Genomic DNA, 56,070 nt, shown 5'->3' on the forward strand with positions numbered 1-56,070 from the left:
GGCGGCCGAGGATCTCACGGCGACGATCCCCGCCCCGGCATCCGCCCCCACCGCGCCCGCGGCGACCCCGCCGGCCGCCGCCTGAGTCCGCGCCCGGACAGAAGCCCGGACAGAAGCCCGGACAGAAGCCCGGACAGAAGGCCCCGGACAGAAGGAAGAGAAAACCCATGGACATCGACTGGGCGGCCCTCGGCTCCGTCTTCGGCGTGAGCCTCGGCGTATCGGTGGGCCTCGTGGTCCTGTTCAGCCTCGGCATCGCCGCTCTCTCCCGCCGCGACCGGGCCGCCGAGCAGGGCAGCGGCGGCGGAGCGCTCGCGGTCACCGGCGCCTGCGTCTGCTTCGCCGCGTGCGCCGCCGCGGTGGCGTACGGGATCCATCTGATCGTGGCCTGAACCGACAGGCACCAGCGGCATCGCCCGCTCCGCCCGGAGCGTCCCGAGGACGCCCCGGGCGGGGCGGGCGTTTTCGTGCGCCGGTCGTGCGCGGTGGTGTGGGTCTTGTCTCACTGCGCCTGCGCAGGTCAACGGCAAGTTGACGGGCGTTCGCGGGGCATGGTGGACTGCCGGGGCCATGTACGGCGGCAAGAGAGGAAGCCGGTGCGAATCCGGCGCGGTCCCGCCACTGTGACCGGGAGGGCGACTTCCCGGGAGCCAGGAACTCTCCCCGTCGGTCTCGTCGAACCAGGGCGTGGACACCCTGAGTGAGGACATATCGCGATGCACGGCTGCCGACCGAGGTTCACCAGCGACACCCCGACCGCACCTTCGGTACCCCCGGTCGGCTGACCCGATGGGTGCCGATCGCGTTTTCGCGTACGGCGCCACCGCCGGCCTCCTCGGTGACCTGATCCTCGGCGATCCCCGTCGCGGACATCCGGTCGCCGTGTTCGGCCGTGCCGCGAGCGCCGTGGAACGCGCCCTGTGGCGGGACCACCGCGGCTGGGGCGCCCTGCACACCGCCGTGTGCGTGGGGGGCACCGTGGCGGTGGCCGCACTGGCCGCAGCCGCCGTACGCCGCTCCCGTGCCGCCTCCGTCGCCCTGACCGCCGCCGCCACCTGGACCGTCGTCGGCGGCACCTCGCTCGCGCGGGAGGCGCGGACGATCGGGCGCGCGCTCGGGGCCGGGGACGTCGACGGCGCCCGGGCGCGGCTGCCGCACCTGTGCGGACGCGACCCGCAGGCGCTGGACGCCGACGGGATCGCGCGGGCCGTCGTCGAGTCCGTCGCCGAGAACACCTCCGACGCGGTGGTGGGCGCGCTGCTGTGGGGCGCCGTCGCCGGAGTGCCGGGCCTCCTCGGCTTCCGGGCCGTCAACACCCTGGACGCCATGGTCGGGCACAAGTCCCCCCGCCACCGCCGCTACGGCTGGGCCTCGGCCCGTCTCGACGACCTCGCCGGCTGGCCGGGGGCACGGCTGACCGCCGCCCTGGCGGCCGTCGCGGGAGGCGACCCGCGGGGTGCCGTACGGGCCTGGCGTGCCGACGCCCGCAAGCATCCGAGCCCCAACGCCGGCCCGGTCGAGGCCTCGTTCGCGGGGGCCCTCGGCGTACGGCTGGGCGGCACGCTCTCCTACGGCGGGCGCGTGGAGCACCGCCCGGTGCTCAACGGCTCCGGGCGCGCCGTCCGGACGGAGGACATCGAGCGGGCCGTACGCCTCTCACGGCGCGTGAGCTGGCTCGCGCTCGGCACCTGCGTCGCCGCCAGGCTGCTGTGCGCCCGCGCCCGCCGGGCGGGGGCCGGGGCGGGGGCAGGGCTGAAGGCATGGGCGACGGCACGGACGAAGGGACGGACGTCATGAACGGCGGTCTGCTCGTCGCCGGCACCACCTCCGACGCCGGGAAGAGCGTCGTCACGGCCGGGATCTGCCGGTGGCTGGTGCGGCAGGGCGTGAAGGTCGCGCCCTTCAAGGCGCAGAACATGTCCCTCAACTCCTTCGTCACCCGTGAGGGCGCCGAGATCGGGCGGGCGCAGGCCATGCAGGCCCAGGCCTGCCGGATCGAGCCGACCGCGCTGATGAACCCGGTGCTGCTCAAGCCGGGCGGCGAGCAGAGCAGCCAGGTCGTGCTGCTGGGCAGGCCGGTGGGCGAGCTGAGCGCACGCGGCTACCACGGCGGGCGGCAGCACAGGCTCCTCGGCACGGTGCTGGACTGCCTCGCCGAACTGCGCGGCACGTACGACGTGGTGATCTGCGAGGGGGCGGGCAGCCCGGCCGAGATCAATCTGCGCCGGACCGACATCGTCAACATGGCGGTCGCACGGGGTGCGCGGCTGCCCGTGCTGATCGTCGGCGACATCGACCGCGGCGGCGTCTTCGCCTCCTTCTTCGGCACGCTCGCCCTGCTGTCCCGCGAGGACCAGGAGCTGGTCGCCGGGTTCCTCGTCAACAAGTTCCGCGGCGACGTCTCGCTGCTGGAGCCGGGGCTCGACATGCTGCACGGGCTCACCGGACGGCGCACCTTCGGCGTCCTGCCCTTCCGGCACGGGCTCGGCATCGACGAGGAGGACGGACTGGGGGTCCCCCCGCTCGAGCGAAGCCGAGAGTGGGGGAGGGTGTCGCTGCGGGGGGCTGTGCGGGAGTCCGCGGTGGCCCCTCCGGTGGGCGAGGAGATCCTGCGGGTCGCCGTCTGCGCCGTCCCCCTGATGTCCAACTTCACCGACGTGGACGCGCTCGCCGCCGAACCGGGCGTCGTCGTGCGGTTCGTGGACCGCCCGGAGGAGCTGTCCGACGCCGACCTCGTCGTCGTGCCCGGCACCCGGGGCACGGTCCGGGCGCTTCGGTGGCTGCGGGAGCGGGGACTTGCGGAGGCCCTCGAGCGCAGGGCCCGCGAGGGACGGCCCGTCCTCGGGATCTGCGGCGGCTTCCAGGTCCTCGGCGAGCACATCGAGGACGAGGTCGAGTCGCGGGCCGGACACGTGGACGGCCTCGGACTGCTGCCGGTACGGGTCCGGTTCGCCCGGGAGAAGACCCTCGCCCGGCCCGAGGGCGAGGCCCTGGGCGAACGGGTCGAGGGCTACGAGATCCACCACGGGGTCGCCGAGGTCACCGGCGGGGAGCCCTTCCTGGACGGCTGCCGGTCCGGAGCCGTCTGGGGCACGCACTGGCACGGCTCGCTGGAGTCGGACGGCTTCCGGCGTGCCTTCCTGCGCGAGGTGGCGGCCGCCGCCGGCCGCCGCTTCGTCCCGGCCGCCGACACCTCCTTCGCCGCCCTGCGCGAGGAACAGCTCGACCGGCTCGGCGATCTGATCGAACAGCACACGGACACGGACGCGCTGTGGCGGCTCATCGAGTCGGGCGCGCCGCGAGGACTTCCCTTCATTCCCCCGGGAGCACCCGCATGAGCACAGTGTTGTTGTTGTCGACCGCCGACACCGATCTGCTGGCGGCCCGTGCCTCGGGCGCCTCCTACCGGATCGGCAACCCGGCCCGGGTGGACGTCACCGAGGAACTCCCCCGGCTGCTCGACGGCGCGGACGTCGCCGTCGTCCGCCTGCTCGGCGGCAAGCGCGCCTGGGAGGACGGACTCGCCGCGCTGAAGGCGTCCGGTGTCCCGACCGTGCTGCTGGGCGGGGAGGCCGTGCCGGACGCGGAGCTGATGGCCGAGTCGTCGGTGCCGGCGGGCGTGGTGGCGGAGGCCCTGCGGTACCTCGTCGAGGGCGGGCCGGCGAACCTGGCCGAGCTGGCCCGGTTCCTGTCGGACACGGTGCTGCTGACCGGTGAGGGCTTCGAGAAACCGCGGAAGATGCCGGAGTACGGCATCCACGGCGACCGCCCCTTCACCGAGGGGCGCCCGACCGTGGGCGTCCTCTTCTACCGCGCCCACGAACTGAGCGGCAACACCGCCTTCGTGGACACCCTGTGCGACGCGATCGAGGCGCACGGCGCCAACGCCCTCCCGGTGTACTGCGGTTCGCTGCGCGGCGCCGACCCGGGGCTGTACGAGATCCTGGGACGGGCCGACGCCCTGGTCGCCACCGTCCTCGCCGCCGGCGGCACCCACGCCTCGCAGGCCTCGGCGGGCGGGGACGAGGAGTCCTGGGACGTCGGGGCGCTGGCCGAGCTCGACGTCCCGGTGCTGCAAGGGCTCTGCCTGACCTCGTCGCGCGCCGCCTGGGAGGCGTCGGACGCGGCCCTCTCCCCGATGGACGCGGCGATGCAGGTCGCGATCCCGGAGTTCGACGGACGGCTGATCACGGTCCCGTTCTCCTTCAAGGAGCAGGGCCCCGACGACGTACCGGTGTACGTGGCCGACCCCGAGCGGGCCGCCCGGGTGGCCGGCATCGCCGTACGGCACGCCCGGCTGCGGCACAAGCCGAACGCCGAGAAGAGGATCGCGCTCGTCTTCACCGCGTACCCGACCAAGCACGCGCGGATCGGCAACGCGGTCGGCCTGGACACCCCCGCCTCGGCGGTACGGGTGCTGGACGCCCTGCGGGAGGCGGGCTACACGGTCGAGGGGTACCCCGACAACGGCGACGAGCTGATCCACCGTCTGATCGAGGCCGGCGGCCACGACGTGGAGTGGCTGACGGAGGAACAGCTGGCCGCCGCACCCGCGCGCGTGCCGCTCGCCGACTACCGGGCGTGGTTCGACCGGCTCGACCCGGACCTGCGGGACGCGATGCTCCAGGCGTGGGGCGAGCCGCCGGGCTCGCTGTACGTCGACGGCGACGACATCGTGCTCGCCTCCCTGCGGTTCGGGAACGTCGTCGTGATGATCCAGCCGCCGCGCGGCTTCGGCGAGAACCCCATCGCCATCTACCACGACCCGGACATGCCGCCGTCGCACCACTACCTGGCGGCCTACCGGTGGCTCGAGAACAGCTTCGGCGCCGACGCCGTCGTGCACATGGGCAAGCACGGCACGATGGAGTGGCTGCCGGGCAAGGGCCTGGGCCTGTCACGCGGATGCGCGCCGGACGCGGTCCTGGGCGACCTGCCGCTGGTCTACCCGTTCATCGTCAACGACCCCGGCGAGGGCACCCAGGCCAAGCGGCGCGGGCACGCCACGGTCGTCGACCACCTGGTGCCGCCGATGGCGCGCGCGGACACCTACGGCGACCTGGCCAGGCTGGAGCAGCTGCTCGACGAGTACGCGCTGGTCTGCGACCTGGACCCGGCGAAGGCACCGGCCGTACGGGCGCAGATCTGGACCCTGGTCAAGGCCGCCGAGCTGCACCACGACCTGCAGGTGGACGAACAGCCGGACGACGACGAGTTCGACGAGTTCGTCATGCACATCGACGGCTATCTGTGCGAGATCAAGGACGTGCAGATCAGGGACGGCCTGCACGTCCTGGGCGGCGGACCGGTCGGCGAGCCGCGGGTGAACCTGGTGCTGGCCGTGCTGCGCTCCTCGCAGGTGTGGGGCGGGAAGGCGAACGCGCTGCCGGGGCTGCGGGCCTCGCTGGCGGAGCACTTCGGGCTGGTGGAGAAGGAGCTGCTGGCCGAGCCGGGTGCGCCGGTGAAGGTGCCGGTGGAGCTGACGGACCTGGTGGAGGGCCCGGCCCGGACCGCCTCCGACGCGATCGACCTGCTGGAGCAGCTGTGCCGGCGGATCGCGGAGGGGATGGAGGAACGCGGCTGGGCGGCCTCCGCGTGCGCGGCCCTGGTGCGGGAGGTGCTGGGTGCCGACCTGCCGGAGGCGGTGGCCGTGCTGGAGTTCGCCTGCACCGAGGTCGTGCCCCGGCTCGCCCGCACCACGGACGAGATCGGGCACATCCTGCGGGCGCTGGACGGGGGGTACGTCCCCGCGGGCCCGTCCGGCTCCCCGACCCGGGGCCTGGTCAACGTCCTGCCGACCGGCCGGAACTTCTACTCGGTGGATCCCAAGGCGATTCCGTCCAGGCTGAGCTGGGAGGTCGGCCAGTCGCTCGCGGATTCGCTGGTGCAGCGGTATCTGCGGGACACGGGCGAATACCCGAGGTCGGTCGGTCTGACGGTCTGGGGCACGTCCGCGATGCGCACCCAGGGCGACGACATCGCCGAGATCCTGGCGCTGCTGGGCTGCCGCCCGGTGTGGGACGACGCATCGCGCCGGGTGACCGGCTTCGAGGTGATCCCCCTGGAGGAGCTGGGCCGGCCGCGCATCGACGTCACGGTGCGGATCTCGGGTTTCTTCCGGGACGCGTTCCCGCACGTGGTCGGGCTGATCGACGACGCGGTGCGGACGGTGGCGGAGCTGGACGAGCCCGCCGGGCAGAACTTCGTGAAGGCCCACGCCGACGAGGACACCGCCGAGCACGGCGACCGGCGGCGTGCGACGACCCGCATCTTCGGCTCCAAGCCGGGGGCGTACGGCGCGGGCCTGCTGCCGCTGATCGACGCGCGGAACTGGCGCAGCGACGCGGACCTGGCCGAGGTGTACGCCGTGTGGGGCGGTTACGCCTACGGGCGCGGGCTCGACGGACGGGCGGCGCGCGGGGACATGGAGCGGGCGTTCCGGCGGATCGCGGTGGCGGCGAAGAACGTCGACACCAGAGAGCACGACCTCGTCGACGCCGACGACTACTTCCAGTACCACGGCGGCATGGTCGCCGTGGTGCGGCATCTGACGGGGAGCAACCCCGAGGCGTACGTGGGGGATTCGGCGACTCCCGACCAGGTGAGGACCCGCACGCTGGGCGAGGAGACGCACCGGGTCTTCCGGGCGCGGGTGGTGAACCCCCGGTGGATGTCGGCCATGAGAAGGCACGGCTACAAGGGGGCTTTCGAGATGGCCGCGACCGTGGACTACCTCTTCGGGTACGACGCCACGGCGGGCGTGGTCGACGACTGGATGTACGAGAAGCTCAGCGCCGCGTACGTCTTCGACCCGGAGAACCGGGACTTCATGAAGAAGTCCAACCCGTGGGCGCTGCGCGGCATCACCGAGCGGCTGCTGGAGGCCGCCGACCGCGGCCTGTGGGCGGAGCCGGACCAGGAGACCCTGGACCGGCTCCGGGCGACCTACCTCGAACTCGAGGGAGAGCTGGAGGGAGACGCGTGATCTTCCCGGCAAATCCCGCATCAGCGAGGAGCACTTGTCCTCTTCCGGATCCGGAGCGCCGAACGGCGGACCGGCCCCGCGCGGGCAGGGAGCGGGTTTCCACCATGACGGGCTTGCGGGGCGGATGCGCAGCGCGCCGCCGGCGGCCGTGCGAAGGAGTGATTGTCGCGTGACCACGCCCTACCCCTTCACCGCTGTCGTCGGGCAGGACGACCTGCGGTTGGCTCTGCTGCTCAACGCGGTGTCCCCGCGCGTGGGCGGTGTCCTGGTGCGCGGGGAGAAGGGGACCGCGAAGAGCACGGCGGTCCGCGCCCTGTCGGCGCTGCTGCCGGAGATCGACGTGGTGCCCGGCTGCCGTTTCTCCTGCGACCCCTCGGCCCCGGACCCCGCCTGCCCGGACGGGCCGCACGAGAACGGCAGCGGTGTCGCACGGCCCGCCCGCATGGTCGAACTCCCCGTCGGCGCCTCCGAGGACCGGCTCGTCGGTGCGCTGGACATCGAGCGGGCCCTCTCCGAGGGCGTGAAGGCGTTCGAGCCGGGCCTGCTCGCCGAGGCGCACCGCGGGATCCTCTACGTCGACGAGGTCAACCTGCTCCACGACCACCTGGTCGACCTGCTGCTGGACGCCGCCGCGATGGGCGCCTCGTACGTCGAGCGCGAGGGTGTCTCCGTGCGGCACGCGGCGCGGTTCCTGCTCGTCGGGACCATGAACCCCGAGGAGGGCGAGCTGCGCCCCCAGCTGCTGGACCGCTTCGGCCTCACGGTCGAGGTCGCCGCCTCCCGGGACCCCGAGACCCGTGCCGAGGTCGTCCGGCGCCGGCTCGCCTACGAGGACGACCCCGTGGCCTTCGCCGCCCGCTGGGCCGACGAGGAGGCCGCCGTACGGCAGCGGATCGTGGCCGCGCGGCGGCTGCTGCCCCAGGTCCGGCTGGGGGACGGCGCGCTGCGGCAGATCGCGGCGACCTGTGCCGCGTTCGAGGTGGACGGCATGCGCGCCGACATCGTGATGGCGCGCACGGCCACCGCGCTGGCCGCGTGGGCCGGCCGGACCGAGGTGCTCGCCGAGGACGTGCGGCAGGCCGCGCTGCTGGCCCTGCCGCACCGCAGGCGTCGTTCGCCTTTCGACGCACCTGGTCTGGACGAGGACAAGCTCGACGAGACCCTCCGGGAGTTCGCAGGACCGGAGGACGACGATCCCGGCCCGGACGGCGGTCCCGGCGGAGGCGGCGGGCAGCCCGCGCCCGACGACGGCAGCGGTCCGCAGTACGGCGAGAACAGCGAGAGCAGCGAGGGCGACAGGACCGACGGGAACGACGGGAACGACGGCACGCCGCGGACGTCGTCCGGTGCCGGTGCGGGCGAGCAGGCCGCCGTGCGTGCCTCCGAGCCGTTCCGCGCCCGGGTGCTCCGGGTCCCCGGCATCGGCGAGGGGGCTGCCGGGCGGCGCTCGCGGGCCCGGACCGAGCACGGGCGGACCATCGGGGCCCGGCGGCCCCGGGGGGCGCTGACCAAGCTGCATCTGGCGGCGACCGTGCGGGCGGCGGCCCCGCACCAGCGGGCGCGGGGGCGGACCGGGCCCGGCCTGCTCCTGCGGCGTGACGATCTGCGGCAGGCGGTGCGGGAGGGCCACGAGTCCAACCTCGTGCTGTTCGTGGTGGACGCCTCCGGGTCGATGGCGGCGCGGCAGCGGATGAGCGCCGTGAAGGGCGCGGTGCTGTCGCTGCTGCTGGACGCCTACCAGCGGCGGGACAAGGTGGGGCTGGTGACCTTCCGGGGGTCGGGCGCCGAGGTGGCGCTGCCGCCGACCTCGTTCGTCGACGCGGCGGCGGCCCGGCCGGAGGCGCTGCCCACCGGGGGGCGCACGCCGCTGGCCGCCGGGCTGCTCAAGGCGCACGACGTGCTGCGCGTGGAGCGGTTGCGGGACCCGGCGCGGCGGGCGCTGCTCGTGGTGGTGACCGACGGGCGGGCCACGGGCGGCCCCGAGCCGGTCGCCCTCGCCGGGCGTGCGGCGCGGCTGCTCACCGCCGAGGGAGTCGCGTCGGTGGTCGTCGACTGCGAGTCGGGTCCCGTCCGGCTGGGGCTGGCCGGGCGGCTCGCACAGGACCTGGGCGGTGCCGCGGTGACGCCGGACGAGCTGCGGGCCGACGCGATCGCGGGACTGGTCAGGGAGGTTCGAGGCGACAGGAGGGCCGCGTAATGCCGCAGGGGAAGCCGAGTGTGGTGCCGGACGACGGACTGACGACCCGGCAGCGGCGCCACCGGCCGCTCGTCGTCGTGCACACCGGGATCGGCAAGGGCAAGTCCACCGCCGCCTTCGGGCTGGCGCTGCGCGCCTGGAACCAGGGCTGGCCGATCGGGGTGTTCCAGTTCGTCAAGTCGGCCAAGTGGCGGGTCGGCGAGGAGCGGGCGCTGCGGGTGCTGGGCGACTCCGGCGAGGGCGGGAGCGTCGTCTGGCACAAGATGGGCGAGGGCTGGTCCTGGGTGCAGCGGGACGCCCAGATGGACAACGAGGCCAAGGCCCGCGAGGGCTGGGAGCAGGTCAAGCGGGACCTGGCCGCCGAGACGTACCGGCTGTACGTGCTCGACGAGTTCACGTATCCGATGCACTGGGGCTGGGTCGACACCGACGAGGTCGTGGAGGTGCTGCGGAACCGGCCCGGGACCCAGCATGTGGTGATCACCGGACGCAACGCGCCGCGGAAGCTGGTCGACTTCGCCGATCTGGTCACCGACATGTCCAAGGTCAAGCACCCGATGGACGTCGGGCAGAAGGGCCAGAAGGGCATCGAGTGGTGACGTCCCCGTCCGTGCCCCGGCTGGTCGTGGCCGCGCCGGCCTCCGGCAGCGGCAAGACCACCGTCGCCACGGGGCTGATGGCCGCGCTGGCCCGGCGGGGGCTGTCCGTGTCCCCGCACAAGGTGGGGCCGGACTACATCGACCCCGGGTACCACGCGCTCGCGACCGGGCGCACGGGACGGAACCTGGACGCGTACCTGTGCGGGCCCGAGCTGATCGGGCCGTTGTTCCTGCACGGGGCACGGGGGTGCGACATCGCCGTCGTCGAGGGGGTGATGGGGCTGTACGACGGGGCCGCCGGGCAGGGGGAGCTGGCGTCCACCGCGCAGGTGGCCAAGCTGCTGCGGGCGCCGGTGGTGCTGGTCGTCGACGCCTCCTCGCAGTCGCGCTCGGTGGCGGCGCTGGTGCACGGGTTCGCCTCCTGGGACCCGGAGGTCCGGGTGGGGGGCGTGGTCCTCAACAAGGTGGCCTCCGACCGGCACGAGGCGCTGCTGCGGGAGGCGCTGGAGGCGGCGGGGGTGCCCGTGCTGGGGGTGCTCCGGCGGGTTCCGCAGGTCGATGTGCCCTCCCGGCATCTGGGGCTGGTGCCGGTCGCCGAGCGGAGGGCCGCGGCCCTGGAGGCCGTGGCGGCCATGGCCGCGCAGGTGGAGGCCGGGTGCGATCTGCCGGCGCTGGTCGCGCTGGCGCGCGGTGCGGGAACGCTGTCCTGTGCGGCCTGGGACGCGGCCGAGGCCGTGGCGGCGGCGAGGCCGCCGGGGGACGCCGCGCCCTCGCCGGGCGCCGGTCCGGCGCCCAGGGTCGCCGTGGCCGGCGGTGCCGCCTACACCTTCTCCTACGCCGAGCACACGGAGCTGCTCACCGCCGCCGGTGCCGAGGTCGTCCCCTTCGACCCGCTCCGTGACGAGCGGCTGCCCGAGGGGACCCGCGGGCTGGTGATCGGCGGCGGCTTCCCCGAGGTGTACGCCGCCGAGCTGTCCGCCAACGAGCCGCTGCGCGGGGCCGTCGCCGACCTCGCGCTCGGGGGCGCTCCCGTGGCCGCCGAGTGCGCCGGGCTGCTGTATCTGTGCCGGGAGCTGGACGGGCGGCCGATGTGCGCCGTGCTGGACGCCACCGCCCGGATGACCGAGCGGCTCACCCTCGGCTACCGGGACGTCGTGGCGGTCGGGGACAGCGTGCTCGCCGCGGCCGGGGAGCGAAGGCGCGGGCACGAGTTCCACCGGACCGTCGTCGAGCCCGGCTCGGGGACGGGTGCGGCGGCTCCCGCCTGGGGGGTGCGTGCTCCCGGCCGGCGGGTCGAAGGCTTCGTACAGCAGAACGTGCACGCGAGTTATCTGCACACTCACTGGGCCGCCGCGCCCGGTGTCGCCCGTCGGTTCGTCGAGAGGTGCCGGACGTCATGAGCAGCAGGCTGATCGGTGTCGGGGTGGGCCCCGGCGACCCCGAGCTGGTGACCGTGAAAGGGGTCAACGCGCTGCGCGGGGCCGATGTCGTGGTCGTCCCGGTGATGGACACCGGGGAGCGGGGGCGCGCCGAGGCGACCGTGCTGCACTACGTGCCCGAGGAGAAGGTCGTCCGGGTGGTGTTCGCGCTGAACGAGCGGTCCGACCGGGCGCGGCGCGAGGCCGCGTGGGACGCCGCCGGGGAGCGGGTCGCCGGTCTGCTCGCGCGGCACGCGTGCGTCGCCTTCGCCACCATCGGCGACCCGAACGTGTACTCCACCTTCACCTATCTCGCGCAGACCGTCGCCGAGCTGGTGCCGGGGACCGTCGTGGAGACCGTGCCCGGGATCACCGCCATGCAGGACCTGGCGGCGCGTTCGGGTGCCGTGCTCACCGAGGGCACCGAGCCGCTGACCCTGGTGCCCGTCACCGCCGGGGCCGCCGTGCTCAAGGAGGCGCTGAACGGGCCGGGGACGGTCGTGGCGTACAAGTTCGGGCGGCGGGCGCGGGAGGTCGCCGAGGCCCTGCGGGACAGCGGGCGGCTCGAGGGCGCGGTGTGGGGGTCGGCGCTCGGCCTGCCGGAGGAGTCCATCCGGCCGGCCGCGGAGCTCGACGGGACTCCCCTGCCGTACCTCTCCACCCTCATCGCTCCCGCCCGGCGCGACGGGGGGCGGGGCAGCAAGTTGTGAACCGCGCCGGGGGCGGGCCGGCCCGGCAGGCCGGTCACGCCCGGGGGCACCGGGAACGCGCGCCGGGCGTGAGGCGGGACCGCCCCGGTGACCACCCGTGCCCTTGCGGAACCGCCCTGCGCCCTCGCCACCGGACCACCGGGACCGCCGGAGCCGCCGGGGCCGCCGGACGTTCCGGCATCGCTCCCGGCCGTGTCCCTCCGGCCGCCGCCGCACCCGGACACCACGACGCACCACGACATCCCGTATGACCGTACGACCGCATGAGAGGACCCGAGCCATGGCCGACGCACCCGCCGGCAAGGTGACCTTCGTCGGTGCCGGCCCCGGCGCCGCCGATCTGCTGACGTTCCGCGCCGCCCGCGCGATCGCCGAGGCGGACGTCGTGATCTGGGCGGCCAGCCTCGTCCAGGCCGAGGTGCTCGAACACGCCCGCGAGGACGCGGAGATCCTGGACTCGGCGACCATGTCCCTGGAGGACGTCGTCGCCGTCTACGAGCGGGCCCACCGGGAGGGGCTGAAAGTGGCCCGGGTCCACTCCGGCGACCCCGCCCTGTGGGGCGGGACGCAGGAGCAGCTCGACCGGTGCGCGGACATCGGGATCGCGACGGAGGTCGTGCCGGGCGTCTCCTCCTTCTCCGCCGTCGCCGCGCTCGTCCGGCGTGAGCTGACCGTTCCGGAGGTCGCCCAGTCGGTGGTGCTCACCCGGCTCGGCGGCGGCAAGACGCCGATGCCTCCCGGTGAGGAGGTGCGCGAGTTCGCCCGGCACGGCACCACCATGGCCGTCTTCCTGTCGGCGGCCCGCAGCGGCCAGCTGGCGCGGGAGCTGCTGGAGGGCGGCTATCCGGCGTCCACGCCGGTCGTGGTGGCGTACCAGGCGACCTGGCCGGAGGAGCTGATCGTCAGGTGCACGGTCGGCACGCTGGAGGAGACGGTCAAGAAGCACAAGCTCTGGAAGCACACGCTGTTCCTGGTCGGCCCGGCCCTGGAGGCGCACGGCACCCGCTCGCACCTGTACCACCCCGGTCACTTCCACGGCTACCGCAAGGCCGACCCCGAGGCCCGCAAGGCCCTGCGCGTACGGGGTGCGCGCACATGATCACAGTCGTCGGCACGGGGGCGGGGACGGCGTACGACCCCCGGGTGCTCCTCGGCGCCGGGCTCGTCGTGGGCGGGCGGCGTCATCTGGACGCCGTCCGGCTGCCCGAGGGCGCCGAGCGGATCGTGCTCGGGCCGCTGGGGCCCGCGCTGGACGCGGTGGAGCGGTACGTCGCGCGGGAGCGGCGCGTCGTCGTGCTGGCGTCCGGCGACCCGGGGTTCTTCGGGATCGTGCGGGCGCTGGCCGAGCGGTTCGGGCCCGAGCGGCTGGACGTGCGCCCCGGGGTCTCCTCCGTCGCCGCCGCCTTCGCGCGGCTCGGGCTGCCCTGGGACGACGCGGTGGTGGTCAGCGCGCACGGGCGGGATCTGCGGACGGCCGTCCAGGTGTGCCGGGCCCGTCCGAAGGTCGCCGTGCTGACCGGGCCGGGCGCCGGGCCCGCCGAGCTGGGCGCCGCGCTGGCCCGCACTCCCGCCGGTGACCGGGTGCTGGTCGTGGCCCGTGCGCTCGGCGACCCGGCGCACGAGCGCGTGGAGCGGGTCACGCCCGCCGAGGCGGCCGGACGGGACTGGGGGACGGCGGTGAACGTGGTGCTGTGCCTGGACGAGTCACGGCTGCTGGGCGGTGCGCGGACCGTCGCCGGGTTCGCGGAGGGACCGGCGGGCTGGGCGCTGCCGGAGGACGCGTTCGCGCACCGCGACTCGATGATCACCAAGTTCGAGGTGCGGGCGCTGGCGCTGGCCCGGCTCGGGCCGCGGCTGGGCGATCTGGTCTGGGACGTGGGAGCCGGGTCGGGGTCGGTGGCGGTGGAGTGCGCGCGGCTCGGGGCGGCGGTCGTCGCCGTCGAGAAGGCGGCGGACGGGGTCGAGCGGATCCGCGCCAACGCCGCCGCCCACGGGGTCGACGTGGCGGTGGTGCACGGTGCGGCTCCTGCCGCGCTGTCGGGGCTCGACGATCCCGACGCCGTGTTCGTGGGCGGCGGGGGACGCGAACTGCCCGGCATCGTCGGCGTGTGCGCGCGCCGGGCCCGGCGGACCGTCGTGGTCGCCGTGGCGGCGCTCGACCGGGTGCCGGCCGCGCGCGCGGCGCTGACCGCCGCCGGGTTCGTCTGCGACGGGGTGCTGCTGCAGTCCTCCCGGCTCGCACCGCTGCCGGGGGACGTGACCCGGCTGGCGGCGACCAATCCCGTGTTCCTGCTGTGGGGGGTGCGGCCCCCGGTGTCCAGTGAAGGAGTGAGTCAGTGATCGGCCTCATTTCCGCCACCGCGGCGGGCGCGGCCGCGCGGGACCGGCTGGCGGCCGCGTGGCCGGACCGTACGCGGGTGTACGACGGGCCCGTCGGGGACGCCGTGCGGGCCGCGTTCGCCGAGTGCGAGCAGGTGGTGTGCTTCCTGGCGACGGGGGCGGTGGTCCGGCTCATCGCGCCGCTGCTGGGCGAGAAGGCGTCCGATCCGGGCGTGGTGTGCGTGGACGAGGCCGGGCGGTTCGCCGTCTCCCTGGTCGGCGGGCACGGCGGCGGGGCCAATGAACTCGCCGTGGCGGTGGGCGAGGTGCTGGGGGCCGAGCCCGTGGTGACGACCGCGACGGACGCCGTGGGGCTGCCGGGGCTGGACACCCTGGGGCTGCCGGTGGAGGGGGACGTGGCCGCGGTGTCCCGGGCCCTGCTCGACGGGGAGCCCGTCGTCCTCGAGGCCGAGGTGCCGTGGCCGTTGCCCCCGCTGCCGGTGGCGGCGCAGGGGGCGCACACCGTGCGGGTGACGGACCGGGCGGTCGAGCCGGGCGGGCGCGAGGTGGTCCTGCGGCCGCCGTCCCTCGTGGTCGGGGTCGGCGCCTCCCGGGGTGTTCCCGTGGAGGAGGTGCTGGAGCTGGTCGAGGGCGCGCTGCGGGAGGCGGGGCTGTCCGTGCGGTCCGTCTCCTGCCTCACCACCGTCGACGCCAAGGCCGGCGAGCCGGGGCTCGTCGCGGCGGCCGAGCGGCTCGGGGTGCCCCTGGTGACGTACCCCGCCGAGGAGCTGGCGGCGGTCGAGGTGCCGAATCCGTCCGCCGCGCCGCTCGCCGCCGTCGGCACGCCGTCGGTCGCGGAGGCGTCCGCGCTGGTGGGCGGGGGCGAACTGCTCGTGCCCAAGCGGAAGTCGACGCGGGCGGACGGGGGGCCGGCCAGGGCCACGTGCGCCGTCGTACGGCGGCCGGTGCGCGGACGGCTCGCGATCGTCGGGATCGGGCCGGGCGCCCGGGACCTGCTGACCCCGCGGGCGAAGGCGGAGCTGCGACGGGCCTCCGTGCTGGTGGGGCTCGACCAGTACGTCGACCAGATCCGCGATCTGCTGCGGCCCGGCACCCGGATCCTCGCATCGGGGCTCGGGGCGGAGGAGGAGCGGGCGCGGACGGCCGTCGCCGAGGCCCGGCGCGGACACGCCGTCGCACTGATCGGCAGCGGGGACGCCGGGGTGTACGCGATGGCCTCCCCCGCGCTCGCCGAGGCGTCGGACGACATCGACGTGGTCGGCGTGCCGGGGGTCACGGCGGCGCTCGCGGCCGGGGCGGTCCTCGGCGCGCCGCTCGGGCACGACCATGTGTCGATCAGCCTCTCCGATCTGCACACGCCGTGGGAGGTCATCGAGCGGCGGGTGCGGGCGGCGGCGGAGGCGGACCTCGTCGTGACCTTCTACAACCCGCGCTCCAGGAACCGCGACTGGCAGCTGCCCAGGGCGCTGGAGATCCTCGCCGGGCACCGGAAGCCGACGACGCCGGTCGGTGTCGTGCGCAACGCCTCGCGTCCGGACGAGTCCAGCCTGCTGACGACGCTGGCGGAACTGGACCCGACGACGGTCGACATGATGACGGTCGTGACCGTGGGCAACACCGCGACCCGTGCGATCGCGGGGCGGATGGTCACACCGCGGGGCTACCGCTGGCAGGAGACCCGGGAGGAGCAGCCGTGAACCGTGTCGTCCATCCCATCGAGCAGGAGTCCTTCCGGCGGCTGCGCGCCCGCCTGGACACCTCGCACCTCCCGCCGCTGACCCGGGCGGTGGTGGAACGGGTCGTCCACTCCTCCGCCGACCTGGAGTACGCCCGTGACCTCGTCATGGACGAGGGCGATCTGGTGCGGGCCCATGCCGCGCTGCACGCGGGGGCGCCCGTGGTCGTGGACGTGGAGATGGTGGCGGCCGGGATCACCCGCCGCGACACCGTCTGCCGGCTCAAGGACGCCCGGCCGGGCCCCGGGCTGACGCGTTCGGCGCATGCGATCCGGCTGGCGTACGAGCAGGTCGGTCCGGGGGCCCTGTGGGTGATCGGCTGCGCCCCGACCGCTCTGGAGGAGCTGCTGAGGCTGGACGCCTCCCCCGCCCTCGTCATCGGCCTGCCCGTCGGTTTCGTCGGGGCGGTCGAGTCCAAGGCCGCGTTGCGCGCAAGCGGGCTTCCCGCGGTGAGCAACGTGTCCGAGAAGGGCGGTTCGGCGGTCGCCGCGGCCGCGCTCAACGCCCTTCTGTACCACCCCACTTCATCTGATTCATCCGCTTCATCCGAATCACCCGATTCAGTCGAGCCGTCCGAGGAGAACCTGTGACCACCCCCACGCCGCCCGCCCTGCTGATCGCCGGTCACGGCACCCGGGACGAGACCGGGGCCGAGGCGTTCCGCGCGTTCGTCCGGGAGCTGGGGCGCCGTCACCCCGAGCTGCCCGTCGCGGGAGGCTTCATCGAGCTGTCCCCGCCGCCGCTGGGCGAGGCGGTCGCCGAGCTGGTGGAGCGAGGGGTGCGGCGCTTCGCCGCCGTGCCGCTGATGCTGGTGTCCGCCGGGCACGCCAAGGGGGACATTCCGGCGGCGCTGGCCCGGGAGAAGCAGCGGCACCCGGGGATCTCGTACACCTACGGCCGTCCGCTGGGCCCGCATCCCGCGCTGCTGAGCGTGCTGGAGCGGCGGCTGGACGAGGCGATGGGCCCCTCCTGGGAGCGCTCGGAGGTGACCGTGCTGCTGGTCGGGCGCGGCTCGACGGACCCGGACGCCAACGCGGAGGTGTTCAAGGCGGCGCGGCTGCTGTGGGAGGGGCGCGGATACGCGGGCGTGGAGACGGCGTTCGTGTCGCTGGCCGCGCCGGATGTGCCGAGCGGTCTGGAGCGGTGTGCGCGGCTGGGGGCGCGGCGGATCGTCGTCCTGCCGTACTTCCTGTTCACGGGTGTCCTGCCGGACCGGGTGCGGCGGCAGGCGGCGGACTGGGCGGCGGCCCGCACCGGGGTCGAGGTGCGCTCGGCGGACGTGATCGGGCCGGAGCCGGAGCTGCTGGACCTGGTGATGGAGCGGTACGAGGAGGCGGTGAAGGGCGATCTGCGGATGAACTGCGACGCGTGCGTGTACCGGATCGCGCTGCCGGGCTTCGAGGACAAGGTGGGGCTGCCGCAGCAGCCGCACTACCATCCGGACGACGACGGGCACCACCACGGGCATCACCATCACGGGCACCACCACGGCGGACACGCACACTCCCATGCGCACTGAGGACGGGATGCGGGACGGACACGACCTGCGGCACCACGGGGACGCCGAGGTACGGGACGACGGTGCGGCCCTGGTGGACCTCGCCGTGAACGTACGGGCCGGCACGCCGCCGGTGTGGCTGCGGGAGCGGATCGCCGCCTCCCTCACCTCGCTCGCGGCCTACCCGGACGGGCGGGCGGCGCGGGCGGCGGTGGCGGCGCGGCACGGGCTGCCGGTGGAGCGGGTGCTGCTGACGGCCGGGGCGGCGGAGGCGTTCGTGCTGCTGGCGCGGGCGTTGAAGGTGCGCCGTCCGGTCGTGGTGCATCCGCAGTTCACGGAGCCGGAGGCGGCGCTGCGGGACGCGGGGCACACGGTGGACCGGGTGCTGCTGCGGGAGGAGGACGGCTTCCGGCTCGATCCGTCGGCCGTCCCCGAGAGCGCGGACCTGGTGGTGATCGGCAATCCGACGAACCCGACATCGGTCCTGCACCCGGCCGCAACGATCGCCGGACTGGCCCGTCCGGACCGGGTGCTGGTGGTCGACGAGGCCTTCATGGACGCGGTGCCGGGCGAACGGGAGGCACTGGCGGGCCGGACCGACGTGCCCGGTCTGGTGGTGCTGCGCAGCCTGACGAAGACCTGGGGGCTGGCGGGTCTGCGGATCGGCTATGCGCTGTCCTCGCCGGAGGTGATCGCGGAGCTGGAGCGGGCCCAGCCCCTGTGGCCCGTGTCCACGCCGGCGCTGGCGGCGGCCGAGGCGTGCGTGGAGCCACGGGCCCTGGCGGAGGCGGAGGACGCGGCCCGCCGCATCGCGCGGGACCGGGCCCGCCTGGTGGCGGGCCTGGCCTCCTTCGCACCGGCCGGGGTGCGGGTGGTGGAACCGGCCGAGGGCCCCTTCGTGCTGGTCCGGATGCCGAGGGCGGCGGCGGTACGGCGCCGGCTGCGCGCCCTGGGCTACGCGGTGCGGCGCGGGGACACGTTCCCGGGGCTGGGCGAGGAGTGGCTGCGTCTGGCGGTGCGGGACCGGGAGACGACGACCGGCTTTCTGGCGGCCCTGGCCACGGCCCTGGACGCACCGGCGTAGTCCACGGCTCCGACGGCCCCGGGCCTCACGAAGTGGGGGCGCAGGGACTCCCCGCCCCTGCCCCTGGCCCCCACGCCGTCCTCCAGGACTCCCTCCAGGACGCCCCTCAGCTCTTCTTGCGCCTGCGGGCCAGCGCCACCGCTCCGCCGCCGAGGGCGAGCAGCACCGCCGAACCTCCCGCCAGGTAGGGCGTCAGGGAACTGCTGCCTGTCTCCGCCAGGTTGGCCTCGGAGGCGGGGGCGCCCTGGGCCTTCACGTCACCGGCGGGGGACGCCGCGGACTTCTCGGGCGCCTCGGACTCCTCGGGAGCCGCGGACTTCTCGGAGGGTTCCCCGGACTTGTCGGAGGGCGCCGCGGACTTGTCGGAGGGCGCCGCGGACTTGTCGGAGGGTGCCGCGGGCTCTTCGGCGGCCGTTCCGGGATCCTCGGGGGCCGCCGGGGATTCACAGGTCGCCCTGGCGAGGGTGAGGGTTCCCTCCACCTTGGCGACGTTCAGCTTCAACGGGTCGACGGAGACCTTGAGTTCGAGGGCCGTGGCCGCGGCCGTGGCGGAGGTCGTCTCCCGCTTCGACAGGTCCAGGCGGACCTTGCCGACGTTCGGGACGTGGACATCGGTCGTGCCGCCCGAGGTGAGCGTCACCCGCTTGCCGAGGACCTTGACCGGGCCCAGGACGTTGGAGGCGGCGGCCGGGGCCTTGCCCGCCTCGCAGGTCGCCCGGGAGGTGACCTGGCCGACCTCGATGACGGACAGCAGGGGCAGGCCCGGGACGTGGACCTTGGCGCGGACCAGCTCGGCCGTGCCCTCGGCCTTGTCCGCCGAGACCGTCGCGCCGGACTTCGCCACGTCGGCGCGGAGCACATGGAAGGGCTTTCCGCCGTTGACCCCGTCGAGCCGGGCGGTCAGCGTGGTCTGCTCCGCGCTCTGCGGCGCCCGCACCTCGTTGAGGGAGACGGCGAGCGGGACCTGCACCGCCTTGTTGAGCAGGGACACATCGAGATCGGTGCGCAGGACGGAGGCGCCGGCGCGACCGTTCTGCGCGCCGGTCGCGTGCGCGGAGCTCGCGCCGGCCAGTACCACCGGGCCGGCGGCCAGGGCGGTGGCGGCGGCGACGGTGACGCAACGGCGTGCGGGCATGCGGAAGGTGTGGCCGTTCAAAGTGTGGGACCCCCAGAGATGAGTACTTGGGACCCGGTAAGAATTACGCACTGAGAGTGAACGGTCAGCGATCCTGCGCTACTTCACCCTTTCGTGGGAGTTTCGGTCAATTCTTCGATTCGGCCAGTACGGGCGTTCCCCTCGGCAGGGGGTGCCTCGCCGTCCGTGACACCGCGTCGCGCAGGCGCCTGCCCGACCCCTGCGCGCCCCCTGTCCGGCCCCCTATGCGATCACCTTTCCGTTCAGCACCACCCGCCGTGGCGCTCCCAGCACCCGTACGTCCGCCCTCGGGTCCTCGTCGTAGACCACGAGGTCGGCCGGGGCGCCCTCCGTCAGACCGGGGCGGCCGAGCCAGGCCCGGGCGGCCCAGGTCGTCGCCGAGAGGGCCTGCAGGGGCGGGATGCCGGCCGTGACCAGTTCGGCGACCTCGGCCGCGACCAGGCCGTGGGGCAGGGAGCCTCCGGCGTCGGTGCCGACGTAGACCGGCACACCGGCGTCGTAGGCGGCACGGACGGTGTCGTAGCGGCGCTCGTGCAGACGGCGCATGTGGGCCGCCCAGCGGGGGTACTTGGCCTCGCCCCCCTCGGCCAGCTTCGGGAAGGTGGCGATGTTGACGAGGGTGGGGACGATCGCGACACCGCGTTCGGCGAAGAGCGGGATCAGGTCCTCGGTCAGGCCCGTGGCGTGCTCGATGCAGTCGATGCCCGCCTCGACCAGGTCGCGCAGGGAGTCCTCGGCGAAGCAGTGCGCGGTGACCCGGGCGCCCAGGCGGTGCGCCTCCGCGATCGCCGCCTCGGCGGCCTCGCGCGGCCAGCAGGCCGACAGATCGCCCAGGCCGCGGTCGATCCAGTCGCCGACCAGCTTCACCCAGCCGTCGCCGCGCCGGGCCTCCTGGGCGACGTACGCGACGAGGTCGTCGGGCTCGATCTCCCAGGCGTAGTTGCGGATGTAGCGGCGGGTGCGGGCGATGTGCCGGCCGGCCCGGACGATCTTCGGCAGGTCCTCGCGGTCGTCGATCCACCGGGTGTCGGAGGGCGAGCCCGCGTCGCGCAGCAGCAGCGTGCCCGCGTCCCGGTCGGTGAGCGCCTGCTTCTCCGCCACGTCCTCGGGGACGGCGCCGTGCTGGTCGAGGCCCACATGGCAGTGGGCGTCGACCAGGCCGGGCAGCACCCAGCCGTCGACGGTGCGGAGGTCACGGGCGCCGGCCGGACGGTCGTAGGAGATCCGGCCGTCGACCACCCACAGTTCGTCGCGGACCTCGTCCGGGCCGACGAGGATCCGTCCCTTCACGTGCAGCACCGCGCGTTCGCTCATGCACCGCACCCTAGTTGGCCGCTAGCCGGACTTCCCCACCCGGTCCGGGGTCTCCTCCTCGACCTCCGCCCTGGCGGGGTCCAGCAGGCGGGAGAGGAAGTGGCGGGTGCGCTCGTGCCGGGGTGCGCCGATGACCTGCTCGGGGCTGCCGTCCTCGACGATCACGCCGCCGTCCATGAACACCACCCGGTCGGCGACCTCGCGGGCGAAGCTCATCTCGTGGGTGACGACCATCATGGTCATGCCCTCGTCGGCGAGCATCCGCATCACCGCGAGCACGTCGCCGACCAGCTCGGGGTCGAGCGCCGAGGTCGGCTCGTCGAAGAGCATCACCTCGGGGCCCATGGCGAGCGCCCGGGCGATGGCGACGCGCTGCTGCTGGCCGCCGGAGAGGGACGACGGATAGGCGTCCGCCTTCTCCGCGAGGCCCACCCGCTCCAGGTTCTCGGCGGCCACCTTCGCGGCCTCGGCCTTGCCGCGCTTCAGGACCCGGCGCTGCGGCAGCGTCAGGTTCTCGGCCACGGTCAGGTGCGGGAACAGGTTGAACTGCTGGAACACCATGCCGATGCGGCGCCGCACCGCGTCGATGTCGACGTCCGGGTCGGTGAGTTCGACGCCGCCGACGAAGACCTGGCCCTTGGTGGGCTCCTCCAGGAGGTTCACACAGCGCAGCAGGGTCGACTTGCCCGATCCGGACGGGCCGATGACGCAGACCACCTCGCCCCGGCCGATCTCCAGGTCGACGCCGCGCAGCACGTGGTTGTCGCCGAAGGACTTGTGCAGACCGCTGACGCGGATCTCCGGTCGGCTCATTTCACGGCCTCCTGGGCCTTGGCCTCCATGCGGCGCACGAGGAAGCCGAGCGGAATGGTGATCAGCAGGTAGCACAGGCCGGCCACCAGGATGGGCGTGGAGTTGGCGGTCTGGCTGGCCAGGTCGCGGCCGAACTTGGACAGTTCGCGCTCCTCCAGGGTGACGCCGAGGAACAGCACCAGCGAGGAGTCCTTGAACAGCAGGACCAGTTCGTTGGTGAGCGGCGGGAGGATGATCCGGAAGGCCTGCGGGATGATGATGGAGACCATGGCCCGGGCGGGCGAGAAGCCCAGCGAACGGGCCGCCTCCATCTGCCCCTTGGGCACGGCCTGGATGCCGGCCCGGATCGTCTCCGCCATATAGGCGGCGGCCACCAGGCCGAGCGCGAGGGCGACCTGGCCGTAGGTCCCGCCGACGATCTCCGTGCCGGGGAAGGCGAGCGGCACGGCGACGCCGATGAAGATGAAGATCAGCAGGGCGGGCAGGCCGCGGAAGATCTCGACGTAGATCCCGGCCAGCCAGCGGTAGGGCCCGACGGACGACAGCCGCATCAACGCGATCAGCATGCCGAGGGCCAGCCCGACGGCGAAGCCGGTCACCGTGTAGAGGACGGTGTTCCTCAGCGCCAGCGTGATGACGTCCGGGAACATCCGCTCGGCGATGTCGGCCTGCGCGAACTGGTTCTGCAGCCGCCCCCAGTCGGCCATGACCGCGAAGGCGATCACGGCCGCGACGAACACGGCGTACTGGATGCCGCGCGACAGACGCCGCTTCTGGCGCCGGGTCAGGGCCTTTTTCCCCGGCTGGTTCCCCGGCTGGAGCCTCTCCGGCTGGAGCGGCGGTTTCTCCGTGTCGGTCATGGGGTCAGGACGCGGTCGGCGAGGCGGCGGACTCGTCGTACGGGCCGATCCACTGCTCGTACAGCTTCTTGTACGTGCCGTCGGCCTTGGCGTCCGCGAGCGCCTTGTTCACGGCCTTGCGCAGGGCCGTGTTGCCCTTCTTCACCGTGAAGCCGTACTCCTCGCCGGTGTCGATCTGCTCGGCGAGCTTGAAGGCGTCGGCGTTGGCCTTGTCCTTCAGCCAGCCCTGGACGACGGGGTAGTCGATGACGACGGCCTTGACCTGGCCGGTGCGCAGGCCGTTGAGGACGGCGTCGGAGGACTCGAAGGAGACCGGGTCGAAGCCCTGGCCCTTGACGTAGTCCTCGCCGGTGGTCTGCGCCTGGGCGCCCAGCTTGGCCTTCTTGGCCTTCACGTCGGCGAGGGAGGTGATGCCGCTGTCCTTGTCGACGAGGACGGCCTGAGTGGCCTTGAAGTACGGGTCGGAGAAGTCGACGTTCTTCTTCCGCTCCTCGGTGATGGTCATGCCGGCCGCGGCCAGGTCGCACTTGCCCGAGTTGAGGAAGGCGCCGGTCTTGAAGTTCTCGAACGGCGTGTCGAGGATCTCCTGCTTCACCCCGAGGTCCTCGGCGACCAGGTCGATCAGGGCCACGTCGAAGCCCTGCACCTTGCCGTCGATCTCCGACTGGAAGGGCGGATAGGGCAGGTGGGTGCAGGTGGTGAGCCGGCCCGCCTTGACGAGCTTGACCCCGCCGGCCGCGGTGGCAGACCCGCTGCCTCCGTCGTCGGTGGAGGTGCAGGCGGCGAGGAAAATCATCCCGGCCGTCGCGGTGGTGGCGGCCAGAACGCGGGTCCGGCGGCCGAGAAGCGTCTTCAAGGGGAGCCTCCTGTCAGTGAACCATGCGCTCCGATTATAAGGAAATGTTTGAGTAGCCCAAATCAATCCGAGGAGGAGGACGCCGTTCGGCCTCCGAATCCTCCGTCCCGGGACACCGACGGCCCGGACCGCGCGGGGCGGTCCGGGCCGTGGACGGCGGACGCCCGCGGGTGCCGTGTGCCCACGTGTCCTTGCCGGCGAAGGCGTCCCGCAGCAGCATCTCGTCGAACTTGTCGCCGTCCTCGTCGGCGGTCCGCACGACGATCGCGTTGCCGTTCGCGCCGACGCCCGTGCCGGGCTTGTGGACGGGGGATGTCCAGCCTCCGGACGTCCTGGGAGGCGGCCGCGGAAGCGGTCCGGGACGAAGGGTTAGGCTCGCAGACGCGTACCGCGTCCCTGAGTCGAAGAGAGCACCATCGTGACCAACCCCCTCCTCGACCTGCCCCCGCTGAGCGCCGCGCGCTTCGCCTCGATCGAGGACCGAGTGGCGCGGCTGCTGGCCACCGAGCAGGACGTCGTGATCATGCAGGGCGAGGCGCTGCTGCCGCTGGAGGGCGCGATCCGGGGGGTGGCCGGCCCCGGTACGACGGCGCTGAACGTGATCACGGGGCCGTACGGGCAGACCTTCGGCACCTGGCTGCGGGACTGCGGGGCGACCGTGCACGACCTGTCGGTCCCGTACCACACGGCGGTCACGGCGGACCGGATCGAGAAGGCCTTCACCGAGCACCCGGAGATCGACTTCGTGTCGCTGGTGCACGCGGAGGCGGCGACCGGCAACACCAACCCGGTGGCGGAGATCGGCGAGGTCGTGCGGGAGCGGGGCGCTCTGTTCTACCTGGACGCCGTGGCGTCGGTCGGGGCCGAGCCGGTGCTGCCGGACGCGTGGGGCGTGGACCTGTGCGTGATCGGGGCACAGAAGGCGATGGGCGGTCCGGCCGGGGTGTCGGCTGTGTCGGTCAGCGAGCGGGCCTGGGCCCGGATGGCGGCGAACCCGCGGGCGCCGCGCCGTTCCTACCTGTCCCTGCTGGACTGGAAGGAGCGCTGGATCGACACCGGCCGCACGGCGCTGCCGCACGCGCCGGCGCAGTTGGAGATGCTGGCGCTGGAGGCCTGTCTGGAGCGCATCGAGGCGGTGGGTCTGGACGAGGTGATGGCTCGCCACCGCCGCGCCGCCGCGGCGACCCGCGCGGGTGCGGTGGCCCTGGGCGGGGGCCTGGAGCCGTACGTCCACAAGGCCTTCGAGGCGGCCCCGGTCGCCACCACCCTGCGCGCTCCGTCCGGCATCGCGGCCTGCGACCTGGTGGCCCGGGCCCTGGAGACGGATCCGTCCCTTCCGCTGGCCGCGGGCGGCGGCCCGCTCGCCCAGGAGATGATCCGCGTCAACCACTACGGGCCGAACGCCACCCGGGAGGCGGTGGAGGCAAGCCTGACGGCTCTGGCCGCCGCCCTGGCCGAGCAGGGCGTGACCGTGGACGGGGAGGCCGCCCTGGGCGCGGTCGCGGAGGCGTGGCGGTAACCGCCCGTCGGAGCAGGAAGGGCCCGGCCTCCACCGGCCCGGAGCCGGAGCGCACGGGGCCGAACAGCGCCGGCGGACCACCGGTGGTCCGCCGGCGGGCGGGAGGCCGGTGCGCGGCGGATGCCCGTCCGCACGACCGGGAAGCACGCACACCGCAACGGACGCACCGGCATTCCCCGGGAACGCACCGGAAACACATCGACGGGATCACCGGGACTCGGCTGCGGTTTTTTACATCGGAACAATTCATCAATCGAATCCGAATAGCCGCCCGTATTCTTCTGCCCCGTTTCCTCCGCTCCAAACGCAAAGGTTTTGCGAACGTCTCGCAACGCAATTCCGGAGAACCACCAAGAGTTATCCAGCCGTGACACGCCCCGCAAAGGCGCACCTTTTGTCCGGCAATGGGGCGTCAAACCCGCACATCACGACGCCGCTTCGCGCGGCCGCGCGCCCGCGTGATAACACACGGGCACGATTCGCATAAGTCCTCGGGGCCATGCATTTTCGAATCCGGCTCGGTAAGTTCATTTCGCATGACTGCCGCACAAGCAGACCTGCGCATCCCCCGTGCCGAATTGCCGGAGACACCGCTCATCGAACGTCCCGCCGTCGCCGACGGCGCCGCGCTCTGGCGGCTCGCAAAGGACTCCGGGACGCTGGATGTGAACTCCTCGTACAGCTATCTGCTGTGGTGCCGCGACTTCGCCGCCACGTCCGCGGTGGCGCGCGGCGCGGACGGCACCCCGGTCGGCTTCGTCACCGGGTACGTACGGCCCGACCGCCCGCGCACCCTGCTGGTGTGGCAGGTGGCCGTCGACGCCGCCCACCGCGGACGGGGCCTGGCCGCCCGGCTGCTGGACGACCTCACCGCCCGGGTCGCCGCCGAGCGCGGGCTCACCGCGGTCGAGACCACGATCACCCCGGGCAACACCGCCTCCGAGCGGCTGTTCACCTCCTACGCCGCCCGGCACGGCGCCACGGTCGAGCGCGAAGTCCTGTTCAGGACCGAGCAGTTCCCGGACGGGCCGCACGCCCCGGAGGTCCTCTACCGGATCGGCCCGCTGTCCTTCTGAGCCCCGGCCGCTTCCCCTCCCGCCGCCCTGGCCCGGCCCTTCCCGATTCTCCGGCCCGCTCGATCTCCCCTGGTCTCCCTTGTCCCCCTGGTCTCCCCTGTCCCCCTGGTCTTCCCCGGTCTTCCTCTGTCCCTCTCCGTCTCTTCCCGCTCTTCCCGCCTTGTCTGTCTCTTCCTGCCGGCCTCCACGCCGATTTCTCCCAGCCTCCACACCGAGGAGCGATGCGTCGTGACCATCACCCAGCCCGACCTGAGCGTCTTCGAGACCCTGGAGTCCGAGGTGCGCAGTTACTGCCGCGGCTGGCCCACCGTCTTCGACCGGGCACGCGGCAGCCGCATGTACGACGAGGACGGCCATGAGTACCTCGACTTCTTCGCGGGTGCCGGCTCGCTCAACTACGGCCACAACAACCCCGTCCTGAAGCGGGCGCTGCTCGACTATCTGGAGCGCGACGGCGTCACCCACGGGCTCGACATGTCGACCGCGGCCAAACGCACCTTCCTGCGGACCTTCCAGGACCTGGTCCTGCGCCCCCGCGACCTGCCGTACAAGGTGATGTTCCCGGGCCCGACCGGCACCAACGCGGTCGAGGCCGCGCTGAAGCTGGCCCGCAAGGCGAAGGGCCGCGAGGCCGTCGTGTCGTTCACCAACGCCTTCCACGGCATGTCGCTGGGCTCCCTCGCCGTCACCGGCAACGCCTTCAAACGGGCCGGCGCCGGCATCCCGCTGGTGCACGGCACGCCGATGCCGTTCGACCGCTATCTGGACGGCAAGGTCCCCGACTTCCTGTGGTTCGAGCGGCTGCTGGAGGACCAGGGCTCCGGCTTCGACAAGCCGGCCGCCGTGATCGTCGAGACCGTGCAGGGCGAGGGCGGCGTCAACGTCGCCCGGGCCGAGTGGCTGCGTGCCCTGGCCGATCTGTGCGCACGCCAGGACATGCTGCTGATCGTCGACGACATCCAGATGGGCTGCGGACGCACCGGGGCCTTCTTCTCCTTCGAGGAGGCGGGCATCACCCCGGACATCGTCACCGTCTCCAAGTCCATCAGCGGCTACGGCCTGCCGATGTCGCTGTGTCTGTTCCGGCCCGAGCTGGACCTGTGGGAGCCGGGCGAGCACAACGGCACCTTCCGCGGCAACAACCCCGCGTTCGTCACGGCCACGGCCGCGCTGGAGACGTACTGGACCGACGGCCCGGCGATGGAGAAGCAGACCCGTGCCCGCGGTGAGCAGGTCGAGCAGTGGCTGGCCTCGATCACCGAGGAGCACCGCGCCGACGTCGCGGAGTTCCGGGGCCGGGGCCTGGTGTGGGGCCTGGAGTTCCGCGACAAGAGCCGCGCCGCGCGGATCGCCCGGCGCGCCTTCGACCTCGGGCTGCTGGTGGAGACCTCCGGGCCCGAGGGGGAGGTCGTCAAGCTGCTGCCGGCCCTGACCATCAGCGCCGGAGAACTGGACGAGGGCATGCGTCTCCTCGCCCGCGCGGTCCACGAGACCGTCTGAACCCCCAAACCGAGCACCGGGCAGCCGAGCACCCGAACCAGGAGGCACGCACCACCGTGATCGTCCGTTCGTTCAAGGACATCGAAGGCACCGACCGGCACATCAAGTCCAGGTCCGGCACCTGGGAGAGCAAACGCATCGTCCTCGCCAGGGAGAAGGCGGGCTTCTCCCTGCACGAGACGATCCTGTACGCCGGCACGGAGACGTCGATGTGGTACGCCCACCACATCGAGGCCGTCGTCTGCGTCGAGGGCGAGGCCGAACTGACCGACCGCGAGACCGGGAAGACGTACACGATCACCCCCGGCACCGTGTACCTCCTCGACGGACACGAGCGGCACACGCTGCGCGTCAAGGAGGACTTCCGCTGCATCTGCGTGTTCAACCCGCCCGTCACGGGACGGGAGGACCACGACGAGAACGGCGTCTACCCCCTGCTCACCGAACCCGAGGAGGTGTGACCCCCATGGCCGTCACCGATCTCTACCCCACTCGCGGCACCACCGAGGTGACCGTCCCCCGCCGGGACCCCGTCGTCTGGAACTCCCTCGACGCACCCGGTCCGATCCCGGCGGCCGGCCTCAGGGCGTACGAGCGCGACGGCTTCCTCGCCGTCGACCAGCTGATCACCGAGGACGAGGTCGCCGTCTGCCGGCAGGAGCTGAACCGGCTGGTGACCGACCCGGGGATCCGGGCCGACGAGCGCTCCGTCGTCGAGCCGAAGTCCAAGGAGATCCGCTCGGTCTTCGACGTGCACAGGATCAGCGAGGTGTTCGCGCGACTGGTGCGCGACGAGCGCGTCGTCGGCCGGGCACGGCAGATCCTCGGCTCGGACGTGTACGTCCACCAGTCGCGGATCAACGTCAAGCCGGGCTTCGGGGCGAGCGGCTTCCACTGGCACTCGGACTTCGAGACCTGGCACGCCGAGGACGGCCTGCCGCGCATGCGGACGGTGTCCGTCTCGATCGCGCTGACCGAGAACTTCGCGACCAACGGCAGCCTGATGATCATGCCGGGGTCGCACAGGACGTTCCTCGGCTGTGCGGGAGCCACGCCGAAGGACAACTACAAGAAGTCGCTGCGGATGCAGGAGGCGGGCACACCGTCCGACGAGGCGCTGACGAGGATGGCCTCAAAGTACGGCATCAGGCTGTTCACGGGCAGGCCCGGCTCCGCGGTCTGGTTCGACTGCAACTGCATGCACGGCTCCGGCGACAACATCACGCCGTACCCGCGCAGCAATGTGTTCCTCGTGTTCAACAGCGTGGAGAACGCGGCGGTGGAGCCGTTCGCGGCTCCGGTGCGGCGGCCGGAGTTCCTCGGGGCGAGGGACTTCACCCCGGTGCGGTGACAAGCGGTGACAAGCGGTGAGGCGAGCACGCCGTGCCTGCCGGGCAGGGGCCTTCTCCCGCGGGACGTCTTCTCCCTCGGGAGGAAACCGCGGGAGGACACCACGGGAGGAAACCGCGGAAGGAACGGCCCCTGCCCGCCGGCGCCGCGGGCGCTCAGCCGGCCAGTACGTCCAGCAGGCGGTCGACGTCCTCGGGCGTGTTGTAGAGGTGGAAGGCGACCCGCAGATTGCCCGCGCGGGCGGCGACTTCGATGCCGGCGGCGCTCAACTCGTCCCTGCGGTGGTCGAGTCCGGGCACGGAGACGATCGGGGAGCCGGGCGCGGGAAGGGGCTCGTGCCCCAGCGCGCGCAGACCGGTGCGGAACCGTTCGGCGAGGGCCAGGTCATGGGCGCGTATGGCGGACACGCCGAGTTCCTCGACGAGTTCGAGGGAGCGGCGGGCACCGGCGTAGGAGAAGAGCGCGGGGCTCTCGTCGAACCGCCGTGCGGAGTGGGCGAGTTCCTCGACGGGGCCGTAGCAGCTGTCCCAGGGCCGCTCTCCCGCCACCCACCCGGCGAACAGCGGGCTGAGGCCGCCGAGGTCCTCGGGGACGACCAGGAAGGCCACCCCCCGCGGGCAGAGCAGCCACTTGTAGGCGACGGTGGAGACGTAGTCGTGGGCGTTCGCGTCGAAGTCCAGCCAGCCGGCGGCCTGGGAGACGTCGATGTAGGTGCGCGCCCCGTGCTCGCGCGCGGCCTCCCGGATCGCGGGCAGATCGGCGATCCGGCCGTCCGCCGACTGGACGGCGCTCACCGCGACCAGCGCCGTGCCGGGCCGTATCGCCTCGGCGATCCGCTCCAGGGGGACGCTGCGCACCTTCAGGTCGCCGCGGACGTGGAAGGGATTCACCGTGGAGCTGAAGTCGCCCTCGGCGGTGAGGACTTCGGCGCCCTCGGGCAGTGCGGCGGCGATCAGCCCGCCGTAGACGGCGACCGAGGAGCCGGCCGCCACGCGGTGGACGGGAACCCCGGTCAGCCGGGCGAAGCAGGCGCGGGCGGCCTCGACGTCGGCGAACATGTCGGTGGGCCGGCCGGAGGCGGCCGCGTCCACGGCGGTGCGCAGGGCCCGCACCGCCCGGGCGGGGAGCAGCCCGAGGGCCGCGGTGTTCAGATAGGTGCTCTCCGGGGCGAACTCGGCGCGAACAAGACTCTCGAAGGTCTCCATGGCACCACTGTGCGACCTGGTGCACCCCCGGTCCATTCCATTTCCCCGCGTTCCCCGCGTTCCCCGCGTTCCCCGCGTTCCCCGCGCGGCTTCTTCGCGCAGCGCACCCGAAGCCGCTCGCACATGCGCGCCGGCCGGGGCGGGCACCCCGGGCTCAGCTCTGCGGCACCGCGCATCCGTCCGGTCCGCAGGCGTCCCCGTCGCCGCCCTGAACGACGGTCAGCGGCGAGCGCTCGCCCCAGGCCTGGGTGAGCGCCCGGGTGAAGACCTCGGCGGGCTGGGCGCCGGAGACGCCGTACTTGCGGTCGATCACGAAGAACGGCACTCCGGTGACACCGAGCCGGGCGGCCTCCTGTTCGTCGGCGCGGACCTCGTCGGCGTAGGCGCCGGGGTCGGCGAGCACCGTGCGGGCCTCGTCGGCGTCGAGCCCGGCGGAGACGGCCAGCTCCACCAGCCGTTCGTCACCCTCGGTGAAGACGGAGCGCTCCTCGGCGAAGTTCGCCCGGTACAGCGCGTCCAGCAGTTCGCCCTGCCTGCCGCGCTCCTTGGCCAGGTGCAGCAGGCGGTGCATGTCGAAGGTGCTGCCGTGGTCGCGGCCCCGGGTGCGGTACGCGAGCCCCTCGGCGGCGGCCTGCCGCCCCAGGTTCTCCTCACCGGCCTGCGCCTGCGCCTCGCTCATGCCGTACTTCCTGGTGAGCATGGTGAGCACGGGCTCGACGTCGTCCTTGGCCCGGTGCGGGTCCAGCTCGAAGGACCGGTGCACCACCTCGACCCGGTCACGGTGCGGAAAGTCCGCGAGCGCCCTCTCGAAGCGCGCCTTTCCCACGTAGCACCAGGGACAGGCGATGTCCGACCAGATCTCGACGCGCATGTTCTCGGCTCTTTCCCGCTCGTACGGAAGCGGAGGGGGTGCCCTCCGCCGAGTCCTTGAACGTTTCAGCACTGTGTTTCATTCCCCGGTCACCGCGTACCGCAGGTGCAGATGGCGGTCGCCCTCGGCGGGCGGGCGCTCCGGGTCCGGGATCCAGCCCCGGCGGGCGTAGAAGTGCCGGGCGCGGTGGTTGTCCGCGTGGATCTTCAGGACGGCCGTCCGTCTGCCGTCGGTGCGCCACTGCTCGGCGCAGGCCGCGTGCAGGGCCGTGCCGATGCCGAGGCCCCAGTGGTCGGGGTCGACGTGGAACTGGCGCAGCTCGACCGTGTCCGCGGTGCCGTCCGGCACGGTGCGGAAGGAGGCGACGCCGACGACACGGCCCTGTGCGACGGCGCACAGGACGTGCAGGTCGGGCCGTTCGACGGCGCCGCGCCAGGCCGCGGTCCAGCGGGTGCTGTCGTCCGGGACTCCTTCCGGGTCGTACGTCGCCCGGGCCCGCGCGTGCAGCGCGGCGAGGGTCTGCGCCTCGGCGGGCACGGCCGTACGGATCACCCGGCAACCGCGCACACTGTCATTGATCATGAGAGGAAGGACGCGGTTGCCGCCGCTCCGGTTCCCCGCGGCGGGATCGGCGTTCCGGGCGGCCGTCGAAGCGGCGGGGCGGGCCGAGGGGCGTGCCGCCGGTCATCGCTCCTCCGGGCCCGCGCTCACGGGGGAGGGACCGGCGCCGTCCGCGGATGCCGTCGCCCGGCGCTCGAGGAGTTCCCGCAGGGAGGGACCGCCCAGGAAGCACCACAGCGCGATCACCGGGTCGCAGATCGCGCAGCCCAGTGAGGAGTCGCCGAGGAACGGGATGATCGGGCTGCCCTCGAGGTGGTGCACGACGTCCCACGCCGTGTGCAGCAGCCAGCCGACGCCGATGAAGTTCCACGACTCCAGGCCCCGGTAGGCGACGTAGGTGACGACCGCGGTGAACGCGAACTCCCAGCCGCCGAGTCCGCCGCCGCTGAGATAGGCGGCACCCGCCCCGGCGATCATGATCGCGTTCAGCCTCCGGCGGTGCGGCTCGCGGGGCAGGGACATGACCAGGGCGTAGAGCAGACCGATGACGGCCGGCACGACATGGGTGAGCATGCCGACGACGCTAGGCCCGCGGCGGACCGCGTCCCAGGGCCATGGCTGACAGATTCCGACGGATTCCCGCCCGCACGGCCCGGCGAATACGGAACCTGCCTCATCCGTGGGGCGAGGCCTTAGGCCGACGATCGGCAGGCATGACAACGACAGAACGACCCCTGGTGCGGGTGCTGCGCGACCGCGGGGCGGGGCTGTGCCTGGCCGCCGTGGTGGTCTCCGGTTTCGGCACCTCGGCGCTGTGGCTGGCCTCGGGCGTATGGGTCAAGGACCTCACCGGCTCGGACGGGCTGGCCGCGCTGTGCCTGCTGGCGATGTGGGCACCGTCCCTGGCCGGCCCGCCGCTCGGCGCCCTCGCCGACCGCACTCGCCGCGGCCCCCTGCTGGTCTGGGCGAATCTGCTGCTGGCGGTGCTTGTGCTCAGCCTTCTCACCGTCGGCTCCCCCGGCGACATCCTGCTGCTGTACGCGGTGCTGTTCCTCTACGGCGCCACCGGCGTCGTGCACGACGCGGCGCAGTCGGCGCTTGTCGCCACCGCCGTCGACCCGAAACTCCTCGGCGACTTCAACGGGCTGCGCATGACCGCGATGGAGGGCATGAAACTGCTGGCCCCGCTGGCGGGCGCCGGCCTGTACACGGCGTACGGCGGTCCCTGCGTGGCCCTGCTCGACTCGGTCACGTTCCTGATCGCCGCCGGCCTGTACGCGATGCTGCGCGTCCGCGAGGACAGGCCCCGTCCCGCCGAGGGCTCCTGGCGCGAGCACACCGTCGAGGGCGCCCGCTGCCTGTGGTCCCATCCGCGGCTGCGGCCGCTGGTGCTGGCCGGCGGCGCCACGATGCTGTTCGCCGGTCTGAACGGCGCACTGGCCTACGCCGTCGTCGACTTCCTCGGCCACGCGCCCGCGTACGCCGGAGTGCTGTACGCCGCCCAGGGCGTCGGTTCGGTCGTGACCGGCCTCGCCTCGGGCACCGCCCTGCGCCGTCTGGGCAGCCGCCGCTTCGCGGCCTGCGGCATCGCCCTCACGGCGGCCGGGGTGGCCCTGCGGGCGATCCCGTCCGACCCGGTGGCCCTGGTGTGCAGCGCGGCGATCGGCGCGGGCCTGCCCTGTGTGCTGGTCGCCGCGCTCACCGCCGTGCAGCGCGAGACCCCGAAGGCGCTTCTCGGCCGCGCCGCGGCCACCGCCCACACCCTGATCTTCGTCCCCAATGTGCTCGGTCTGGCCGTCGGTGCCGCTCTGGTCGGCGCCGTCGCCCTCCCCCTGCTCCTGGTCCTGCTGGGCCTGGGGCTGGCGGCGACGTCACTGCCCTTGCTTCAGAGGGCCGGCAGTGCCGAGCGCAACGCCGCCGGATCGCCGCTGGACGCCGGCCCGGTGTGATACGGCCGCGGCTCCGTCGCTTTGAGATCCCGTACGCGGGCGGCGTCCTCGGCGAGAGGGCCGGGGCCGCCGCCCCTGCCGGAGACGATCGTGAGGCGGGCGGCCAGGACGGCGCCCGGGCGGGCGCGGGCGGTGAACGGGGCCGGCAGGCGCACGCGGACGGGCACGCACAGTCGTGCACGTTTCCGATCGGCGTCCACCTGCCCGAATCCGGTCACGTCAAGGCCCCGTACGGAGGGGTCAAGCGCTCAAAGCGCCGGTGCGGCACCGGACTTCACCGCTTCGCGGCCTCCTTGACGAGACGTGACCGCCGTTCCTAGCGTGCCCGCGCAGGTGAATGACGTCCACGCATGTGTCCCGGCGAGAACCCCGGAGCGCCGAAGAGCGAGCGCCCGGAGCGCCGAAGGACGCGCGAAGGGCGCACCGAAGGACCAGGAGACCGAGGATGCCCGCTCCCCGCACCGTTCTGCTCACCGGCGCCGCCGGCCGGATCGGCACCCTGATGCGGGACCTGCTGCCCGACTACGGCTACGCGCTGCGCCTCCTCGACATGCGGCCGGTCGAGGGCGAGCCGGACGCGATCGTCGCCGACCTCGCCGACCGGGACGCGCTGCGCGAGGCCGTCCGGGGCGTCGACGCGATCATCCATCTCGCGGGCATCTCCCTGGAGGCCTCCTTCGAGAAGATCCTCAAGGCCAACATCGAGGGCACGTACCACCTGTACGAGGCGGCCCGCGAGGAGGGCGTCCGCCGGATCGTCTTCGCCTCCTCCAACCATGTCGTCGGCCACACCCCGGCCCCCGCCCCCGGCGAGCCGCCCGTCCCGGTCGGCACCCCGCGCCGCCCGGACACCTTCTACGGCCTGTCCAAGTCCTTCGGCGAGGACCTCGCCCAGCTCTACTGGGACAGACACGGCCTGGAGACCGTCTCGGTGCGCATCGGCTCCTGCTTCCCCGAGCCGACCAGTGTGCGGATGCTCTCGCTGTGGCTGAGCCCCGCCGATGCCGCGCGCCTGTTCCACGCGGCCCTGACCGCCGAGAACGTCGGCCACACCGTCGTCCACGGCGTCTCCGCCAACACCCGGCTGTGGCTGGATCTGACCAGTGCGCGGGCGCTCGGCTACGAGCCGCGGGACGACTCCGAGCAGTACGCCGGGAAGCTGATCGCCGAGCAGGGCGAGCCGGACCCGGGCGATCCGGCGCACCGGTGCATCGGCGGCCACTTCGTCACCGACCCGCCGGTCTGGCCGTACTGACACGGCACCGCGCGAAGGTCGCACCGCGGGGCCGCGCTCCCCTCGCGTTCCCCTGTGTCTCCCCTGCGTTCTCCCGCGTTTCCGCGCGTTCTCCCCCGGCGGAAAATCGACGCCCGCACCGGCGGGCGGGCAGCGAACGGGCCCGTTCACCGCCGTATTCGGGCATCCGCGCCGCCCGTTCTCACGCCCCGGAGCGCTTCCGCGCAGGTCCGAGACGGGCATCGCCCCACCCGATCGGGCATAAACGGGCAGGAACGAACATATAACAAGCCTGGTCAGAACCGCGCACCCGCTGTAGAACTTCCTGCGAGGGCCGCACCGGGCCCGAACGGGCAGCAAGATCAGGAAGCAGGTGGTCGACCCATGAGCCACGGGACGGCCGAGGAGCGCCAGCGCGAGATCGTGCGGTTGGCACGTGCCACCGGCTCGGTCGACGTCACCGCGCTCGCCTCCAAGCTGGGTGTGGCCAAGGAGACCATCCGACGGGATCTGCGCGCCCTGGAGAACCACGGTCTGGTGCGCCGTACCCACGGCGGCGCCTACCCCGTGGAGAGCGCCGGCTTCGAGACGACCCTCGCCTTCCGCTCCACCCTCCATGTGCCCGAGAAGCGCCGGGTGGCGGCGGCCGCCGCCGGACTGCTCGGGGACGCCGAGACGGTCTTCATCGACGAGGGGTTCACCCCCCAGCTCATCGCCAAGGCCCTGCCCCGGGACCGACCGCTGACCGTGGTCACCGCCTCCCTGCCGGTCGCCGGGACTCTCGCCGAGGCCGGGAACGTCTCCGTGCTGCTGCTCGGCGGCCGGGTCCGCGCGGGCACGCTCGCCACCGTCGACCACTGGACGACGAAGATGCTCTCCGGCTTCGTCCTCGACCTGGCGTTCATCGGCGCCAACGGCATCTCCCGCGAACACGGTCTGACCACGCCCGACCCGGCGGTCAGCGAGGTCAAGGCGCAGGCGGTCCGGGCCGCGCGGCGCGTGGTGTTCGCGGGCGTCCACACCAAGTTCGGGGCGGTCAGCTTCTGCCGGTTCGCCGAGGTCGGCTCACTGGAGGCGATCGTGACGAGCACGCTGCTTCCGGCCGCCGAGGCCCATCGCTACTCCTTGCTCGGACCACAGGTCATCCGGGTCTGACGACCGCACCCCCATACCCCCCCATACCCCGTAGAACCGTAGAACCTTGCCTTCTCCCCCCTCCCAGAGGACACCCTCGCCTCCTCAAGTCCCCATAAACACCGACATATTCTGGAGTACCCCATGCGCACCCAGAGCCGACGCTCGTCACGGACGCTCTTCGCCGTGGCAGCGGTAGGGACGCTGCTTGCTCCGCTCGCCGCCTGCTCGGGGGCCGGCGGGTCCGGAGGATCCGCCGGCGGAGGCGGCTCCGTCAACGTCCTGATGGTGAACAACCCCCAGATGGTCGACCTGCAGAAGCTGACCGCCGAGCACTTCACCAAGAAGACCGGCATCAAGGTGAACTTCACCGTCCTGCCGGAGAACGACGTCCGCGACAAGATCAGCCAGGACTTCGCCAACCAGGCCGGGCAGTACGACGTCGCCACCCTGAGCAACTACGAGATCCCGATCTACGCCAAGAACGGGTGGCTGCACGCCCTGGACTCCTACGTCGAGAAGGACACCGCCTTCGACCAGGACGACGTCCTCCCGCCGATGACCCAGGCGCTCACCGCGGAGGACGGCAAGCTGTACGGCGAGCCGTTCTACGGCGAGTCCTCCTTCCTGATGTACCGCAAGGACGTCCTGGAGAAGAAGGGCCTGAAGATGCCGGCCAAGCCGACCTGGAAGCAGGTCGCCGAGCTGGCCGCGAAGGTGGACGGGGCCGAGCCCGGCATGAAGGGCATCTGCCTGCGCGGGCTGCCCGGCTGGGGCGAGGTGATGGCGCCGCTGACCACGGTGGTCAACACCTTCGGCGGCACCTGGTTCGAGAAGGACTGGACGCCGCGGCTGGACTCCAAGGAGTTCAAGCAGGCCACGAAGTTCTACGTCGATCTGGTGCGCAAGCACGGCGAGGCCGGTGCCGCCCAGTCCGGCTACGCGGAGTGCCTGAACAACATGACCCAGGGCAAGACGGCCATGTGGTACGACGCCACCGCCGGAGCCGGCTCCCTGGAGGCCGACGGCTCCCCGGTCAAGGGCAAGATCGGCTATGTCCCGGCCCCCGTGGAGAAGACGGAGAGCTCGGGCTGGCTCTACACCTGGGCGTGGGGCATCCAGAAGGCGTCCAAGAACGCCGAGAACGCCTGGAAGTTCATCTCCTGGGCCTCCAGCAAGGAGTACGAGAAGCTCGTCGGCGAGAAGGTCGGCTGGGCCAATGTGCCGGCCGGCAAGCGCGCCTCCACCTACGACATCCCGGAGTACCGCGCCAAGGCCGCCGCGTTCGCGGACGTCACCCGGGAGGCCATCGCGAGTGCCCAGCCGGAGAACCCGGGTGTGCAGCCCCGGCCCGCGCCCGGCATCCAGTTCGTCGGCATCCCCGAGTTCACCGACCTGGGCACCAAGGTCTCCCAGGAGATCAGTGCCGCCATCGCCGGACGGCAGTCGGTGGACAGCGCCCTGAAGAAGTCCCAGAAGCTCGCTGAGGCCGTCGCCGAGAAGTACAAGACGTCATGACCTTGATGACCGAGGCCCGGGTCGCCGCCGTCCCCGGACGGGCGGCGGCCCAGCGGCCGAACCGCATGCGCGCCTGGGCCACCCGGGCTCCCCTGCTGCCGGCGCTGATCTTCATGATCATCGTCACCCAGCTGCCCTTCGTGGCCACTTTGGTGATCTCGTTCCTGGACTGGAACGCCCTCTACCCCGACGAGCGGCACTTCGCCGGATTCGCCAACTACGTCGAGGTGCTGAGCGATCCCGCCCTGCGCAAGTCGGTGTGGACGACCATCCTGCTGACCGTCACCGTGGTGCTGGTCAGCCTGTTGCTCGGTCTGGTGCTGGCGCTGCTGCTGGACCGCCGCTTCCGCGGCCGGGCCGCCGTGCGCACCATGCTCATCGCCCCGTTCCTGCTGGTGCCGATCGCCGCCGCGCTGATGTGGAAGCACCTGCTGTTCAACCCGGAGTACGGGCTGTTCAACGGCATCCTGCACGTCATCGGCGGGGAGGGGGCGATCCAGCCGGACTGGATCTCCGAGATGCCGCTGATGGCGGTGGAGGCCTCGCTGATCTGGCAGTGGACCCCGTTCATGATGCTGATCCTGCTGGCCGGACTGCAGAGCCGCGATCCGCAGCTGATCGAGGCGGCCAGGATGGACGGGGCGAGCGACTGGCAGATATTCGTGCACATCACGCTGCCGCATCTGCGCCGCTACCTCGAACTCGGCCTGCTGCTCGGCTCGATCTACATCGTGCAGAACTTCGACGCGGTGTTCACCCTCACCTCCGGCGGTCTGGGCACCGCGAACCTGCCGTACACGATCTACCAGACCTTCTACCAGGCACACGAGAACGGTCTCGCCTCCGCGGCCGGCGTCATCGTCGTGATCGGCTCGATCATCCTGGCGACCTTCGCCCTGCGCGTGGTGTCGTCGCTGTTCCGTGAGGAGGTGTCCCGCTGATGGCCGCCACCACCGCCCCGCCGCGCAGCCGGCCGCACCGCCGGCTGCGGGGGGCCGTTCTGGGCGTCGTCACCTGGCTGGTCGGACTCGTGTTCGTGCTGCCCGTCCTCTGGATGGCGCTGACGTCCTTCCACTCCGAGGCGGACGCCGCGACCAACCCGCCGTCCGTGGCCGCCGCGCTGACGCTGGAGGGCTACCGCGAGTTCTTCGGGCTGACCGGCGGAGCCACCCCCTGGCCCGCGCTGCTCAACTCCCTGACCGCCTCGCTGGTCTCCACCCTGCTGACCCTCCTCCTGGCGCTGCCCGCCGCGTACGCGCTGTCCATCCGGCCGGTGAAGAAGTGGACCGACGTCCTGTTCTTCTTCCTGTCCACCAAGATGCTGCCGCTGGTGGCCGCGCTGCTGCCGATCTACCTGTTCGCGAAGAACGCCGGCCTGCTCGACAACATCTGGACCCTGGTCGTCCTCTACACGTCCATGAATCTGCCGATCGCGGTCTGGATGATGCAGTCGTTCCTGTCCGAGGTCCCGGTCGCGATCGTCGAGGCCGCCCAGCTCGACGGCGCCCGGCTGCCGACCGTGCTGGGGCGCGTGATCGCCCCGATCGCCCTGCCCGGCATCGCGGCGACCGCCCTGATCTGCTTCATCTTCAGCTGGAACGAGCTGATGTTCGCGCGGGTCCTCACGGGCGTGGTCGCCGAGACCGCCCCCGTCTTCCTCACCACCTTCATCACCAGCCAGGGCCTGTTCCTGGCCAAGGTGTGCGCCGCGTCACTCGTCATCTCCCTGCCGGTGCTCGCCGCAGGGTTCGCCGCCCAGGACAAACTGGTCCAGGGCCTGTCGTTGGGAGCCGTGAAATGAAGGCCGCCGTCATCGAGTCCGTGGGCAAGGCCGTCGTCGCCGAGGTCCCGGACCCGACGCCAGGGCCACGTGAAGTCGTCGTCGAAGTCGCGGCCTGCGGCCTGTGCGGCACCGACCTGCACATCCTCCAGGGCGAGTTCGCCCCCAGGCTGCCGGTCGTGCCGGGACACGAGTTCGCGGGCGAGGTGGTCGGCGTCGGCACCGAGGTCACGGAGCTGTCGGTCGGCGACCGGGTCGCGGTGGACCCCTCCCTGTACTGCCACGAGTGCCGTTACTGCCGCATGGGCCACAACAACCTCTGCGAACGCTGGGCGGCGATCGGTGTCACCACGGCCGGCGGTGCCGCGCAGTACGCGGTGGCGCCGGTGGCGAACTGCGTCAAGCTCCCCGAGCACGTCCGCACCCAGGACGCGGCCCTGATCGAACCCCTGTCCTGCGCGGTCCGCGGCTACGACATCCTCCAGTCCCGCCTCGGCGCCCATGTGCTGATCTACGGGTCGGGGACCATGGGCCTGATGATGCTGGAACTGGCCAAGCGCACGGGCGCGGCGAGCGTGGACGTGGTGGACGTGAACCCGGCCCGCCTGGAGACGGCTGTCCAACTGGGTGTCTCCTCCGCCGCCGCGAACGCGGACGAACTGGACCGCCCGCAGGGCTGGGACGTGGTCATCGACGCCACGGGCAACGCCGCGGCGATCCAGGACGGCCTGGGGCGCGTGGCGAAGGCCGGTACGTTCCTGCAGTTCGGGGTGGCCGACTACGCGACGCGTGTGACGATCGACCCGTACCGCATCTACAACCAGGAGATCACCATCACCGGCTCCATGGCCGTCCTCCACAGCTATGAACGGGCGGCCGAGCTGTTCGCGAACGGGGTGCTGGACCCCGAGGTCTTCATCAGCGACCGCATCCCCCTGGAGCAGTACCCCCAGGCGCTGGAGCAGTTCGCCTCCGGTGTGGGGCGGAAGATCGTCGTGGTGCCGTAGCTCCTGCCGCCTCGTCTTCCTGCCCCGCCTCCCCGCCCGCCGCTCCACTCCCCGGCCAGGCGGCGGGGAGACAGGCCGCCCGCGCACGCCCGGTACGTCCGGTGCTGCGCGGGCGGCCTTCGCCGTGACAGACGCACGCTCCCCGCGCTCCCGGTCCCCCCCCCCCCCGCGGACAGGGGAACCCCTCGACGCCGTGTGCGGCCCGCCCTCCAGGGGGACGACGGGAGGGTGACGACAGGCCCCGAGGCCGGCGGGGCGTGGGACGTGTCACCCGTCTGCCGGGTAAGGGAACGGTAAAACGCGGTGGCTCGTTACCTCCCACATGACAGTTATGACCCCCGGCTCGAACATCCCTCTGGCCGCCACGCGTGTGACGGTGGACGTCGCCGCTCCGGTGCGGCTCGACGTATCGGGCCTGCTGCTCACCGGCGCGGGCAAGGTGCGTTCGGACGACGACTTCGTCTTCTACAACCAGCCGTCCGGGCCGGGCGTGACGTACCGCTCGGGCGGCGGTACGGCGCCCGACGCCATCACCGTGGACACCACCGCCGTTCCGGCGGACATCGAGAAGGTCGTGGTCACCGCCAGCCCGGACGCCGCCGGGCAGACGTTCCAGGGCATCGAGCCCACGGCCACCCTGCGCAACGCGGACGACGGCTCGGTGCTGGCCACGTTCACCCCGCCCCGGCTGGGCAGTGAGACGGCGCTGCTGGTGATGGAGATCTACCGCCGCAACGGCCAGTGGAAGGCACGGGCCATCGGCCAGGGATACGCCAACGGACTCGCAGGGATCGCGACCGACTTCGGGGTGAACGTCGAGGAGCCGGCGCCCGCTCCGGCGCAACCGGCCGCTCCGGCACAGCCGGCCGTCCCGCCGCATCCGGGCACCCCGGCGCAGCCCGTGGCTCCGCCGCCCGCCGTGCGGCCCCAGGTCGCACCGGCCCCCGCCGCGCCCGCCCCCGGCACCGGGAAGATCAACCTGGACAAGGGCCGGGTCAGCCTGCGGAAGAACCAGACCGTGTCCCTGGTCAAGGGCGGCCGTCCGCTGCTCTCCCAGGTCAGGATGGGCCTCGGCTGGGAGCCGGCGTACCGCGGCAGGGACATCGACCTGGACGCCTCGGTCATCGCCTTCGGTCCGCAGCGCAACCACATCGACAGCTGCTACTTCGGCAAGCTGACCATTCTGAACGGCGCGATCTGGCACTCCGGCGACAATCTCACGGGCGAGGGCGCCGGTGACGACGAGGTGATCACGGTCGACCTCGGCCGTCTCCCGCAGGAGGTCACCGGTCTGGTCTTCACGGTCAACTCCTTCTCCGGCCAGAAGTTCACCGAGGTCGCCAAGGCCTACTGCCGTCTGATGGACGGCGTCACCGGTGAGGAGCTCGTCCGCTTCGACCTCACCGGCGCCGAACCGCAGACCGGCGTGATGATGGCCAAGCTCATCCGGCAGTTCTCCGGCGAGTGGGAGATGACGGCCATGGGCGACTTCGTCAAGGCCCGGACCGTGCGCAACATGGTGAAGCCGGCCGCCCAGGCGCTGTAGGGCGCCCTGCGCCCACCGCACAGTTTCCGCATCGGAGGATGAATCACGCATGATCATGCTGACGAAGGAAGACGGCCCGGCGGACCTGGACGGGGTGACCCACATGTCCATCGGGGTGTCCTGGGACCCGACCGCGGGGGCCAGCGGCGGGGTGCTGGGCAGGCTCCGCCGCAAGATGGGCACCGACCTCGACCTCATCGCCATCGCCATGCAGGGCTCCGACCCGGTGCGTCTGGCGGGCCTGGACTCCCTGGACCCCCTGGGCAACGGCTCGCTGGTGCACAGCGGTGACAACCAGACCGGTCACGGGGACGGCGACGACGAGACGGTGACGGTCGAGTTCGCCCGGATACCGCCGAACATCACCTCGATCGTGTTCATCGCCGCCGCGTTCAAGAGGGGCAGTTCCTTCCAGAAGGCGCGCAACATCAGCTTCAAGGTGTACGACGCGACCGGGGGCAGCTCCCAGCAGGTGGCCGAGATCTGGCCGAGCCTGCTCACCCAGGACAACGGCTGCGCCGTGGCCAAGGCCATGCGGGTCGGCACCTCCTGGAAGCTTCAGGTGATCAATGAGACGGGGAAGATCAAGCAGGGCGACGAGCGCGCCCTGATGCGGTTCGCCGCCAGCAAGTGAGACAACGGCCCGCGGCCCGCACCGGTACGGTGCGGGCCGCGGGCACGAGTGAGGTGCGCCGTGCGGGCCGCGGACACAGCCGACGTACGCCGTGCGGGCCGCGAGTTCAACCCACGTGCGCCGAGCGGGCCTTGAACGCCGCCTTGCGGGCTTCCTTCGCGATCTTCTTGTCGGGGTGGAGCCGGCCCATCGCCTCCAGCACGTCCGCGGTCTGCGGGTGGTGCACCCGCCAGGCCTCCGTGAAGAAGCCGCTGTGCTGCTCGGCGAGGTTCTTGACGAGGGCGTGCAGTTCCTCGGAGTCGCCCTCGGCCGCCAGTTGCGCGGCCATGGTGTCGATGGTCAGCCAGAAGATCATCTCCTGGGAGGGCGCCGGTACGTCGTCCAGGCCGCGCTCGGTCAGCCAGACCCGGGCCAGTCCGCCCAGTTCGGCGTCGTCGAGCACATCCCTGAGCGCCGGTTCGGCCTCCGCGCCGACCAGGGACAAGGCCTGCTGGCAGCGCAGTCGGCGCAGCGGCGCACCCGGGTCCGTACCACGGGAGGCGGCGAGCAACTCCCTTGCGGCGACAAGAGGTTCACGGCGGACGAGCCACTGCTCGGTCTCGGCGTGGGCGGCGGCCGGAGGAAACGCGGCGGTGCCGTCGAGCAGCGCGTCGGCGCCCTTGTCCACGAGGTCGCCGATCACCGGGGCCTCATGACCGGCCTTCAGCAGCCGGGCACGCAGCCCGTACAGTCCGAGCGGGGTCGGCCGCACCATGCCGTAGCGGGTCACATCGACCTTGTCAGCCGACGCCGGCGGCTCCTCCTCGGCGTCCGTCATCACCTTCTCGTCCAGCGGCCGGTATTCGACGAGCCCGGCCGGCTCCAGCCGCCGGAACCGCGCGTCCAGCCGCACCATCGCCTCGGAGACCTGCCGCAGCATGTCGTCGGTGGGCTCCCTCATACCGCCGGGCGCGATCACGGAGGCGGCGAGCACGGGCAGCGGCACCGGACCGCTGCCGGGTCCGTCCTCGCCGACGGTGAGCACATAGAGGCCGGCCAGCGCCCCGTCGAGGAACCCCGTCCCGGCGCCGGGCACGTTCGTGTCCTCCAGCACGGTCTCCAGCGCGGTCAGCCACACCGTGAGCACGTCGTGCGGTGAGCCGCCGGTCAGCCGGCGCAGGCCGTCACCGGCCCGGGCGGTGCCGTCCCCGGCGTCGGTGATCCCGACGAGCCCGGTGTCCACGGCGACCCGCCATGCCTCCCTCGTCCGGGCCGCCGCGTCGTCGCCGGCCAGGCCGAGCACCCCGGCCGCGGCGGCCAGCTGCTCCTCGGTCAACTGCCCGTCGGCGTCGACCCGTGTCCCGGCTCCGGCCCAGCGGGCGAGACGCGCGGCGCGCGACAGCAGCGGGGTGGCGAGCGCGTCCCGGGCCAACTCCGGTTCGGGGGCGAGCCGAACCGGTGGGAGCGGGGACCTGTCTGGCATCAGCGGCTTCTCCTCGTGGGCGTGCACGGCCGTACGACTCAGCTGCTCAGCCTAGACGGATTTCCACCGATGCCGCCCAATTCATCTGCTCTTCACCGGCCGTCCATGGCCGAAAGCTTGACAAGTGGCCTTGCCCCACAGGAAATTGACGCGCGTAGAAACAAGCGGGCGGTTTCTTCGACGTCCGCGATCTCTGCGCGTCGCCTCCGCCCACCGGACGCGGCTCCCGTTCCACGCACCACCCTCGTCCCGGCGCTCCCGCACGTCCCCGGAGGGATTCACGTTGCCGAGCAAGTCTTCCGCGCGTCTCGCCGCGCTGGCCGCCGCCGTCGTCTGTTCCGCGGTGGCCGCCCAGCCGGCCGTCCTCACCACTCCCGCGCACGCGGACCCCGTGCGCATCCACGACATCCAGGGCACCACCCGGATCTCCCCGTACGCCGGCCGGCAGGTCACGGATGTGGCCGGAATCGTCACCGGCGTGCGCACCTACGGATCCTCCAGAGGCTTCTGGATGCAGGATCCGCACCCGGACGACGACCCGGCCACCAGCGAGGGCGTCTTCGTCTTCACCGGCTCCACGCCGCAGGTCGCCGTCGGTGACGCCGTCACCGTCACCGGCACGGTCTCGGAGTTCGTCCCGGGCGGCACCTCCTCCGGCAACCAGTCGGTCACCGAGATCACCAAGCCGGCCGTCACCGTCGTCTCCAGCGGCAACCCGGTCCCGGCCCCGGTCGTGCTCGACGCCAGGTCGGTGCCCGCCGCGTACGCCCCGGCCGGCGATCCCGCCGCCAACGGCTCGATCAACGCCCTGCCCCTGCGGCCGTCGGTGTACGCCCTGGACCGCTACGAGTCCCTGGAGGGCATGAACGTCCAAGTCGCCGACGCCCGTGTGGTCAACGCCACCACCCCGTACGGTGAGCTGTGGGTCACGGTGAAGCCGCACGAGAACCGCAACCGCCGCGGCGGTACGGTCTACGGCTCCTACGCTTCCCCCAACACCGGCCGTGTGAAGATCGAGTCCCTGGGCCCGCTCGCGGACTTCCCGTCGGCGAACGTCGGCGACGTCCTCGCCGGCCCCACCACCGGCCCGCTGGACTACAACCAGTACGGCGGCTACACGCTCGTCGCCCACCGGCTGGGCACGCTCAAGAGCGGCGGACTGCGGCGCGAGACGACCCGCAGGCAGTCCCCCGGCGAACTGGCGGTGGCCACCTACAACGTCGAGAACCTCGACCCGTCCGACACCACCTTCGACGCGCACGCCGCCGCGATCGTACGCCATCTGCGCTCGCCCGACATCGTGTGCCTGGAGGAGATCCAGGACAACAACGGTGCCGTCGACGACGGCACCGTGGACGCGAGCGCGACGGTCACCCGGCTGATCGACGCGATCGTCGCGGCGGGCGGCCCGCGCTACGACTGGCGCGCGGTCGACCCGGCCGACAAGCAGGACGGCGGCGAGCCGGGCGGCAACATCCGCCAGGTGTTCCTGTTCAACCCCCAGCGGGTCTCCTTCACCGACCGCCCGGGCGGCGACGCGACCACCGCCGTCGGCGTCACCAGGGTGCGCGGCAAGGCGGCCCTGACCGTCTCCCCCGGGCGGATCAACCCGGCCAGTGAGGCCTGGACGTCCAGCCGCAAGCCCCTGGTCGGCGAGTTCGTCTTCCGCGGCCGTACCGTCATCGTGATCGCCAATCACTTCGCCTCCAAGGGCGGCGACCAGAGCCTGACCTCCCAGTACCAGCCGCCGGCGCGCGGCTCGGAGGTCCAGCGCCACCTCCAGGCGGCCGAGGTGAACTCCTTCGTCAAGGACGTGCTGAAGGCGGAGAAGAACGCGCGCGTCATCGCGCTCGGCGATCTGAACGACTTCGAGTTCTCCGGGACGACGAAGATCCTCGAGGACGGCGGTGTCCTGTGGTCGGCGATCAAGTCGCTGCCCCGGAGCGAGCGTTACACCTACATCCACCAGGGCAACGCACAGGTGCTGGACCAGATCCTGATCAGCCCGTCGATCCGGCGCGGCCACGGCTTCGCGTACGACAGCGTGCACATCAACGCGGAGTTCCACGACCAGATCAGCGACCACGACCCGCAGGTGCTGCGCTTCCGTCCCTGATCCGCTCCTGATGCGCTCCTGATCCGTTTCCGATCCGCGCCTCGGGCCGGCCCCGGGATTCCTCACCGGGGGCCGGTACGCCCGTGCCCTCGGGGCGTGTCCTCGGAAGGCGTGTCCTCAGAAGGCGTGTCCTCAGGACGGGCAGAACACTCCGTTCAGCCAGTCCTGCCAGGCGGTCTCGGTCTCCTTGGCGTCCGCGTCCGGTGCGAAGTCGTGGACGCTGATGCCGACCGGGGCGCCCCAGTGGTTGCGGCCGAAGAAGCGGATGAGGGCGTCGTCGGTGCGCAGCCCGATGAAGTACGGGTCGCGGTAGTCGAGCACGGCCTCGAACTCCCTCGGGCCCCGGACGGTCACCCGCGCGCCCACGGCCGTCTCCCCGGTGAGCCCGAGGGCCCGTCCGACGGCGGCGAAGGCGTCGGAGGCGGTGGACTCCTCGGGGCCGTTCAGCGTGGTGAAGGCCACCGGGCGGGGCGCGAAGTGCGCCAGATACTCGCGCAGGGTGTGCAGGTAGAAGTCGGTGTGCCTGTTCGCGCCGTCGTACTGGTTGTCCCAGTTGTCGGTGAAGATCCCGCTGTGCACATAGCGCACCCAGGCACGGCGGCCGCCGTCGCGCGGTTCGATGGTGTAGTCGAGCTGGTTGAGCGGCTGGGCCGGCCGACCGGTGTTCTCGTTGCGGTTGGTGTAGCGGTGCGGCGGGTCCCAGGCGGTGACCGTGGATCCGAAGGGGCCCGCGCCGCCCACCCGGGGCTCGGGCGGGGGCGCCGGCCACAGATAGCCTCCGGTGCCGGTCGTGATCGCCGCCCACACCTCCTCGGGCGTGGCACCGACCTCGAACTCGCGGACGATCTCGAATTCCCTCCCCGACTCCTTCTCGGCTTCCTTCGCTGTTGTCTGCACGGTTTCCTCAGCCATGGCGGGCTCCTGCCGGGTGTGGATGGTTCAGGGTGCGTCGAGCTGCGGGGCGGTCGCCCCGTCCGGGTCCTTGACCGTGGGGTGGACGGCCACCACGATCCGGTGGTCCCGGCCGCCCTCGGCACCGGGTGCGTCGTACTTGCGGATCAGCGCGCTGACGCCGGCCGTGAGCTCCTGGATGAACGCGGCCCGGTCGGCGGCCGAGGCGAAACGGACCTCGCCGTCCAGCGCGTAGGTCGCCAGCCGCTTGCGCGCCTTGGCCGCGCCGGTGATCAGCGAGCCGACGTCGCGCACCAGCCGGGCGCCGAGGGCGAGCAGCCAGCGTGCGGAGAGCTGGTCGCGGAAGCGGTCCGGGTCCGGCTGCACGGAGGCCAGGGCGAGCGGCGAGATCACGTACGACGCGGCGGTCGCGCGCATCAGCCGCTCGGTGACATTGCCCTTGCGCCGCTCACCGGCCAGTTCGACCAGACCGTGCCGCTCCAGCGCCTTGAGGTGGTAGTTCACCTTCTGCCGGGGCAGGCCGACCTTGCCGGCCAGCATGGCCGCCGACGCGGGGCCGGCCGCCAGCTCGGCGAGCAGCCGGGCCCGCACGGGGTCCAGGGAGACAGCCGCTGCCTCGGGGTCCTCGATCACGGTGACGTCGAGCATGGCTCCACCATCTCACCGAAAACTTTTTTTGTCCAGACCGTTTTGCTTTTCGGTTCAGGGTCCGGACGCCGAAGGCCGCCCCCACCTCTCGCGGTGGGGGCGGCCTTCGGCCGATGCCGCCGGATGCGCGGCCTCAGCAGTCCCGGCTGCGCCGGAACAGGAGCCCGGCCGCCACCAGCGCCGCACCCGCCGCCAGCGCGATCATCAGCGGGCGCGGATGGCTGCGGCACGCCTGGACGACGCTGTTCACCCTGCTCACGGGGGCGCTGTGCCCGGCCCGGCTCGCCGTGTCCTGGACCGTGTGCCCGGCCCGCGACGCCCTCTCCTGCGCCTGGTGACCGGCATGGCTCACCCTCTCCTGCGCCTGGTGACCGGCGTGGCTCACCCTCTCCTGCACCTGGTGACCGGCATGGCTCACCTTCTCCTGGACCCGGTGCCCGGCCTGCACGGCGGTGCTGCGCAGCTGGACCGTCATCGCGCCGGCCTTGTCCCTCAAGTCGGCCGCACGGGCCTTGGCGCGGCCCTTCACATCGGCCTTCGCGGCCAGCTCCTCGACGGTGTCGCCGAGCCGGCTCCTGGTCTCCTCGATCTGCTGCCGCAGCTCGTCGGGGCCTTTCGCGCCGGCGGCCGGGGCCGTCCCGCCGTCCGTCCCCTGTGTCCTGTCCGTCATCGGTGGTGCGCCCTTTCCTTGATCTCCTCGACATCCGCCTTGACGCTGCCGAGCGTCACCTCGGGCCTGGGGGGTGCGGCGTGGCGCAGCTGGGCGCGCCCGGCCAGGGCCAGCACGCCCGCGATCGCGAACAGCACGACTGTCACGACGAGCGCCGCGGCCCATACGGGCAGCGCCAGCGAGAGGGCCGCGACGCCCGTGCCGGCCAGCGCGATCAGCCCGACGTAGCCGATGGCTCCCGCCGCGCCCAGCAGCCCGCCGCCGCGCCCCATACGGCGCCCCTTCTGGGTCAGCTCCACCTTGGCAAGGGCCATCTCCTGCCGGACGAGCTGAGAAAGCTGTTCGGTGGCCTGGTGAACGAGTTCGCCCACCGGGCGCTCGCCCGCAGGGTGGCCGCGCACCGTGCGGCGCCGGTCGCTCGCGGGCCTCGCATCGATCGTCCCGGTCACGGTGTCCCGCCTCCTCTCGGTACGGAACACCCGGGTACCCCTCTGCCGGTGCCGTTATCCCCTGCCCGCGCCGCCGGGTCCGCGCTCGCCGGGGCGGGCCGGCCGAACCCGGAACCCGTCGGGTCCCGCCCGCAACAGGGCGGCCTCCGCGACGAGTTCGGGCGCGGGGCCCGGCGCGGCACCCCTCACCGCAGGAAAGAAACGCTTACCATTCATCGGTAGAAGAATTAAGTGGAGCTGTACGGTACGGGCCGCCGAGACTGCCCCCGTGACAACCGCAGCGACCACTTCCGGCTCCTCCCCCGCTCTCCCTGCTCCCTCTTCCGCTTCCTCCTCCGGCCCGTCTTCCGGCCCTTCCTCCGCCCCGCCCTTCGGCCGCCTCCTGTGCGCCATGATCACGCCCTTCACCGCGTCGGGCGCCCTCGACCTGGACGGTGCCCAGCGGCTCGCCGAACGGCTGGTCGCCGAGGGATGCGACGGGCTGGTGCTCAACGGCACGACCGGCGAATCGCCGACCACGACGGACGCCGAGAAGGCGGCGCTGGTGCGGGCCGTGCGGGAGGCGGTCGGGGAGCGGGCCTCGATCGTCGCGGGCGTGGGCACCGCCGACACCCGGCACACCGTGGAACTGGCGCTGGAGGCGGAGAAGGCGGGCGCGGACGGGGTGCTGGTGGTGACGCCGTACTACAGCAGACCGCCGCAGGACGCCGTGAAGGAGCACTTCCGCACGGTCGCGGACGCCTGCGGGCTGCCGGTGATGCTGTACGACATCCCCGGCCGCACCGGCACCCGCATCGAGCCGGAGACGATGCTGCGGCTGGCCGGCCATCCCCGGATCGTGGCGGTCAAGGACTGCTCCTACGACTTCCTCGGCACCCAGAGGGTCCTGGCCCGTACCGAGTTGGCGTACTACGCGGGCTGCGACGAGCACATCCTCGCCCTGTACGCGGTGGGCGGCGCGGGCTGTGTGAGCACGGTCGCGAACCTCGTCCCGCGCCGGCTCCGCTCCCTCCTGGACGCGTTCGACGCCGGTGACACGGCACGGGCCGCTCGTCTGCAGCAGCGGGCGACCGACCTCATCGCACGGACGATGTCCGCCGGTCTGCCCGGCACGGTCACCGTGAAGGGCCTGCTGAACGCCCTGGGCCTGCCCGCGGGCCCGGTCCGCGCACCCCTGCGGCCCGCGTCCGCGGAGACGGTGGCGGCTCTGCGGGCGGCCTATGAACGGCTGGTGGCGGAGCCGTCCTTGCAGCGGCGGCGGACAGGACGCGGCGGGGCGCCCTCTTCAGGGCGCCCCGCCTTGTCTCTTCGTCCTGTTCCGTTCTTCCGCTCTGTTCCTCTGTCCTGTTCCGCCCTGTCAGTTGTGGCTGTGCAGGATCTCGTTCAGGCCGCCCCAGACCGCGTTGTTGGGAAGGGCCTCGACCGTGCCGGTGACCGAGTTGCGGCGGAAGAGGATGTTGGAGGCGCCGGAGAGCTCGCGGGCCTTGACGACCTGGCCGTCGGGCATGGTCACACGGGTGCCCGCGGTGAGGTAGAGGCCGGCCTCGACCACGCACTCGTCGCCGAGCGCGATGCCCACGCCCGCCTCGGCACCGACCAGGCAGCGCTCACCGATGGAGATGATCACATTGCCGCCGCCGGAGAGCGTGCCCATGGTGGAGGCGCCGCCGCCGATGTCCGAGCCGTCGCCGACCACGACACCGGCGGAGATACGGCCCTCGATCATGGAGGTGCCCAGGGTGCCGGCGTTGAAGTTGACGAAGCCCTCGTGCATCACGGTGGTGCCCTCGGCGAGGTGCGCGCCGAGGCGGACACGGTCGGCGTCGGCGATGCGCACGCCCTTGGGGACGACGTAGTCCGTCATGCGCGGGAACTTGTCGATCGAGGTCACCTGCAGGTGCAGGCCCTCGGCGCGGGCGTTGAGCCGCACCTTCTCGATGTCGTCCACGGGGACCGGGCCGAGCGAGGTCCAGGCGACATTGGCGAGGAGGCCGAAGATGCCGTCCAGGTTCAGTCCGTGCGGCTTGACCAGCCGGTGGGAGAGCAGGTGCAGACGCAGGTAGACGTCGTGCGCGTCGATCGGCTTCTCGTCGAGCGAGGCGATGACCGTACGGACCGCCACCACCTCGACACCCCGGCGGGCGTCCGGCCCGATCGCCGCGGTCGCGCCGGCGCCGAGCAGTTCCGCGGCCCGCTCGGGGGACAGCCGCTCGGTCCCGGCCGGACCGGGCTCGGCCGTCAGCTCGGGTGCGGGGAACCAGGTGTCGAGAACGGTGCCGTCGGAAGCGATCGTGGCAAGACCGGCGGCCACGGCGCCGGTGGAGCGGGAAGCAGTCGTGTCGGTCATGAGGGCAACCTAACGCGAGGAAGCCGGGCCGGGCGAACCGGTGGGCGGGTGTCTCAGGTGCCGGTCCGCGGCGGTGCGCGAGGGCCGGCCGGGACACCTGGGCCAGGTCCTCGCGCACCGCCGCACCGGCGGTTGCGCACCACCGCACCGGCCGGCCGTACACCACCGCCTCAGGCGTCCGTGGACCGCGGGATCACACGCCGCAGGATCTCGCGGGCCCAGGTCTCGTCGTACGGTGTGCCGGTCAGGAGCACCTGCAGACAGATGCCGTCCATCAGTGCCACCAGCGCACGGGCCGTCACCGGGTCGGTGCGGCGGGAGAGCAGGGACGCCAGCTCCTCGGCCCACTCGGCGGCCACGGGACGCAGTGCGGGGCGGCGCAGGGCGGCGAGGTACAGCTCGTACTCCAGCTCGACACCGGTGCGGTCGCCGGACAGCCACTCCCCCATCCAGCCGGCGAGTTCCTCCGCGAGGTCGGTGCGCGGGTCGTCCAGGCCGCCGCATGCCGCGATCATCGTGGCGAAGCCCTCGTTGAGCTGCCTGAGCGCCGCGACCATCAGCTCGTCCAGCGTGCTGAAGTGGTACGTCGTGGAGCCCAGCGGCACATCCGCCTCCGCGGCCACGCTGCGGTGGCTCAGCCCGGCCAGGCCCTTGGTGCCCACGACACGGATCGCCGCGTCGATGATCCGCTGCCGCCGCTCGGGGTCGTAGCGCCGGGCCATCAGTGGGCTCCGCCCAGGTTCAGGACCACCACCCCGCCGATGATCAGCAGGATCCCGGTGACCTTGGCGAGGTTCAGGCCCTCCCCGAACAGCACCAGCCCGAGTGCGGCGACGGCCGCGGTGCCGACGCCGGACCAGATCGCGTAGGCCGTGCCGATGGCCACCGTCCGCAGGGTCTGGGCGAGCAGCCAGAAGGAGAGCACATAGCCGAGAAGTGTCACCACCGAGGGTCCGAGTCTGCTGAAACCGTCGCTGTACTTCATGGCGGTCGTGGCCGCGACTTCGGCGGCGATGGCCCCGGCGAGCATCAGATATCCCATGCGACGAGCGTATCCGCCGTTGTGTACGGGCGTACATATCGGCGGTGCCCACCGCACACGGCAAGCGGCGAGGCCCGAGGGGACCTCGCCGCTTGCCGTGTGCGTGCGCGTCTGTTGGATCTCAGACGTTGAAGCCCAGCGCCCGCAGCTGCTCACGTCCTTCGTCCGTGATCTTGTCCGGGCCCCACGGCGGCATCCAGACCCAGTTGATGCGCAGCTCGCTGACGAGGCCGTCCGTGGCGGACTTGGCCTGGTCCTCGATGACGTCCGTCAGCGGGCAGGCCGCCGACGTCAGGGTCATGTCGACGGTCGCGACGTTCGACTCGTCGACGTGGATGCCGTAGACCAGCCCCAGGTTGACGACGTCGATGCCCAGTTCGGGGTCGACGACGTCCATCAGGGCCTCCCGGACCTCCTCCTCCGAGGCGGGCTTCGTCTCCACGGTCTCGCTCATGCCGTCTTCCTTTCGGCGTCGGCGCCGTCCAGCGCCTGGGCCGTCGCGTCCTTCCAGGCCATCCAGCTCAGCAGGGCGCACTTGACCCGGGCCGGATACTTGGACACCCCGGCGAACGCCACCGCGTCCTGCAGGATGTCCTCCATCGCGTCGTCGGGTTCGACCCTGCCCTTGGACTGCATCAGCTCCAGGAAGGTCTCCTGGATCTTCAGCGCTTCGGCCAGCTCCTTGCCGACGAGGAGTTCGTTCAGTACGGAGGCCGAGGCCTGGCTGATGGAACAGCCCTGTCCCTCGTACGAGACGTCCTGGATCGTGGTGCCGTCGTACTTCACGCGAAGCGTGATCTCGTCCCCGCACGTCGGGTTCACATGGTGCACTTCGGCGTCGCCGTCCCGCAGACCACGTCCGTGCGGGTTCTTGTAGTGGTCCAGGATGACTTCCTGGTACATCGAGTCCAGCTTCACGCGTCAGCCCCTCATCCGAAGAAGTTCCGTACGTACTCCAGCCCCTCGACCAGCGCGTCGACCTCGGCCGGGGTGGAGTACAGATAGAAGGACGCTCGCGTGGTCGCGGGGATTCCGTACCGCAGGCAGACGGGCCGCGCGCAGTGATGGCCCACGCGTACCGCGATGCCCTGTTCGTCGAGGACCTGGCCCACGTCGTGCGGGTGGATGTCCCCGAGGGTGAAGGAGATGGCGGCCCCGCGGTCCTCGGCCGTGGTCGGGCCGATGATCCTGAGGTCGGGGATCTCCATCAGCCGCTTCACCGCGTACTCGGTGAGCGCGTGCTCATGGGCGAGGATCCTGTCCATCCCGATCGAGTTCAGGTAGTCGATCGCAGCCCCCAGTCCGACCGCCTGCGCGATCGGCGGGGTGCCCGCCTCGAACTTGTGCGGGGCGGGGGCGTACGTCGACGAGTGCATCGACACCGTCTCGATCATCTCGCCGCCGCCGAGGAACGGAGGCAGGTCCTCCAGGAGCTCCTGACGGCCCCAGAGCACACCGATGCCGGTCGGGCCGCACATCTTGTGGCCGGTGAAGGCCACGAAGTCGGCCTGGAGGGCCTGCACGTCCAGCGGCATGTGCGGAGCGGCCTGCGAGGCGTCGATGCAGACCAGGGCGCCGACCTCCTGCGCCCGGCGGACTATCGTCTCGACCGGGTTGACGGTGCCGAGGATGTTGGACACCAGCACGAAGGAGACGACCTTCGTCCTCTCCGTGATGATCTCGTCGATGTCCGACAGGTCCAGACGGCCGTCGTCGGTCAGGCCGAACCACTTCAGCTTCGCGCCCGTGCGCTGCGCCAGCAGCTGCCACGGCACGATGTTGGAGTGGTGCTCCATCTCCGTGATGACGATCTCGGTCTCGTGGTCCACACGGTAGGGCTCGTCGGCCCAGCCCAGCATGTTCGCCACGAGGTTGAGCGACTCCGAGGCATTCTTGGTGAAGATCACCTCGTCACGGCTGGGCGCGTTGATGAACGCGGCGACCTTGTCGCGCGCCCCCTCGTACAGCGCCGTGGCCTCCTCGGCGAGCACATGCACACCGCGGTGGACGTTGGCGTTGTGCTGTTCGTAGTACTCGGAGAGCACGTCGAGCACCTGGCGCGGCGTCTGCGAGGTCGCCGCGTTGTCCAGGTACACGAGCTTCCTGCCGTCGTGGACCGTCCGGTCCAGGATGGGGAAGTCCTTGCGGAGCGCCTCGGTGTCGAGGAGGCTCGGCAGCTGTGTCACGCTGATGCGCCGCCCTTCACATATGCCTCGTAGCCCTCGTTCTCCAGCTTGTCCGCGAGCTCGGCACCGCCGGACTCGACGATGCGGCCGTCGGCGAAGACATGGACGTGGTCCGGCTTGATGTAGCGCAGGATACGCGTGTAGTGGGTGATCAGCAGGGTGCCGACGTTGCCGGACTCACGCACCCGGTTGACGCCCTCGGAGACGACGCGCAGGGCGTCGACGTCCAGACCGGAGTCCGTCTCGTCGAGGATCGCGATCTTCGGCTTGAGCAGCTCCAGCTGAAGGATCTCGTGGCGCTTCTTCTCACCGCCGGAGAAGCCCTCGTTGACGTTGCGCTCGGCGAAGGAGGGGTCCATGTGGAGACGCTCCATGGCCTCCTTGACCTCCTTCACCCAGTGGCGCAGCTTGGGGGCCTCGCCGCGGATCGCGGTGGCGGAGGTGCGCAGGAAGTTGGAGACCGAGACGCCGGGGACCTCGACCGGGTACTGCATGGCCAGGAACAGGCCCGCACGCGCACGCTCGTCGACGGCCATCTCCAGGACGTTCTCGCCGTCCAGGGTGACCGTACCGCTCGAGACGGTGTACTTGGGGTGGCCGGCAAGGGCGTAGGCGAGGGTCGACTTGCCCGAGCCGTTGGGGCCCATGATGGCGTGCGTCTCGCCCTGCTTCACGGTGAGGTCGACGCCCTTGAGGATCTCCTTCGTGGCGTTGTCGGCCTCGACGGTGACGTGCAGGTCTCGGATTTCAAGCGTTGCCATGGGTGTCTCAGGACTCCTGGGTGAGGGAGACGAGAACGTCGTCCCCTTCGATCTTTACGGGGTACACGGGGACGGGACGCGTCGCGGGGAGCGTGTCGGGCTTGCCGGAGCGGAGGTCGAAGCGCGAGCCGTGCAGCCAGCACTCGATGTGGCAGTCGTCGACCTCGCCCTCGGAGAGCGAGACGTTCGCGTGCGAGCAGATGTCGTGGATGGCGAACACCTCCCCCTCGGTCTTCACGATCGAGACCGGGGTGCCGTCGAGCTCCACCCGCTTCGGGGTGTCCTCCTCCAGCTCGTCCAGTCCGCAGACACGTACGAAGGTGCCGCTCATGCGACCGCCGCCTCCAGCTCCTCATCGATCTTGGCGATCAGACGCTCCTCCAGGTCCGTGACGCCGATCTGCTGGACCAGCTCGGCGAAGAAGCCGCGGACCACCAGACGGCGGGCCTCCTTCTCCGGGATGCCGCGGGCCATCAGGTAGAAGAGCTGCTCGTCGTCGAAGCGGCCGGTGGCGGAGGCATGCCCGGCGCCGACGATCTCACCGGTCTCGATCTCCAGGTTCGGCACGGAGTCGACCCGGGCGCCGTCGGTGAGCACCAGGTTGCGGTTCATCTCGTAGGTGTCGGTGCCCTCGGCCGCGGCCTCGATCAGCACGTCGCCGATCCACACCGCGTGCGCGCCCTCGCCCTGGAGCGCGCCCTTGTACAGGACGTTGGACTTGCAGTGCGGGGTGTTGTGGTCGACGAAGAGACGGTGCTCCTGGTGCTGGCCGGCGTCGGTGAAGTACAGGCCGTACAGCTCGGCCTCGCCGCCGGTGCCGGCGTAGGTGACGCGCGGGTGCAGCCGCACGAGGTCGCCGCCGAAGGTGATCAGGAAGGACTTGAAGGTGGCGTCCCGGCCGATCAGCGCGTTGTGCTGGCCGGCGTGGACCGCCTTCTCGTCCCAGTCCTGGACGGAGACGACGGTCAGCTTGGCGCCGTCGCCCAGGATGTAGTCGACGTTGGCGGCGAGCACCGCGTCACCGGTG

At 72.2% G+C, this 56,070-nt stretch carries 53 protein-coding genes, 1 pseudogene and 1 riboswitch (2 of these 55 running past the window's edge); of the genes and pseudogenes, 31 read left to right on the plus strand and 23 right to left on the minus strand.

Annotated elements, in window-relative coordinates; translation table 11 throughout:
• The 15 genes from ABD224_RS03025 to cobC form a co-directional block, all read left to right on the plus strand.
• Positions 1–85, plus strand: partial view of an inorganic phosphate transporter gene (locus tag ABD224_RS03025; protein ID WP_344046427.1) — the 3' portion only. It extends 1,169 nt beyond the left edge of the window; the window shows 85 of its 1,254 coding nt (coding positions 1,170–1,254); its start codon lies beyond the left edge, outside the window; its stop codon occupies positions 83–85.
• 82 nt (positions 86–167) lie between these two features.
• On the plus strand, positions 168–392 hold the full coding sequence (locus tag ABD224_RS03030; protein ID WP_344046429.1) for a hypothetical protein: 225 nt from the start codon (positions 168–170) through the stop codon (positions 390–392).
• 156 nt (positions 393–548) lie between these two features.
• A riboswitch (cobalamin riboswitch) is annotated at positions 549–680 on the plus strand.
• Between the two features lie 109 nt (positions 681–789).
• Positions 790–1,797 carry a cobalamin biosynthesis protein gene (locus ABD224_RS03035; RefSeq protein ID WP_344046432.1) on the plus strand — a complete coding sequence of 336 codons (1,008 nt, stop codon included), beginning with the start codon at positions 790–792 and terminating at the stop codon, positions 1,795–1,797.
• Positions 1,794–3,338 carry a cobyric acid synthase gene (locus ABD224_RS03040; protein WP_344046723.1) on the plus strand — a complete coding sequence of 515 codons (1,545 nt, stop codon included), beginning with the start codon at positions 1,794–1,796 and terminating at the stop codon, positions 3,336–3,338. Before ABD224_RS03035 ends, ABD224_RS03040 begins: the two co-directional genes overlap by 4 nt.
• Positions 3,335–6,985 carry a cobaltochelatase subunit CobN gene (gene cobN, locus ABD224_RS03045; RefSeq protein ID WP_344046435.1) on the plus strand — a complete coding sequence of 1,217 codons (3,651 nt, stop codon included), beginning with the start codon at positions 3,335–3,337 and terminating at the stop codon, positions 6,983–6,985. Before ABD224_RS03040 ends, cobN begins: the two co-directional genes overlap by 4 nt.
• A 169-nt stretch (positions 6,986–7,154) precedes the next feature.
• Entirely contained in the window at positions 7,155–9,182 is a 2,028-nt protein-coding gene (locus ABD224_RS03050) for a putative cobaltochelatase (RefSeq protein ID WP_344046437.1), read from the plus strand.
• The gene (gene cobO / locus ABD224_RS03055) at positions 9,182–9,781 is read left to right on the plus strand and encodes a cob(I)yrinic acid a,c-diamide adenosyltransferase (protein ID WP_344046439.1); all 600 of its coding nucleotides are present in this window, start codon (positions 9,182–9,184) and stop codon (positions 9,779–9,781) included. Before ABD224_RS03050 ends, cobO begins: the two co-directional genes overlap by 1 nt.
• Entirely contained in the window at positions 9,775–11,181 is a 1,407-nt protein-coding gene (locus ABD224_RS03060; protein ID WP_344046441.1) for a cobyrinic acid a,c-diamide synthase CobB, read from the plus strand. The genes cobO and ABD224_RS03060 overlap by 7 nt, the downstream gene beginning before the upstream one ends.
• Positions 11,178–11,909, plus strand: a complete 732-nt coding sequence (cobI, locus tag ABD224_RS03065) for a precorrin-2 C(20)-methyltransferase (protein ID WP_344046443.1) — start codon at positions 11,178–11,180, stop codon at positions 11,907–11,909. Before ABD224_RS03060 ends, cobI begins: the two co-directional genes overlap by 4 nt.
• A 280-nt stretch (positions 11,910–12,189) precedes the next feature.
• Positions 12,190–13,008 (plus strand): precorrin-4 C(11)-methyltransferase, encoded by an 819-nt coding sequence (gene cobM / locus ABD224_RS03070; protein ID WP_344046445.1) that lies wholly within the window; start codon positions 12,190–12,192, stop codon positions 13,006–13,008.
• Positions 13,005–14,249: a precorrin-6y C5,15-methyltransferase (decarboxylating) subunit CbiE gene (gene cbiE / locus ABD224_RS03075; protein WP_344046447.1), complete on the plus strand. Its 1,245-nt coding sequence runs from the start codon at positions 13,005–13,007 to the stop codon at positions 14,247–14,249. The genes cobM and cbiE overlap by 4 nt, the downstream gene beginning before the upstream one ends.
• On the plus strand, positions 14,246–15,946 hold the full coding sequence (cobJ, locus tag ABD224_RS03080) for a precorrin-3B C(17)-methyltransferase (protein ID WP_344046449.1): 1,701 nt from the start codon (positions 14,246–14,248) through the stop codon (positions 15,944–15,946). Before cbiE ends, cobJ begins: the two co-directional genes overlap by 4 nt.
• A complete protein-coding gene (locus ABD224_RS03085; RefSeq protein ID WP_344046451.1) occupies positions 15,943–16,575 on the plus strand; it encodes a precorrin-8X methylmutase in 633 nt (210 codons plus the stop codon). The genes cobJ and ABD224_RS03085 overlap by 4 nt, the downstream gene beginning before the upstream one ends.
• A complete protein-coding gene (locus tag ABD224_RS03090; RefSeq protein ID WP_344046453.1) occupies positions 16,572–17,504 on the plus strand; it encodes a sirohydrochlorin chelatase in 933 nt (310 codons plus the stop codon). The genes ABD224_RS03085 and ABD224_RS03090 overlap by 4 nt, the downstream gene beginning before the upstream one ends.
• A complete protein-coding gene (gene cobC / locus ABD224_RS03095) occupies positions 17,494–18,567 on the plus strand; it encodes an Rv2231c family histidinol phosphate aminotransferase CobC (protein ID WP_344046455.1) in 1,074 nt (357 codons plus the stop codon). The genes ABD224_RS03090 and cobC overlap by 11 nt, the downstream gene beginning before the upstream one ends.
• 106 nt (positions 18,568–18,673) lie before the next feature.
• Here the strand turns inward: cobC and ABD224_RS03100 are convergent, their stop codons facing one another.
• From ABD224_RS03100 to ABD224_RS03120, 5 genes are all read right to left on the minus strand, one after another.
• The gene (locus ABD224_RS03100; RefSeq protein ID WP_344046456.1) at positions 18,674–19,723 is read right to left on the minus strand and encodes an SCO1860 family LAETG-anchored protein; all 1,050 of its coding nucleotides are present in this window, start codon (positions 19,721–19,723) and stop codon (positions 18,674–18,676) included.
• Positions 19,724–19,945: 222 nt separating this feature from the next.
• Complete coding sequence (locus tag ABD224_RS03105; protein WP_344046457.1) at positions 19,946–21,037, minus strand: amidohydrolase family protein; 1,092 nt, start codon at positions 21,035–21,037, stop codon at positions 19,946–19,948.
• Positions 21,038–21,058: 21 nt separating this feature from the next.
• Positions 21,059–21,850 carry an amino acid ABC transporter ATP-binding protein gene (locus tag ABD224_RS03110; RefSeq protein ID WP_344046459.1) on the minus strand — a complete coding sequence of 264 codons (792 nt, stop codon included), beginning with the start codon at positions 21,848–21,850 and terminating at the stop codon, positions 21,059–21,061.
• Positions 21,847–22,710 carry an amino acid ABC transporter permease gene (locus tag ABD224_RS03115; RefSeq protein WP_344046461.1) on the minus strand — a complete coding sequence of 288 codons (864 nt, stop codon included), beginning with the start codon at positions 22,708–22,710 and terminating at the stop codon, positions 21,847–21,849. The genes ABD224_RS03110 and ABD224_RS03115 overlap by 4 nt, the downstream gene beginning before the upstream one ends.
• A gap of 4 nt (positions 22,711–22,714) precedes the next feature.
• Positions 22,715–23,566: a transporter substrate-binding domain-containing protein gene (locus ABD224_RS03120; protein WP_344046463.1), complete on the minus strand. Its 852-nt coding sequence runs from the start codon at positions 23,564–23,566 to the stop codon at positions 22,715–22,717.
• A gap of 418 nt (positions 23,567–23,984) precedes the next feature.
• On the opposite strand from ABD224_RS03120, the gene ABD224_RS03125 reads away from it, so the two are divergent.
• The 5 genes from ABD224_RS03125 to thpD all read left to right on the plus strand — a co-directional run bounded on the left by ABD224_RS03125 (position 23,985) and on the right by thpD (position 29,012).
• Positions 23,985–25,085: a pyridoxal-phosphate-dependent aminotransferase family protein gene (locus ABD224_RS03125; RefSeq protein ID WP_344046465.1), complete on the plus strand. Its 1,101-nt coding sequence runs from the start codon at positions 23,985–23,987 to the stop codon at positions 25,083–25,085.
• 536 nt (positions 25,086–25,621) lie between these two features.
• Entirely contained in the window at positions 25,622–26,161 is a 540-nt protein-coding gene (ectA, locus tag ABD224_RS03130; RefSeq protein WP_344046467.1) for a diaminobutyrate acetyltransferase, read from the plus strand.
• Between the two features lie 228 nt (positions 26,162–26,389).
• Positions 26,390–27,661: a diaminobutyrate--2-oxoglutarate transaminase gene (gene ectB / locus ABD224_RS03135; RefSeq protein WP_344046469.1), complete on the plus strand. Its 1,272-nt coding sequence runs from the start codon at positions 26,390–26,392 to the stop codon at positions 27,659–27,661.
• A gap of 56 nt (positions 27,662–27,717) precedes the next feature.
• A complete protein-coding gene (locus ABD224_RS03140; protein ID WP_344046471.1) occupies positions 27,718–28,122 on the plus strand; it encodes an ectoine synthase in 405 nt (134 codons plus the stop codon).
• A gap of 5 nt (positions 28,123–28,127) precedes the next feature.
• A complete protein-coding gene (thpD, locus tag ABD224_RS03145) occupies positions 28,128–29,012 on the plus strand; it encodes an ectoine hydroxylase (protein ID WP_344046474.1) in 885 nt (294 codons plus the stop codon).
• A 154-nt stretch (positions 29,013–29,166) separates the two neighbouring features.
• On the opposite strand, the gene ABD224_RS03150 is transcribed toward thpD, so the two are convergent.
• The 4 genes from ABD224_RS03150 to ABD224_RS03165 all read right to left on the minus strand — a co-directional run bounded on the left by ABD224_RS03150 (position 29,167) and on the right by ABD224_RS03165 (position 32,221).
• On the minus strand, positions 29,167–30,216 hold the full coding sequence (locus ABD224_RS03150) for an aminotransferase class V-fold PLP-dependent enzyme (RefSeq protein ID WP_344046476.1): 1,050 nt from the start codon (positions 30,214–30,216) through the stop codon (positions 29,167–29,169).
• 154 nt (positions 30,217–30,370) lie between these two features.
• The gene (locus tag ABD224_RS03155) at positions 30,371–31,087 is read right to left on the minus strand and encodes a DsbA family oxidoreductase (RefSeq protein ID WP_344046478.1); all 717 of its coding nucleotides are present in this window, start codon (positions 31,085–31,087) and stop codon (positions 30,371–30,373) included.
• Between the two features lie 78 nt (positions 31,088–31,165).
• A complete protein-coding gene (locus ABD224_RS03160; protein WP_344046480.1) occupies positions 31,166–31,669 on the minus strand; it encodes a GNAT family N-acetyltransferase in 504 nt (167 codons plus the stop codon).
• 102 nt (positions 31,670–31,771) lie between these two features.
• The gene (locus tag ABD224_RS03165) at positions 31,772–32,221 is read right to left on the minus strand and encodes a DUF6010 family protein (RefSeq protein ID WP_344046482.1); all 450 of its coding nucleotides are present in this window, start codon (positions 32,219–32,221) and stop codon (positions 31,772–31,774) included.
• Between the two features lie 140 nt (positions 32,222–32,361).
• On the opposite strand from ABD224_RS03165, the gene ABD224_RS03170 reads away from it, so the two are divergent.
• From ABD224_RS03170 to ABD224_RS03210, 9 genes are all read left to right on the plus strand, one after another.
• Positions 32,362–33,597 carry an MFS transporter gene (locus tag ABD224_RS03170; protein ID WP_344046484.1) on the plus strand — a complete coding sequence of 412 codons (1,236 nt, stop codon included), beginning with the start codon at positions 32,362–32,364 and terminating at the stop codon, positions 33,595–33,597.
• Between the two features lie 445 nt (positions 33,598–34,042).
• The gene (locus tag ABD224_RS03175; RefSeq protein ID WP_344046486.1) at positions 34,043–34,852 is read left to right on the plus strand and encodes an NAD-dependent epimerase/dehydratase family protein; all 810 of its coding nucleotides are present in this window, start codon (positions 34,043–34,045) and stop codon (positions 34,850–34,852) included.
• 363 nt (positions 34,853–35,215) lie between these two features.
• On the plus strand, positions 35,216–35,986 hold the full coding sequence (locus tag ABD224_RS03180) for a DeoR/GlpR family DNA-binding transcription regulator (RefSeq protein WP_344046488.1): 771 nt from the start codon (positions 35,216–35,218) through the stop codon (positions 35,984–35,986).
• Positions 35,987–36,109: 123 nt separating this feature from the next.
• Positions 36,110–37,483, plus strand: a complete 1,374-nt coding sequence (locus tag ABD224_RS03185; RefSeq protein ID WP_344046490.1) for an ABC transporter substrate-binding protein — start codon at positions 36,110–36,112, stop codon at positions 37,481–37,483.
• A complete protein-coding gene (locus ABD224_RS03190) occupies positions 37,480–38,424 on the plus strand; it encodes a carbohydrate ABC transporter permease (RefSeq protein WP_344046492.1) in 945 nt (314 codons plus the stop codon). The genes ABD224_RS03185 and ABD224_RS03190 overlap by 4 nt, the downstream gene beginning before the upstream one ends.
• Positions 38,424–39,284: a carbohydrate ABC transporter permease gene (locus ABD224_RS03195; protein ID WP_344046494.1), complete on the plus strand. Its 861-nt coding sequence runs from the start codon at positions 38,424–38,426 to the stop codon at positions 39,282–39,284. Before ABD224_RS03190 ends, ABD224_RS03195 begins: the two co-directional genes overlap by 1 nt.
• Positions 39,281–40,270, plus strand: coding sequence for a zinc-dependent alcohol dehydrogenase family protein (locus tag ABD224_RS03200; protein WP_344046496.1), 990 nt, complete (start codon positions 39,281–39,283; stop codon positions 40,268–40,270). The genes ABD224_RS03195 and ABD224_RS03200 overlap by 4 nt, the downstream gene beginning before the upstream one ends.
• A 331-nt stretch (positions 40,271–40,601) precedes the next feature.
• A complete protein-coding gene (locus ABD224_RS03205) occupies positions 40,602–41,816 on the plus strand; it encodes a TerD family protein (RefSeq protein ID WP_344046498.1) in 1,215 nt (404 codons plus the stop codon).
• Between the two features lie 49 nt (positions 41,817–41,865).
• A complete protein-coding gene (locus ABD224_RS03210; RefSeq protein ID WP_344046500.1) occupies positions 41,866–42,450 on the plus strand; it encodes a TerD family protein in 585 nt (194 codons plus the stop codon).
• A gap of 106 nt (positions 42,451–42,556) precedes the next feature.
• Here the strand turns inward: ABD224_RS03210 and ABD224_RS03215 are convergent, their stop codons facing one another.
• Complete coding sequence (locus tag ABD224_RS03215) at positions 42,557–43,912, minus strand: hypothetical protein (protein ID WP_344046502.1); 1,356 nt, start codon at positions 43,910–43,912, stop codon at positions 42,557–42,559.
• A 283-nt stretch (positions 43,913–44,195) separates the two neighbouring features.
• On the opposite strand from ABD224_RS03215, the gene ABD224_RS03220 reads away from it, so the two are divergent.
• Positions 44,196–46,028 carry an endonuclease/exonuclease/phosphatase family protein gene (locus ABD224_RS03220; protein ID WP_344046504.1) on the plus strand — a complete coding sequence of 611 codons (1,833 nt, stop codon included), beginning with the start codon at positions 44,196–44,198 and terminating at the stop codon, positions 46,026–46,028.
• 132 nt (positions 46,029–46,160) lie between these two features.
• Here the strand turns inward: ABD224_RS03220 and ABD224_RS03225 are convergent, their stop codons facing one another.
• The 4 genes from ABD224_RS03225 to ABD224_RS03240 form a co-directional block, all read right to left on the minus strand.
• Positions 46,161–46,940: an SRPBCC family protein gene (locus ABD224_RS03225; protein ID WP_344046506.1), complete on the minus strand. Its 780-nt coding sequence runs from the start codon at positions 46,938–46,940 to the stop codon at positions 46,161–46,163.
• A gap of 27 nt (positions 46,941–46,967) precedes the next feature.
• A complete protein-coding gene (locus tag ABD224_RS03230) occupies positions 46,968–47,588 on the minus strand; it encodes an ArsR/SmtB family transcription factor (protein ID WP_344046508.1) in 621 nt (206 codons plus the stop codon).
• Positions 47,589–47,721: 133 nt separating this feature from the next.
• Positions 47,722–48,258 (minus strand): DUF3618 domain-containing protein, encoded by a 537-nt coding sequence (locus tag ABD224_RS03235; RefSeq protein WP_344046510.1) that lies wholly within the window; start codon positions 48,256–48,258, stop codon positions 47,722–47,724.
• Positions 48,255–48,707 carry a phage holin family protein gene (locus ABD224_RS03240; RefSeq protein ID WP_425580906.1) on the minus strand — a complete coding sequence of 151 codons (453 nt, stop codon included), beginning with the start codon at positions 48,705–48,707 and terminating at the stop codon, positions 48,255–48,257. Before ABD224_RS03240 ends, ABD224_RS03235 begins: the two co-directional genes overlap by 4 nt.
• A gap of 391 nt (positions 48,708–49,098) precedes the next feature.
• Between ABD224_RS03240 and dapA the strand changes: the two are divergent.
• Positions 49,099–49,944: pseudogene (gene dapA, locus ABD224_RS03245) on the plus strand (4-hydroxy-tetrahydrodipicolinate synthase); the annotation flags it as partial.
• A gap of 120 nt (positions 49,945–50,064) precedes the next feature.
• Here dapA and dapD read toward each other — a convergent pair.
• From dapD to sufD, 9 genes are all read right to left on the minus strand, one after another.
• Positions 50,065–51,054 (minus strand): 2,3,4,5-tetrahydropyridine-2,6-dicarboxylate N-succinyltransferase, encoded by a 990-nt coding sequence (dapD, locus tag ABD224_RS03250; RefSeq protein ID WP_344046512.1) that lies wholly within the window; start codon positions 51,052–51,054, stop codon positions 50,065–50,067.
• 170 nt (positions 51,055–51,224) lie between these two features.
• A complete protein-coding gene (locus ABD224_RS03255; protein WP_344046514.1) occupies positions 51,225–51,776 on the minus strand; it encodes a TetR/AcrR family transcriptional regulator in 552 nt (183 codons plus the stop codon).
• Complete coding sequence (locus ABD224_RS03260) at positions 51,776–52,096, minus strand: DMT family transporter (protein WP_344046516.1); 321 nt, start codon at positions 52,094–52,096, stop codon at positions 51,776–51,778. Before ABD224_RS03260 ends, ABD224_RS03255 begins: the two co-directional genes overlap by 1 nt.
• A gap of 121 nt (positions 52,097–52,217) precedes the next feature.
• Entirely contained in the window at positions 52,218–52,550 is a 333-nt protein-coding gene (locus tag ABD224_RS03265) for a metal-sulfur cluster assembly factor (RefSeq protein WP_067390502.1), read from the minus strand.
• Complete coding sequence (gene sufU, locus ABD224_RS03270; RefSeq protein WP_344046521.1) at positions 52,547–53,014, minus strand: Fe-S cluster assembly sulfur transfer protein SufU; 468 nt, start codon at positions 53,012–53,014, stop codon at positions 52,547–52,549. The genes ABD224_RS03265 and sufU overlap by 4 nt, the downstream gene beginning before the upstream one ends.
• 11 nt (positions 53,015–53,025) lie before the next feature.
• Positions 53,026–54,282 carry a cysteine desulfurase gene (locus ABD224_RS03275; RefSeq protein ID WP_344046523.1) on the minus strand — a complete coding sequence of 419 codons (1,257 nt, stop codon included), beginning with the start codon at positions 54,280–54,282 and terminating at the stop codon, positions 53,026–53,028.
• Complete coding sequence (sufC, locus tag ABD224_RS03280) at positions 54,279–55,043, minus strand: Fe-S cluster assembly ATPase SufC (protein ID WP_344046525.1); 765 nt, start codon at positions 55,041–55,043, stop codon at positions 54,279–54,281. Before sufC ends, ABD224_RS03275 begins: the two co-directional genes overlap by 4 nt.
• Positions 55,044–55,050: 7 nt before the next feature.
• Complete coding sequence (locus ABD224_RS03285) at positions 55,051–55,374, minus strand: non-heme iron oxygenase ferredoxin subunit (RefSeq protein WP_344046527.1); 324 nt, start codon at positions 55,372–55,374, stop codon at positions 55,051–55,053.
• On the minus strand, positions 55,371–56,070 hold the 3' portion of the coding sequence (sufD, locus tag ABD224_RS03290) for a Fe-S cluster assembly protein SufD (protein ID WP_344046529.1). It continues 521 nt past the right edge of the window; the window shows 700 of its 1,221 coding nt (coding positions 522–1,221); its start codon lies off the right edge, out of view — the gene reads right to left on this strand; the stop codon is at positions 55,371–55,373. The genes ABD224_RS03285 and sufD overlap by 4 nt, the downstream gene beginning before the upstream one ends.

Origin of the sequence: Streptomyces thermoalcalitolerans (genome assembly GCF_039525155.1) — a bacterium.
GTDB lineage: Bacteria > Actinomycetota > Actinomycetes > Streptomycetales > Streptomycetaceae > Streptomyces > Streptomyces thermovulgaris.

Excerpts from the sequence above, each read along its gene's own strand:
- ABD224_RS03030 (WP_344046429.1), top strand. The coding sequence starts at position 168 with ATGGACATCGACTGGGCGGCCCTCGGCTCCGTCTTCGGCGTGAGCCTC.
- ABD224_RS03035 (WP_344046432.1), top strand. The coding sequence starts at position 790 with ATGGGTGCCGATCGCGTTTTCGCGTACGGCGCCACCGCCGGCCTCCTC.
- ABD224_RS03040 (WP_344046723.1), top strand. The coding sequence starts at position 1,794 with ATGAACGGCGGTCTGCTCGTCGCCGGCACCACCTCCGACGCCGGGAAG.
- cobN (WP_344046435.1), top strand. The coding sequence starts at position 3,335 with ATGAGCACAGTGTTGTTGTTGTCGACCGCCGACACCGATCTGCTGGCG.
- cobO (WP_344046439.1), top strand. The coding sequence starts at position 9,182 with ATGCCGCAGGGGAAGCCGAGTGTGGTGCCGGACGACGGACTGACGACC.
- cobI (WP_344046443.1), top strand. The coding sequence starts at position 11,178 with ATGAGCAGCAGGCTGATCGGTGTCGGGGTGGGCCCCGGCGACCCCGAG.
- cobM (WP_344046445.1), top strand. The coding sequence starts at position 12,190 with ATGGCCGACGCACCCGCCGGCAAGGTGACCTTCGTCGGTGCCGGCCCC.
- cbiE (WP_344046447.1), top strand. The coding sequence starts at position 13,005 with ATGATCACAGTCGTCGGCACGGGGGCGGGGACGGCGTACGACCCCCGG.
- cobC (WP_344046455.1), top strand. The coding sequence starts at position 17,494 with ATGCGCACTGAGGACGGGATGCGGGACGGACACGACCTGCGGCACCAC.
- ABD224_RS03105 (WP_344046457.1), bottom strand. The coding sequence starts at position 21,037 with ATGAGCGAACGCGCGGTGCTGCACGTGAAGGGACGGATCCTCGTCGGC.
- ABD224_RS03110 (WP_344046459.1), bottom strand. The coding sequence starts at position 21,850 with ATGAGCCGACCGGAGATCCGCGTCAGCGGTCTGCACAAGTCCTTCGGC.
- ABD224_RS03115 (WP_344046461.1), bottom strand. The coding sequence starts at position 22,710 with ATGACCGACACGGAGAAACCGCCGCTCCAGCCGGAGAGGCTCCAGCCG.
- ectA (WP_344046467.1), top strand. The coding sequence starts at position 25,622 with ATGACTGCCGCACAAGCAGACCTGCGCATCCCCCGTGCCGAATTGCCG.
- thpD (WP_344046474.1), top strand. The coding sequence starts at position 28,128 with ATGGCCGTCACCGATCTCTACCCCACTCGCGGCACCACCGAGGTGACC.
- ABD224_RS03150 (WP_344046476.1), bottom strand. The coding sequence starts at position 30,216 with ATGGAGACCTTCGAGAGTCTTGTTCGCGCCGAGTTCGCCCCGGAGAGC.
- ABD224_RS03155 (WP_344046478.1), bottom strand. The coding sequence starts at position 31,087 with ATGCGCGTCGAGATCTGGTCGGACATCGCCTGTCCCTGGTGCTACGTG.
- ABD224_RS03160 (WP_344046480.1), bottom strand. The coding sequence starts at position 31,669 with ATGATCAATGACAGTGTGCGCGGTTGCCGGGTGATCCGTACGGCCGTG.
- ABD224_RS03165 (WP_344046482.1), bottom strand. The coding sequence starts at position 32,221 with ATGCTCACCCATGTCGTGCCGGCCGTCATCGGTCTGCTCTACGCCCTG.
- ABD224_RS03170 (WP_344046484.1), top strand. The coding sequence starts at position 32,362 with ATGACAACGACAGAACGACCCCTGGTGCGGGTGCTGCGCGACCGCGGG.
- ABD224_RS03175 (WP_344046486.1), top strand. The coding sequence starts at position 34,043 with ATGCCCGCTCCCCGCACCGTTCTGCTCACCGGCGCCGCCGGCCGGATC.
- ABD224_RS03180 (WP_344046488.1), top strand. The coding sequence starts at position 35,216 with ATGAGCCACGGGACGGCCGAGGAGCGCCAGCGCGAGATCGTGCGGTTG.
- ABD224_RS03185 (WP_344046490.1), top strand. The coding sequence starts at position 36,110 with ATGCGCACCCAGAGCCGACGCTCGTCACGGACGCTCTTCGCCGTGGCA.
- ABD224_RS03190 (WP_344046492.1), top strand. The coding sequence starts at position 37,480 with ATGACCTTGATGACCGAGGCCCGGGTCGCCGCCGTCCCCGGACGGGCG.
- ABD224_RS03195 (WP_344046494.1), top strand. The coding sequence starts at position 38,424 with ATGGCCGCCACCACCGCCCCGCCGCGCAGCCGGCCGCACCGCCGGCTG.
- ABD224_RS03200 (WP_344046496.1), top strand. The coding sequence starts at position 39,281 with ATGAAGGCCGCCGTCATCGAGTCCGTGGGCAAGGCCGTCGTCGCCGAG.
- ABD224_RS03205 (WP_344046498.1), top strand. The coding sequence starts at position 40,602 with ATGACCCCCGGCTCGAACATCCCTCTGGCCGCCACGCGTGTGACGGTG.
- ABD224_RS03210 (WP_344046500.1), top strand. The coding sequence starts at position 41,866 with ATGATCATGCTGACGAAGGAAGACGGCCCGGCGGACCTGGACGGGGTG.
- ABD224_RS03215 (WP_344046502.1), bottom strand. The coding sequence starts at position 43,912 with ATGCCAGACAGGTCCCCGCTCCCACCGGTTCGGCTCGCCCCCGAACCG.
- ABD224_RS03225 (WP_344046506.1), bottom strand. The coding sequence starts at position 46,940 with ATGGCTGAGGAAACCGTGCAGACAACAGCGAAGGAAGCCGAGAAGGAG.
- ABD224_RS03230 (WP_344046508.1), bottom strand. The coding sequence starts at position 47,588 with ATGCTCGACGTCACCGTGATCGAGGACCCCGAGGCAGCGGCTGTCTCC.
- ABD224_RS03235 (WP_344046510.1), bottom strand. The coding sequence starts at position 48,258 with ATGACGGACAGGACACAGGGGACGGACGGCGGGACGGCCCCGGCCGCC.
- dapD (WP_344046512.1), bottom strand. The coding sequence starts at position 51,054 with ATGACCGACACGACTGCTTCCCGCTCCACCGGCGCCGTGGCCGCCGGT.
- ABD224_RS03255 (WP_344046514.1), bottom strand. The coding sequence starts at position 51,776 with ATGGCCCGGCGCTACGACCCCGAGCGGCGGCAGCGGATCATCGACGCG.
- ABD224_RS03260 (WP_344046516.1), bottom strand. The coding sequence starts at position 52,096 with ATGGGATATCTGATGCTCGCCGGGGCCATCGCCGCCGAAGTCGCGGCC.
- ABD224_RS03265 (WP_067390502.1), bottom strand. The coding sequence starts at position 52,550 with ATGAGCGAGACCGTGGAGACGAAGCCCGCCTCGGAGGAGGAGGTCCGG.
- sufC (WP_344046525.1), bottom strand. The coding sequence starts at position 55,043 with ATGGCAACGCTTGAAATCCGAGACCTGCACGTCACCGTCGAGGCCGAC.
- ABD224_RS03285 (WP_344046527.1), bottom strand. The coding sequence starts at position 55,374 with ATGAGCGGCACCTTCGTACGTGTCTGCGGACTGGACGAGCTGGAGGAG.